The sequence below is a fragment of the Mesobacillus stamsii genome (genome assembly GCF_030814065.1).
Classification (GTDB): domain Bacteria; phylum Bacillota; class Bacilli; order Bacillales; family Cytobacillaceae; genus Mesobacillus; species Mesobacillus stamsii.
On the sequence record NZ_JAUSUN010000004.1, the window covers coordinates 110,903 to 166,416 of the forward strand.

General features: G+C 42.8%; 68 protein-coding genes (1 of these 68 cut by a window edge). 34 read left to right on the top strand and 34 right to left on the bottom strand.

Going from position 1 to position 55,514, the window contains the following annotated elements; translation table 11 throughout:
* Positions 1–78: 78 nt before the first annotated feature.
* Together J2S25_RS04565 and J2S25_RS04570 are read right to left on the bottom strand one after the other, a co-directional pair.
* A complete protein-coding gene (locus J2S25_RS04565; protein WP_307191338.1) occupies positions 79–279 on the bottom strand; it encodes a hypothetical protein in 201 nt (66 codons plus the stop codon).
* A 2-nt stretch (positions 280–281) separates the two neighbouring features.
* Complete coding sequence (locus tag J2S25_RS04570) at positions 282–803, bottom strand: hypothetical protein (protein ID WP_307191339.1); 522 nt, start codon at positions 801–803, stop codon at positions 282–284.
* A gap of 117 nt (positions 804–920) precedes the next feature.
* Here J2S25_RS04570 and J2S25_RS04575 point away from each other — a divergent pair, with 117 nt between their 5' ends.
* The 3 genes from J2S25_RS04575 to J2S25_RS04585 all read left to right on the top strand — a co-directional run bounded on the left by J2S25_RS04575 (position 921) and on the right by J2S25_RS04585 (position 1,755).
* Positions 921–1,130: a hypothetical protein gene (locus tag J2S25_RS04575; protein WP_307191340.1), complete on the top strand. Its 210-nt coding sequence runs from the start codon at positions 921–923 to the stop codon at positions 1,128–1,130.
* A gap of 90 nt (positions 1,131–1,220) precedes the next feature.
* The gene (locus J2S25_RS04580) at positions 1,221–1,487 is read left to right on the top strand and encodes a hypothetical protein (protein ID WP_307191341.1); all 267 of its coding nucleotides are present in this window, start codon (positions 1,221–1,223) and stop codon (positions 1,485–1,487) included.
* 4 nt (positions 1,488–1,491) lie between these two features.
* Positions 1,492–1,755, top strand: coding sequence for a hypothetical protein (locus J2S25_RS04585; protein WP_307191342.1), 264 nt, complete (start codon positions 1,492–1,494; stop codon positions 1,753–1,755).
* Between the two features lie 141 nt (positions 1,756–1,896).
* Here the strand turns inward: J2S25_RS04585 and J2S25_RS04590 are convergent, their stop codons facing one another.
* Complete coding sequence (locus J2S25_RS04590) at positions 1,897–2,964, bottom strand: NAD(P)/FAD-dependent oxidoreductase (protein ID WP_044391321.1); 1,068 nt, start codon at positions 2,962–2,964, stop codon at positions 1,897–1,899.
* Positions 2,965–3,168: 204 nt separating this feature from the next.
* On the opposite strand from J2S25_RS04590, the gene J2S25_RS04595 reads away from it, so the two are divergent.
* Positions 3,169–3,408, top strand: a complete 240-nt coding sequence (locus J2S25_RS04595; protein ID WP_044391322.1) for a YuzB family protein — start codon at positions 3,169–3,171, stop codon at positions 3,406–3,408.
* A 59-nt stretch (positions 3,409–3,467) separates the two neighbouring features.
* Here the strand turns inward: J2S25_RS04595 and J2S25_RS04600 are convergent, their stop codons facing one another.
* Positions 3,468–4,163 (bottom strand): DUF2225 domain-containing protein, encoded by a 696-nt coding sequence (locus tag J2S25_RS04600; protein ID WP_044391324.1) that lies wholly within the window; start codon positions 4,161–4,163, stop codon positions 3,468–3,470.
* Between the two features lie 177 nt (positions 4,164–4,340).
* Here J2S25_RS04600 and J2S25_RS04605 point away from each other — a divergent pair, with 177 nt between their 5' ends.
* Entirely contained in the window at positions 4,341–4,703 is a 363-nt protein-coding gene (locus J2S25_RS04605; protein WP_044391326.1) for a HesB/IscA family protein, read from the top strand.
* A 59-nt stretch (positions 4,704–4,762) separates the two neighbouring features.
* Here J2S25_RS04605 and J2S25_RS04610 read toward each other — a convergent pair whose 3' ends face one another.
* Positions 4,763–5,758: an NAD(P)/FAD-dependent oxidoreductase gene (locus J2S25_RS04610; RefSeq protein ID WP_044391327.1), complete on the bottom strand. Its 996-nt coding sequence runs from the start codon at positions 5,756–5,758 to the stop codon at positions 4,763–4,765.
* Positions 5,759–6,125: 367 nt separating this feature from the next.
* Here J2S25_RS04610 and J2S25_RS04615 point away from each other — a divergent pair, with 367 nt between their 5' ends.
* From J2S25_RS04615 to spsC, 4 genes are all read left to right on the top strand, one after another.
* Complete coding sequence (locus J2S25_RS04615; RefSeq protein ID WP_044391334.1) at positions 6,126–7,343, top strand: NAD(P)/FAD-dependent oxidoreductase; 1,218 nt, start codon at positions 6,126–6,128, stop codon at positions 7,341–7,343.
* Positions 7,344–7,810: 467 nt separating this feature from the next.
* Positions 7,811–7,933: a YuiA family protein gene (locus tag J2S25_RS04620; RefSeq protein WP_157841608.1), complete on the top strand. Its 123-nt coding sequence runs from the start codon at positions 7,811–7,813 to the stop codon at positions 7,931–7,933.
* A gap of 135 nt (positions 7,934–8,068) precedes the next feature.
* On the top strand, positions 8,069–8,389 hold the full coding sequence (locus J2S25_RS04625) for a YuiB family protein (RefSeq protein WP_044396620.1): 321 nt from the start codon (positions 8,069–8,071) through the stop codon (positions 8,387–8,389).
* A gap of 172 nt (positions 8,390–8,561) precedes the next feature.
* The gene (spsC, locus tag J2S25_RS04630) at positions 8,562–9,272 is read left to right on the top strand and encodes a stationary phase survival protein SpsC (RefSeq protein WP_307191343.1); all 711 of its coding nucleotides are present in this window, start codon (positions 8,562–8,564) and stop codon (positions 9,270–9,272) included.
* A gap of 36 nt (positions 9,273–9,308) precedes the next feature.
* Here spsC and J2S25_RS04635 read toward each other — a convergent pair whose 3' ends face one another.
* Both J2S25_RS04635 and J2S25_RS04640 read right to left on the bottom strand, forming a co-directional pair.
* The gene (locus tag J2S25_RS04635; RefSeq protein ID WP_044396623.1) at positions 9,309–10,076 is read right to left on the bottom strand and encodes a cobalamin-binding protein; all 768 of its coding nucleotides are present in this window, start codon (positions 10,074–10,076) and stop codon (positions 9,309–9,311) included.
* A gap of 15 nt (positions 10,077–10,091) precedes the next feature.
* Positions 10,092–10,568, bottom strand: coding sequence for a divergent PAP2 family protein (locus tag J2S25_RS04640; RefSeq protein ID WP_044396624.1), 477 nt, complete (start codon positions 10,566–10,568; stop codon positions 10,092–10,094).
* A gap of 499 nt (positions 10,569–11,067) precedes the next feature.
* Between J2S25_RS04640 and J2S25_RS04645 the strand changes: the two genes are divergently transcribed.
* From J2S25_RS04645 to J2S25_RS04660, 4 genes are all read left to right on the top strand, one after another.
* Complete coding sequence (locus J2S25_RS04645; RefSeq protein ID WP_044396642.1) at positions 11,068–12,579, top strand: leucyl aminopeptidase; 1,512 nt, start codon at positions 11,068–11,070, stop codon at positions 12,577–12,579.
* A 154-nt stretch (positions 12,580–12,733) separates the two neighbouring features.
* Positions 12,734–12,931 carry an inner spore coat protein YmaG gene (gene ymaG, locus J2S25_RS04650; RefSeq protein ID WP_500684430.1) on the top strand — a complete coding sequence of 66 codons (198 nt, stop codon included), beginning with the start codon at positions 12,734–12,736 and terminating at the stop codon, positions 12,929–12,931.
* 158 nt (positions 12,932–13,089) lie between these two features.
* Positions 13,090–13,698, top strand: coding sequence for a DedA family protein (locus tag J2S25_RS04655; RefSeq protein ID WP_307191344.1), 609 nt, complete (start codon positions 13,090–13,092; stop codon positions 13,696–13,698).
* Positions 13,699–13,720: 22 nt separating this feature from the next.
* Entirely contained in the window at positions 13,721–14,110 is a 390-nt protein-coding gene (locus J2S25_RS04660) for a PaaI family thioesterase (RefSeq protein WP_307191419.1), read from the top strand.
* A 57-nt stretch (positions 14,111–14,167) separates the two neighbouring features.
* Here J2S25_RS04660 and mnhG read toward each other — a convergent pair whose 3' ends face one another.
* Genes mnhG through J2S25_RS04695 form a run of 7 tightly spaced genes read right to left on the bottom strand, consistent with a single transcriptional unit; the run spans position 14,168 to position 19,929 of the window.
* Complete coding sequence (gene mnhG, locus J2S25_RS04665) at positions 14,168–14,539, bottom strand: monovalent cation/H(+) antiporter subunit G (protein ID WP_084221912.1); 372 nt, start codon at positions 14,537–14,539, stop codon at positions 14,168–14,170.
* Positions 14,517–14,807, bottom strand: a complete 291-nt coding sequence (locus J2S25_RS04670) for a Na(+)/H(+) antiporter subunit F1 (protein ID WP_044396636.1) — start codon at positions 14,805–14,807, stop codon at positions 14,517–14,519. The genes mnhG and J2S25_RS04670 overlap by 23 nt, the downstream gene beginning before the upstream one ends.
* Positions 14,807–15,283, bottom strand: coding sequence for a Na+/H+ antiporter subunit E (locus J2S25_RS04675; RefSeq protein ID WP_044396634.1), 477 nt, complete (start codon positions 15,281–15,283; stop codon positions 14,807–14,809). The genes J2S25_RS04670 and J2S25_RS04675 overlap by 1 nt, the downstream gene beginning before the upstream one ends.
* A gap of 7 nt (positions 15,284–15,290) precedes the next feature.
* Positions 15,291–16,772, bottom strand: a complete 1,482-nt coding sequence (locus tag J2S25_RS04680; RefSeq protein WP_044396632.1) for a Na+/H+ antiporter subunit D — start codon at positions 16,770–16,772, stop codon at positions 15,291–15,293.
* Entirely contained in the window at positions 16,765–17,106 is a 342-nt protein-coding gene (locus tag J2S25_RS04685) for a Na(+)/H(+) antiporter subunit C (RefSeq protein WP_044396631.1), read from the bottom strand. Before J2S25_RS04685 ends, J2S25_RS04680 begins: the two co-directional genes overlap by 8 nt.
* Complete coding sequence (locus J2S25_RS04690) at positions 17,106–17,528, bottom strand: Na(+)/H(+) antiporter subunit B (RefSeq protein WP_044396630.1); 423 nt, start codon at positions 17,526–17,528, stop codon at positions 17,106–17,108. The genes J2S25_RS04685 and J2S25_RS04690 overlap by 1 nt, the downstream gene beginning before the upstream one ends.
* Complete coding sequence (locus J2S25_RS04695) at positions 17,515–19,929, bottom strand: Na+/H+ antiporter subunit A (protein ID WP_307191345.1); 2,415 nt, start codon at positions 19,927–19,929, stop codon at positions 17,515–17,517. The genes J2S25_RS04690 and J2S25_RS04695 overlap by 14 nt, the downstream gene beginning before the upstream one ends.
* 285 nt (positions 19,930–20,214) lie before the next feature.
* Between J2S25_RS04695 and kapD the strand changes: the two genes are divergently transcribed.
* Positions 20,215–20,838: a 3'-5' exonuclease KapD gene (gene kapD / locus J2S25_RS04700; RefSeq protein WP_307191346.1), complete on the top strand. Its 624-nt coding sequence runs from the start codon at positions 20,215–20,217 to the stop codon at positions 20,836–20,838.
* Between the two features lie 40 nt (positions 20,839–20,878).
* On the opposite strand, the gene kapB is transcribed toward kapD, so the two are convergent.
* Positions 20,879–21,265, bottom strand: coding sequence for a kinase-associated lipoprotein KapB (kapB, locus tag J2S25_RS04705; RefSeq protein ID WP_044396628.1), 387 nt, complete (start codon positions 21,263–21,265; stop codon positions 20,879–20,881).
* Positions 21,266–21,417: 152 nt separating this feature from the next.
* Between kapB and J2S25_RS04710 the strand changes: the two genes are divergently transcribed.
* Entirely contained in the window at positions 21,418–21,630 is a 213-nt protein-coding gene (locus J2S25_RS04710; RefSeq protein WP_044396627.1) for a hypothetical protein, read from the top strand.
* Between the two features lie 109 nt (positions 21,631–21,739).
* On the top strand, positions 21,740–22,189 hold the full coding sequence (locus J2S25_RS04715) for a hypothetical protein (protein ID WP_044396626.1): 450 nt from the start codon (positions 21,740–21,742) through the stop codon (positions 22,187–22,189).
* A gap of 45 nt (positions 22,190–22,234) precedes the next feature.
* Here J2S25_RS04715 and J2S25_RS04720 read toward each other — a convergent pair whose 3' ends face one another.
* From J2S25_RS04720 to J2S25_RS04730, 3 genes are all read right to left on the bottom strand, one after another.
* Entirely contained in the window at positions 22,235–23,404 is a 1,170-nt protein-coding gene (locus tag J2S25_RS04720; protein WP_044396644.1) for a MalY/PatB family protein, read from the bottom strand.
* Positions 23,405–23,580: 176 nt separating this feature from the next.
* Positions 23,581–24,435, bottom strand: coding sequence for an alpha/beta fold hydrolase (locus J2S25_RS04725; protein WP_044396625.1), 855 nt, complete (start codon positions 24,433–24,435; stop codon positions 23,581–23,583).
* 216 nt (positions 24,436–24,651) lie between these two features.
* Positions 24,652–24,897: a helix-turn-helix domain-containing protein gene (locus J2S25_RS04730; RefSeq protein WP_044390160.1), complete on the bottom strand. Its 246-nt coding sequence runs from the start codon at positions 24,895–24,897 to the stop codon at positions 24,652–24,654.
* Positions 24,898–25,092: 195 nt separating this feature from the next.
* On the opposite strand from J2S25_RS04730, the gene yugI reads away from it, so the two are divergent.
* Positions 25,093–25,485, top strand: a complete 393-nt coding sequence (yugI, locus tag J2S25_RS04735) for a S1 domain-containing post-transcriptional regulator GSP13 (protein WP_044390161.1) — start codon at positions 25,093–25,095, stop codon at positions 25,483–25,485.
* 124 nt (positions 25,486–25,609) lie between these two features.
* Complete coding sequence (locus J2S25_RS04740) at positions 25,610–26,803, top strand: ornithine--oxo-acid transaminase (RefSeq protein ID WP_044390220.1); 1,194 nt, start codon at positions 25,610–25,612, stop codon at positions 26,801–26,803.
* Between the two features lie 38 nt (positions 26,804–26,841).
* Here J2S25_RS04740 and J2S25_RS04745 read toward each other — a convergent pair whose 3' ends face one another.
* A complete protein-coding gene (locus J2S25_RS04745; protein ID WP_044390162.1) occupies positions 26,842–27,075 on the bottom strand; it encodes a DUF378 domain-containing protein in 234 nt (77 codons plus the stop codon).
* Positions 27,076–27,242: 167 nt separating this feature from the next.
* Between J2S25_RS04745 and J2S25_RS04750 the strand changes: the two genes are divergently transcribed.
* The 3 genes from J2S25_RS04750 to J2S25_RS04760 all read left to right on the top strand — a co-directional run bounded on the left by J2S25_RS04750 (position 27,243) and on the right by J2S25_RS04760 (position 30,695).
* Positions 27,243–28,406, top strand: coding sequence for an iron-containing alcohol dehydrogenase (locus J2S25_RS04750; RefSeq protein WP_307191347.1), 1,164 nt, complete (start codon positions 27,243–27,245; stop codon positions 28,404–28,406).
* 167 nt (positions 28,407–28,573) lie between these two features.
* Positions 28,574–29,923, top strand: coding sequence for a glucose-6-phosphate isomerase (locus tag J2S25_RS04755; RefSeq protein ID WP_044390164.1), 1,350 nt, complete (start codon positions 28,574–28,576; stop codon positions 29,921–29,923).
* 364 nt (positions 29,924–30,287) lie between these two features.
* Positions 30,288–30,695, top strand: a complete 408-nt coding sequence (locus tag J2S25_RS04760) for a YugN-like family protein (RefSeq protein ID WP_044390165.1) — start codon at positions 30,288–30,290, stop codon at positions 30,693–30,695.
* Here J2S25_RS04760 and J2S25_RS04765 read toward each other — a convergent pair.
* Positions 30,692–31,681, bottom strand: coding sequence for a potassium channel family protein (locus J2S25_RS04765; RefSeq protein ID WP_044390166.1), 990 nt, complete (start codon positions 31,679–31,681; stop codon positions 30,692–30,694). The two genes, J2S25_RS04760 and J2S25_RS04765, sit on opposite strands and share 4 nt — an antisense overlap.
* A gap of 144 nt (positions 31,682–31,825) precedes the next feature.
* Between J2S25_RS04765 and J2S25_RS04770 the strand changes: the two genes are divergently transcribed.
* The 6 genes from J2S25_RS04770 (at position 31,826) to J2S25_RS04795 (ending at position 38,244) form a co-directional block, all read left to right on the top strand.
* The gene (locus J2S25_RS04770; protein ID WP_307191348.1) at positions 31,826–33,358 is read left to right on the top strand and encodes a spore germination protein; all 1,533 of its coding nucleotides are present in this window, start codon (positions 31,826–31,828) and stop codon (positions 33,356–33,358) included.
* A gap of 13 nt (positions 33,359–33,371) precedes the next feature.
* Positions 33,372–34,469, top strand: a complete 1,098-nt coding sequence (locus J2S25_RS04775) for a GerAB/ArcD/ProY family transporter (protein WP_307191349.1) — start codon at positions 33,372–33,374, stop codon at positions 34,467–34,469.
* Positions 34,456–35,709, top strand: coding sequence for a Ger(x)C family spore germination protein (locus J2S25_RS04780; protein WP_307191350.1), 1,254 nt, complete (start codon positions 34,456–34,458; stop codon positions 35,707–35,709). Before J2S25_RS04775 ends, J2S25_RS04780 begins: the two co-directional genes overlap by 14 nt.
* A gap of 2 nt (positions 35,710–35,711) precedes the next feature.
* Positions 35,712–35,870 (top strand): hypothetical protein, encoded by a 159-nt coding sequence (locus J2S25_RS04785; protein WP_307191351.1) that lies wholly within the window; start codon positions 35,712–35,714, stop codon positions 35,868–35,870.
* A 355-nt stretch (positions 35,871–36,225) separates the two neighbouring features.
* Positions 36,226–36,615 (top strand): DsrE/DsrF/DrsH-like family protein, encoded by a 390-nt coding sequence (locus J2S25_RS04790; RefSeq protein ID WP_307191352.1) that lies wholly within the window; start codon positions 36,226–36,228, stop codon positions 36,613–36,615.
* 195 nt (positions 36,616–36,810) lie between these two features.
* On the top strand, positions 36,811–38,244 hold the full coding sequence (locus J2S25_RS04795; RefSeq protein WP_307191353.1) for a bifunctional metallophosphatase/5'-nucleotidase: 1,434 nt from the start codon (positions 36,811–36,813) through the stop codon (positions 38,242–38,244).
* Between the two features lie 94 nt (positions 38,245–38,338).
* Here J2S25_RS04795 and J2S25_RS04800 read toward each other — a convergent pair whose 3' ends face one another.
* From J2S25_RS04800 to J2S25_RS04830, 7 genes are all read right to left on the bottom strand, one after another.
* Positions 38,339–38,926 (bottom strand): redoxin domain-containing protein, encoded by a 588-nt coding sequence (locus J2S25_RS04800; RefSeq protein ID WP_307191354.1) that lies wholly within the window; start codon positions 38,924–38,926, stop codon positions 38,339–38,341.
* Positions 38,923–39,534 (bottom strand): hypothetical protein, encoded by a 612-nt coding sequence (locus J2S25_RS04805; RefSeq protein WP_307191355.1) that lies wholly within the window; start codon positions 39,532–39,534, stop codon positions 38,923–38,925. The genes J2S25_RS04800 and J2S25_RS04805 overlap by 4 nt, the downstream gene beginning before the upstream one ends.
* Entirely contained in the window at positions 39,531–39,944 is a 414-nt protein-coding gene (locus tag J2S25_RS04810; protein WP_307191356.1) for an OsmC family protein, read from the bottom strand. The genes J2S25_RS04805 and J2S25_RS04810 overlap by 4 nt, the downstream gene beginning before the upstream one ends.
* Before the next feature lie 67 nt (positions 39,945–40,011).
* Positions 40,012–41,079 (bottom strand): sensor histidine kinase, encoded by a 1,068-nt coding sequence (locus tag J2S25_RS04815; RefSeq protein WP_307191357.1) that lies wholly within the window; start codon positions 41,077–41,079, stop codon positions 40,012–40,014.
* Entirely contained in the window at positions 41,066–41,761 is a 696-nt protein-coding gene (locus J2S25_RS04820) for a response regulator transcription factor (RefSeq protein WP_307191358.1), read from the bottom strand. The genes J2S25_RS04815 and J2S25_RS04820 overlap by 14 nt, the downstream gene beginning before the upstream one ends.
* Before the next feature lie 37 nt (positions 41,762–41,798).
* Positions 41,799–42,518 carry a cytochrome c biogenesis CcdA family protein gene (locus J2S25_RS04825; protein ID WP_307191359.1) on the bottom strand — a complete coding sequence of 240 codons (720 nt, stop codon included), beginning with the start codon at positions 42,516–42,518 and terminating at the stop codon, positions 41,799–41,801.
* Between the two features lie 272 nt (positions 42,519–42,790).
* On the bottom strand, positions 42,791–42,976 hold the full coding sequence (locus J2S25_RS04830) for a hypothetical protein (RefSeq protein ID WP_307191360.1): 186 nt from the start codon (positions 42,974–42,976) through the stop codon (positions 42,791–42,793).
* Between the two features lie 41 nt (positions 42,977–43,017).
* Between J2S25_RS04830 and J2S25_RS04835 the strand changes: the two genes are divergently transcribed.
* Positions 43,018–43,920 carry a LysR family transcriptional regulator gene (locus tag J2S25_RS04835; RefSeq protein ID WP_307191361.1) on the top strand — a complete coding sequence of 301 codons (903 nt, stop codon included), beginning with the start codon at positions 43,018–43,020 and terminating at the stop codon, positions 43,918–43,920.
* An 8-nt stretch (positions 43,921–43,928) separates the two neighbouring features.
* Here the strand turns inward: J2S25_RS04835 and J2S25_RS04840 are convergent, their stop codons facing one another.
* The 6 genes from J2S25_RS04840 to J2S25_RS04865 form a co-directional block, all read right to left on the bottom strand.
* Positions 43,929–45,509, bottom strand: a complete 1,581-nt coding sequence (locus tag J2S25_RS04840) for a beta-propeller fold lactonase family protein (RefSeq protein ID WP_307191362.1) — start codon at positions 45,507–45,509, stop codon at positions 43,929–43,931.
* 32 nt (positions 45,510–45,541) lie between these two features.
* Positions 45,542–46,153, bottom strand: a complete 612-nt coding sequence (locus J2S25_RS04845) for a 4Fe-4S binding protein (protein ID WP_307191363.1) — start codon at positions 46,151–46,153, stop codon at positions 45,542–45,544.
* Between the two features lie 16 nt (positions 46,154–46,169).
* Positions 46,170–46,571 (bottom strand): c-type cytochrome, encoded by a 402-nt coding sequence (locus J2S25_RS04850; protein ID WP_052806881.1) that lies wholly within the window; start codon positions 46,569–46,571, stop codon positions 46,170–46,172.
* 83 nt (positions 46,572–46,654) lie between these two features.
* Positions 46,655–47,197, bottom strand: a complete 543-nt coding sequence (locus J2S25_RS04855) for a cbb3-type cytochrome c oxidase subunit II (protein ID WP_044390180.1) — start codon at positions 47,195–47,197, stop codon at positions 46,655–46,657.
* Positions 47,198–47,212: 15 nt separating this feature from the next.
* Positions 47,213–48,586: a cbb3-type cytochrome c oxidase subunit I gene (locus J2S25_RS04860; RefSeq protein ID WP_307191364.1), complete on the bottom strand. Its 1,374-nt coding sequence runs from the start codon at positions 48,584–48,586 to the stop codon at positions 47,213–47,215.
* A gap of 200 nt (positions 48,587–48,786) precedes the next feature.
* A complete protein-coding gene (locus J2S25_RS04865) occupies positions 48,787–48,909 on the bottom strand; it encodes a hypothetical protein (protein WP_277813861.1) in 123 nt (40 codons plus the stop codon).
* A gap of 129 nt (positions 48,910–49,038) precedes the next feature.
* On the opposite strand from J2S25_RS04865, the gene J2S25_RS04870 reads away from it, so the two are divergent.
* The 6 genes from J2S25_RS04870 to J2S25_RS04895 all read left to right on the top strand — a co-directional run bounded on the left by J2S25_RS04870 (position 49,039) and on the right by J2S25_RS04895 (position 54,745).
* Complete coding sequence (locus J2S25_RS04870) at positions 49,039–49,173, top strand: hypothetical protein (RefSeq protein WP_277813862.1); 135 nt, start codon at positions 49,039–49,041, stop codon at positions 49,171–49,173.
* 523 nt (positions 49,174–49,696) lie between these two features.
* Positions 49,697–50,275: a sulfurtransferase TusA family protein gene (locus J2S25_RS04875; protein WP_307191365.1), complete on the top strand. Its 579-nt coding sequence runs from the start codon at positions 49,697–49,699 to the stop codon at positions 50,273–50,275.
* Between the two features lie 41 nt (positions 50,276–50,316).
* Positions 50,317–51,438 (top strand): MBL fold metallo-hydrolase, encoded by a 1,122-nt coding sequence (locus tag J2S25_RS04880; protein ID WP_307191366.1) that lies wholly within the window; start codon positions 50,317–50,319, stop codon positions 51,436–51,438.
* A 71-nt stretch (positions 51,439–51,509) separates the two neighbouring features.
* Complete coding sequence (locus J2S25_RS04885) at positions 51,510–51,737, top strand: sulfurtransferase TusA family protein (protein ID WP_307191367.1); 228 nt, start codon at positions 51,510–51,512, stop codon at positions 51,735–51,737.
* 114 nt (positions 51,738–51,851) lie between these two features.
* Entirely contained in the window at positions 51,852–52,628 is a 777-nt protein-coding gene (locus tag J2S25_RS04890) for a sulfite exporter TauE/SafE family protein (RefSeq protein ID WP_044390188.1), read from the top strand.
* A gap of 278 nt (positions 52,629–52,906) precedes the next feature.
* Positions 52,907–54,745: a M6 family metalloprotease domain-containing protein gene (locus tag J2S25_RS04895; protein WP_307191368.1), complete on the top strand. Its 1,839-nt coding sequence runs from the start codon at positions 52,907–52,909 to the stop codon at positions 54,743–54,745.
* Between the two features lie 365 nt (positions 54,746–55,110).
* Here J2S25_RS04895 and J2S25_RS04900 read toward each other — a convergent pair whose 3' ends face one another.
* A protein-coding gene (locus tag J2S25_RS04900) for a diacylglycerol/lipid kinase family protein (protein WP_307191369.1) crosses the window boundary here: on the bottom strand, positions 55,111–55,514 show its end. Its footprint extends 490 nt past the window's final position; the window shows 404 of its 894 coding nt (coding positions 491–894); the start codon falls outside the window, past its right edge; it ends in the stop codon at positions 55,111–55,113.

A 55,514-nucleotide genomic window follows, 5' to 3' on the forward strand; every position in this document is an offset into this window, starting at 1 on the left:
TTGAATTGCTTCACAAACCTTTCCATTCTTAAAATCGTTCCTAGGCTTTCTCGGTACACATTAATCACCTGACTGTAATCATGAATAATTTCCTTTGTCAGTTATATCGACTCCATCTACCTCAACTTTTATAACTTCACCTACATCCATTTCCTTTTTTATCTCTTGGATCCAATCAGCTGCTACCTTTCCAGGTGCACGACCTTGGAGTGGGAATGTTCCCTTGCGCTCTACTCTTATTCCTCTTGTTAAGTATATGATTCTTATGATGATGTACATTATTAGTCCTCTGTATACCGTTCAACCTCTAATTGTTCTGTTCCCTTATTTATTAAATCAATTGCAGGATTAAGCCTTAGCTTAATCTCCTCTAATTTCCTTTTATCATAAATTTCCATAGCATCTGTAATATCACTGTATATCGAATGAAATTCATTTACTCCTTCACCGTATAACTTCATTGTTTTTTCGTATTTTTTTTCGAGGTTTTCCTCAAGAAAATCACTCGCCAAGGTATAGCTGTTGCATTCAATTTGAATTTTTAACGCTATCTGATTTACTTCCACACTCCATGTTGGGTTAGTAACATCCATATCATTTAAAAGGATTTCTAATTTATCAACACTTTCATTCAGCACCAAAGAAGTTTCGATTGCGGTTTTTATATACTCTTTTTCGAAATCCCTTTTCTCTCCTTGATCTCCAGTAATTTGTTTTGCTGTTGTTTCCCGGTTAACTGATTCTTCAGAGCTACAACTTGCCAAAAATATTGTAGCCAAAGCTATAGTTATTGTTTTTTTCATTTTACCCCTCCAAAAATAAATAAATTTAATTCCTAAAATTATACAGCTAAATCTTAGCATAGTTCCCTCATACCGGTCATACCTTTTATTAAGACAAGACGAAGGGAGGTCCAGCCAGTGAGTGAAAACAAGGTAAGGAAAACAGTCTCCATGAATAAAACGAACCCGGACGATCAGAAGATTTTAAAGAGAATTAAGTATGGTGAAGATGAAAAGTTTAACTTCAACGATTTTGCCAGGGAGGCGATGTTAGAAAAAATCCGTCGCGAGGAAATAGCGGTTATTAAAAGCAATGGGGGAGGCATTAAGATTGTGGTGGGGAGGTAATACCGCCTCCTCCCTCTTGGTCTCTTTCGTAACACTGTTACACGGTTGACACTGTCAATTGTCATGACGAATGGAAGGGGGAAGTTAAAAATGATCGAAGGGAAGGGTCTTGGAGGAAAGAAAGTGAATCGAGTGAATGTGTCCTTGTGTAATAGAATGAACCAGAAATTGAACAAGCTAGCCACAGCGTGCAACATGAGGCCAACTACCCTGGCTTGCATGTTAATCGAAAAGAGCCTGGACAACGTGCAGCTGGTGTCTGATCTTCAACAGGAACATGCAGTCCACAACGCTTACAGGGTAATACCGATTCAAACTAAAGGAACAATTGAATACGTGTTAAGTGAAGGGAGGTAATAGTGTGGACATGATCAGTTTTACAACCGGATTATTATCAGCGGTGTTCGCATATGCTTTGTTTTCTCAGGATAACGATATCGATAGCGATGATCCTATTGAGGATGAAGACGATAATGAGGAATTGGTTATTAATGACGGATCACCTGGCAGGCATGTTACAATGTCATGCCAAACCTGCAGGAAGCTAAAAAAACACAAAGAGGTTAAGCCTAATTTATATCAATGCTCCAAATGCAAAAGACATGTTGACTTGAGAGCCTCGTAATTCCTCAAAATAAAAAGGACGGGTAAAAACCCGCCCAAACACCGCCCGAATTTCGATTTTTTATAATCCATAACCCGGAGTTAAAAATCGAAACCCTTGATATATCAACGTTTCCGGTTCATTTCGATTCGAAAAAATCCCCTAACCGTTATGATATTTATACATCCATAAAATACCTGACTTTAGCAGTCGTGCGGCTCGACCGGTAATCGGGCGGTCGGAGACAAGGCCAAAGCCGTGCTTTTTTCCGAGAGAACCGATCACACCTTTCAGCTTGATCGGCGGAAATGACTCAGGAGGTTCTTCGTTTTTCCAACGTTTTTGCAGCACTTGGACAATTTGCTCTGCTTGACCTTCTGCAAGCTGTGCGCTTGGTGCGTGGGGCAGGCTGGCGCAATCTCCGACTACATAGACATTATCATAGCCCGGCAAATTATGCTGTGGAGTAACCGCGGCGCGTCCCATCTCATCTTTTTCGACATTCATTTCGCGGACAAGGCGGTTTGCTTGAATACCGGCAGTCCAAACAATCGCATCACAGACAATCGGTTCATCGTGATTATAAAGGACGTTTTCCTGCACTTCGGTAATATTGGCATTGTTGATGATTTCGACATTGTGATTATCAAACCAATTTTCCACATACGTACTGAGACGCTCGGAAAATGCTGATAAAATATAATTTCCACGATCAAAAAGCATGATTTTTAAGTCTTTGCGACTTTCAGCTAATTCACTGGCAAGCTCGACACCGCTCAGGCCGGCACCAACGATGGCCACACTCGATCCGGTTGGCAAATTGTTTAGTGCCTGATAAGTAGCACGTGCTTTTTCAATCGTTTGGATGCTGCATGTGAAAGTGTCGGCACCGGGGACATTGTGATATTTGTCTTCACAGCCAAGGCCGATAATCAAGTCATCATATGCCACTGCGTCATTGTCTTGCAGTTCAACCTTATTTTCCTCAAGATTGATGGCGGTCACTTCAGCATATTGAACCTGAAGGCGGGGGTGTTCAGGGAAAGAAACGCGGATATGCTGATCGGAAATCGTGCCTGCAGCCAGTGCATAATATTCTGTTTTTAAGCAGTGGTAAGGAACGCGGTCAATCAATGTAATGGATACATCTTTCGGCAGCTCATTTGGCAGCAATTTTTGCAGGACGCGCATGCCACCATAGCCGCCGCCAAGAATAATGAGATTTCTCATGTGAATTTCCCCTTTTTTCACTCATCATGTATAGTTTATAAGCTCAATAGTAATGGAAGAATAACGATGAAAATTTATATCCTTTTTTTATTCCTTTAATCCATAAAAAGTATAACGAAATTGTGACGAAATAACAACAAGTTTAGACATTGACGAACTTCATGAAAAACGGTACGATTAAAAATTAGTAGAGAGGTGAACCAAATGATTAAGCCGATTGTTGAATTTTGTATCAGCAATCTTGCGAGCGGTTCTCAGCCAGCCAGGGCAGAGCTTGAACGGGATCCCGATCTTGACGTGATAGAATATGGATGCCTTGGATACTGTGGAAAATGCGCTATGTCCATGTTTGCACTTGTAAACGGAGATCCGGTAGCTGGGGACACTACAGAAGAACTGATTGAAAATGTTTATAAATACTTGGATGAAAATCCAATGTTTTAATAGGAAAAAAGCTGGCATGGAGATCCCTCGCCAGCTTTCTATTTGGGTTATGGAAACAATCAGTTTCCTGAATTAGCAGTTGATTCCCGCATTTCCTGCCAGCGATCTTTTGCAAGCTGAATGATTTGTGGCTCGACAGACTGTCTTTGTTTTTCGATGACCCTTGAGAAAAAGCGGACCGCGTCCTGAGTGAGCCCAATTCTTCGTGAAAGCTCGCCAATTAAATACATCAGGCGCAGCTCGGAAACTTGAGTGCCTTTATAATCTCCTGTGCTGTAAGACTCGGTATATTCCTTCAAGGCAAGTTTTAAAAAACGGTTTTCCTGTTCGATGTTTTCAGTAGAGCGGTACAGCCAGGCAAGCCTTATGTACAAGCCGGCGGAAACAATATGTTTTTCTTTCTTTAGTGAAGAACTATAGGCTGCTAACTTGAATGTATTCATTGCTTCCTGGACGGTCCGCTCCCCGCCATAGTGATGAGGAGCCCACTGATGGCAGATTTGCTCCTGGATGATCTGCTTTGTGCCTGGCGCAAAATAAGTGCTGAACTCATCGGTAAAAGAATAGCCGCACTCAGGGCATACATTGATATAATAAAAATTAGGATCTTGAAAACCATCGGCATACTGAGGAGCAAAGTCAGAATCAAAGCGGAGGATCTTCACGAAACGGGAGCGTACTTTCTTGGTCGTAAAAGAACTTTCACACATGGCACAAGTGTATTTTTTATCATAGAGAGGTTCTAGCTGAGCCATCGTTGTCACCTGCCAAATTTCCTATCGTTTTTTAAGAATGGTTAAGACTATTATACCAATTTATTTAGCTGCTGGCGGAAAAATTGTTAAAGATTATTCTTTTTCGGCTCAATTGGTTGAGGATTGGAAAAATGCTGTATATACTATAAGAAAAGCGCAAGTGGAGGTTTTCATCAAATGGAAAATATCGTAATCATTACAGAAGAAGCTGCATTGCAGATTAAAGATATGATGAAACAAAATGAGACCGAAGACGCTTTCCTGCGGGTTTCCGTAAAAGGTGGCGGCTGCAGCGGCCTGTCTTACGGAATGGGTTTCGCGCATGAAGTAGAAGATGGTGACAACCAGCTCGAACAGTATGGCATAAAAATCCTAGTCGATAAGGAAAGCGCTCCAGTTCTGAACGGCACGAAAATCAGCTATAAGCAGTCTTTAATGGGCGGCGGATTCACGATTGACAACCCGAATGCGATTGCTTCATGCGGTTGCGGCTCAAGCTTCAAAACAGCCATTCGTGAAGGAACACCTGAAGAATGCTAAATTTCTTCTTTAAAGTTAAAAACACAAAGAACAATATGTCCTTTGTGTTTTTTTCATTGCTATTTAAACATGGACGAACTGTGTAGTGGCTGTGTCTTCGCTTTTGGATCCATATAGGATTTTGCGTTGTTGACGGCTGTAGGTGCTTCGCCAAATCCTGTTGCGATCAGCTTGACTTTGCCTTCGTAGATGCAAATATCGCCGGCAGCATAAACGCCAGGGATATTCGTCTCCATTTTCGAGTTGACGGCGATGGCATTCTTTTCGATGTCAAGGCCCCATTCCTTAATTGGTCCAAGAGATGAAACGAATCCGAAGTTGCAGATGACCGAGTCCACGTCAACAGTAACTAATTCATCGCTGTTTGCGTCTTTAAGGACAAGCTGGCTGATTCTTTCGCCATCACCGATCAGTTCAGCTGGGATATAAGGTGTTTTGATATCAACTTTTGAATTTTCGAGGTTTTCAACACTGTGCTCATGAGCGCGGAACTTATCACGTCTGTGAACGATGGTTACCTGCTCGGCAATTGGTTCGAGCATTAATGCCCAGTCAACAGCAGAGTCTCCACCGCCGAGAACAGCGACCTTTTGGCCAGCGAACTGGTGCAAGTCTTCGATGAAATAATATAGGTTCTTTCCTTCATATTGGGCAGCACTTTCAAGTTCCAGTCTGCGCGGCTGGAATGCGCCGTTTCCAGCAGTGATGATGACTGTTTTTGTGTAGTGGACTTCCTTATCAGTAGTCAACTTAATATTTCCGTCCTCCAGCTTTTCCAGCTTTTCAACAGATTGCTCCAGAGCCGTAGTTGGTTCGAACTTCTTCATTTGCTCCTTAAGATTATGGACCAGCTCCTGTGCGCGGATTTTTGGAAAACCGGCTACATCATATATATACTTTTCAGGATAAAGTGCTGATAATTGCCCGCCTAATTGTGGCAGACTTTCGATAATCTTAACGGATGCTTGTCTCATCCCGCCGTAGAAAGCAGTGAACAGACCAGCAGGACCCCCGCCGATAATCGTGATGTCATAAACTTTTTGATCTTCTTTCACTCCATATCCCCCTCACTATGTAGTAAAATTGCTCCAAGTTTTATAATACCATAAATCGAAAAAATAAACTGCAAATCATAAACTATGGAATGGATGTACACACTATAATTCGTAGGAGAATCTCTTTTTCAAAAAGATAGTTATTGAAAACTAGTTATTTTCTGAATATTTCCAAGTTATATTAATTGCTTGAAAATGCGCCGTAAAAAGAATAAGATGGATGATAAGCAAGAATGTTAAGATTTTGTGACATTTTCAGGACATTTTTTTGAACGTTTTAGTGAAAAATATCACAAACTCATACAGGAATAATGGCTACCAAGAAAAAGGAAACCAAAAATATTTTAAAAAGGTGGAAGTGATCACTTTGAGAAAGCCAAAGATCGTAATTTTAGGAGCAGGATACGGGGGATTAATGACAGCAACCCGTTTACAAAAAACTGTTGGAGTAAACGAGGCGGACATAGTCCTTATCAACAAAAATGATTACCATTATGAAACTACATGGCTCCATGAGGCATCTGCTGGTACCTTGCATCATGACAGAGTCCGCTATGATGTTCGTGATGTAATTGATCGGCATAAGGTGGAGTTCATCCAGGGATCTGTTGAAGAAATAAAGATGGACGAAAAGCGGGTCATCCTTGAGAACGGGGACATTGAATATGATTACCTTGTCATCGCCCTTGGTGCTGAATCTGAAACTTTCGGTATCAAAGGTTTGAAAGAGTATGCTTTCTCGATCGTCAATGTCAACTCAGCTAGACAAATTCGGGAGCATATTGAATATCAATTTGCAACATACAATACAGAAGTCGAAAAGAAGGATGAGCGCTTAACGATTGTGGTAGGCGGTGCGGGCTTTACTGGAATCGAGTTTCTTGGTGAACTGGCAAATCGTGTTCCGGAGCTTTGCCGAGAATATGATGTAGATTACCATAAAGTCAAAATGATATGTGTGGAAGCTGCTCCGATGGTTCTGCCTGGATTTGACCCCGAGCTAGTGGACTATGCGGTTGCTACTCTTGAGAAAAAAGGGGTGGAATTCCGCATCGGTACAGCAATTAAAGAAGCGACCCCAGAAGGCATCATTGTTGCTAAAGGCGAAGATGATGTAGAAGAAATCAAAGCTTCCACAGTTGTTTGGGCAGCAGGTGTCCGAGGAAACTCTGTTATCGAAAAATCAGGAATCGAAGCTATGCGCGGCCGTGTGAAAGTGCAGCCAGATCTTCGTCTCCCTGGTTCTGAAGATGTATTCATTGTCGGTGACTGTTCGTTGATCATCAACGAAGAAATCAACCGCCCATATCCTCCGACTGCCCAAATTGCGATGCAGCAGGGTGAAGTGTGTGCGAGAAATCTTGCTGCATTAGTCCGTGGCAAGTCAGAACTTGAAACATTCACTCCAGACATTAAAGGAACAGTTTGCTCGCTTGGTGAGGATGACGCGATCGGGGTAGCGTTTGGCAAGAAAATGGTTGGTACAAAAGCATCCTTCATGAAAAAAATGATCGACAACCGTGCGCTTTATATGATTGGCGGACCATCAATGGTGCTTAAAAAAGGGAAATTCAATATACTTTAATCGATGTACTAAAACAGGCTCTAGCGGTGGGCCTGTTTTTCTTTTGGCCAAGACCAGTAAATGCTTTCTATTAAGAAAAGCACAGCTAATGGCATGCATCAGTGTTAACTTCGGACAGGTTTTGTGAGAAAAGGGGAAAAGTAGTCCGAACTAAGGGCAACTTCGGACAGGTTTTGTGGGAAAAGGGGAAAAGTAGTTCGAACTAAGGCCAACTTCGGACAGGTTTAGTGGAAAAAGAGGAAAAGTAGTCCGAACTAGAGCCAAGTTCGGACAGGTTTAGCAATTTTCACTAGTTTGTAACATTTTTATAATTTTCTGAAATTTAATGAGAACGGTAGGGAATCAAAGAAATAATAGGATGTATTCGCTTTCATATATGGTTTTCGGACTTTTTCATCACTTTGCAAATAGAAAGAGTTTCTGATATATTATCTGAAAGTTTAAAAAAATATAAGGAGGGATTTTTGATGAAGATGCAAGCCTCTGATCAAAAGGATTGTCCTTACTGTTCTGGAAAAGGCTATTTTCAATTGCTTCTTGGCGGTTCAGAAACATGCACCTGTTGTAGTGGTTCAGGAAAATCAAAATAATAACGCAAAACCATTTTGACCTTCGCAGCTTGCGGGGTTTTTCTTTTTTGTTTCGATTAGATGATACACCATTTCATTGACGCGAAAACGGACAAACAGTAAACTAGAAATGATGTTTAATGGGGGGATACAGATATGATGACGATTGTCACACTGATCATTTCAATGTTATTGTTCTTTGTTCTGTTTTTTGGAATTGGATTTATATTAAATATGCTGCTGAGGATGTCCTGGGTAATGGCGATCGTATATCCGTTAATTGCGATATTCATAATCGATAAGTACCCATTGATTGATTACTTCCGTTCCAGCGGGAAAGCTTTCCGTGACCTTGGACAGCGGATTTCACAGCTAGCAATCGCAGATGTATTAATACTTAGCAGTGGCTTGGCAGGTGCAATCTTGGCTGGTGTAGTTATCAAACTGTTACGAAAAAAAGGATATCAAATGTTTTAAAAAGCGACCTTCAATTTTTTGAGGGTTTTTTTATGGATAAAATTAAAAAATGAAGGGAATAATTTACTTATTATGGTAGTGTAAATAGGCCTTTTGACCCTTTTTTTGCTCCTTTTGGAATATTTCTTGTTTTTTTGGGAAATGAATAGTTTTGGGAGGAGTGAAATAATATATGAATAGATTAAAAATGTGGGCAATACGTTTAGTACTGGCTGTATTATTTTTTGTAGCACTAACTTCCACTTTCCAATCGATATCCGGTGTGGAGGCTTCTGCTGTTACTTCATACGTTTTTGACAGTGATAGCCGGCAGCAAGAGGGAATTTCCAGTTTCGATCATAAAAAGAAGTCAATGGGACTAGCATTAAAGTTTTTTAAAAAAGTATCAGAAATGAAGACGAAGATTTCTTCAAGTGAAAAAGTAGCCGGAACACCGCCAACGCTTGAGGAATCGATGAATTGGGCAAAATATCCGACAAAGCAGATTATTGCAACAGGGTACACGGCCGGAGTGGAATCCACTGGGAAAAATCCTGACCATCCTGGCTATGGCATCACCTATTCAGGTGTGAAGGTAAAGCGTGATCTTTATTCGACAGTAGCGGCTGATCTTAATGTATTCCCAATTGGAACCATTTTGTTTATCCCTGACTATGGATTTGGAGTAGTGGCCGATAAAGGTGGGGCAATCAAAGGAAATAAGGTGGACTTATATTACAATACCGTGAAGGATGTATACGAACAGTGGGGCAAGAAAACGCTGGATGCATACATAATTAAAATGGGCAACGGAAAACTTACAGAAGAGGACATGAAAACCCTTAACGAAAATGAATCGATGCAGGTATTCCGCCAGCAGTTTACTAGCGGAAAAAAATCATAAAAGGAAAAGGCGCTTTCCCTGACGGAAAGCGCCTTTTTATTCATGGATGAGATGGTACAATTTTTCCAGACCATCCAAGAGCCGAGGGGACGGCCGGCAATACAATTCTTCTTCGAGGATGAAAAGACGGTCTTCCTTGATGGCTTCAAGTTCCTTCCAGCCAGGTCTGTTTATGATCAATTCTTTCTTTATTTTTTGTTTTCTGACACCTACCCAGGCGATACAAATATAATCTGGGTTTCGCGACTTTACATCATCCCAGTTCGTCTGAACGCTGGCAAGATCGACATCTTGGAAAATATTTTCACCGCCGGCTATCGCAGATATTTCGGTCAGCCAATTGATCCTGCCGGGGGTGAATACGGGTTTGGGCCACCATTCCCAGTAAAGCTTAGGAGTCCATTTAGCTGTTTCCCCTTTTAACCTGATGCCCTCCAACCTGCTCCTGAACTTCTTTGCGGCATCCTGTCCACGCTCTGGCATATTCAGTGCTTCAGCCGTGATCACTAAATCATTTTCTATATCTTTGAGTGATTGTGGATTCAGGATGATGTGAGGAATATTACGTACTTTCAAGCCTTCGATGTTCTTTTCCATGCCAGGAACGCTTAATGATGCAAGCACGAGGTCAGGCTTCAATTCCTCAACAAGGTCAAGATTAATCGAAAGGTCCGGACCGAGCTGGGGCAGGGACTTAACCGCCTCTGGCCAATCAGAGAAATCATCCACTCCGACAAGAAGATGGGTCAGCCCGAGAAATTCCATAATTTCTGTATTGCTGGGACATAAAGATACTACTTTCAAACTAATTCACCAGCCTTATAAAAGAAGATAATGAAACAGCAAAGTCAGTGCAATGCCCGTTAATCCACCGAAAAATACTTCAATCGGCTTATGTCCTAGCAGTTCTTTCAGCTCTTTTCGTTTTTCCTGTGCAGGCTTATCTTGCCAGCCTTTAGCTTCCTGGGCGAAGCGGCCAAAGTCAAGCACCAATTGATTAAGGACCACGGCTTGCTCACCAGCCTGCCTGCGAACACCAGAAGCGTCAAACATCGTGATAATTGCAAAGACTGCCGAAACGGCAAATACCGCTGAATCCATCCCTGTCTGCAGAGCAACTCCCGTTGATAAAGCGGTAACAGCAGCGGAGTGCGAGCTTGGCATTCCACCGGTGCTCGTCAGCAATGACCAGTCAAGCCTTCTCGTCGCAATATATTGAATCGGGACCTTCACGAACTGTGCGAAAAAAATCGCCGCCAGAGAAGCCCATAATGGGAAATTTGTAAATAAATCCATAGATGTTCCCCCTAGTTTAAAGCATTCTTTTTTCAATAATACCCAAGTTTTATCATAACATTACAGCGGGTGTCCAATGATTGATTAAATTGTGTAACTTTGTTTTGACAGGCTACCTGAAGCGTATGTTACATTCTCTTTATTAAATTCAACGGATGGAACTATTATACCTTCTATGACTCGTTAGAAGAAATATGGATGACGGGTAAAAGGAATTTTGAAGAAAGAATAAAATTTACCTCGAGAATTGGCCAGCCAAAATTATATTAAAAAGGGAATTAACTAGGTATCATCCGCCCGAGAGATGCCCTTATGGAGGTGGAATTGCTCGCATAAGGGTATCATTCCGCCCGAGAGATGCCCATATGGAGGTGGAATTGCTCGCATAAGGTATTTGAAAGGGGACCTTATAACCGCTGGCTAAAAAAATAACTGTGAAAGTCGAAATAACCATGCTGGTTCGATATAATGAAAGTATCATGATGAAGGGGTGAAGGGTTTGTTTACAGTTAGCAATCAATTTGATTTTACGAATCGCCATGACTGTCTTGTGATTGGTCTTTTTAATAAGCCAACAAGTCTTGAAGGTGTTATAGGGGAAGCAGACAAGCTATTTGACGGACAATTGACGGAGCTGATCAAAAGCGGTGATATATCAACCAAGAAAAAAGAGATTTCGAAAATACATACTTTCGGAAAAATTGGTGCAAGGAAACTATATGTTGTCGGACTTGGGCATGAGAAACAATTCAATTTTGAGACGTTGCGAGACGCATTTGGCCGCCTGTTCAAGACAGCGAAGAAGGAAAAATGGACAGAAGCAGCAGTGATGTTGAATTCTTTTACAAGTAATAGTGTTGAACTGAACGATGCGGCGCATGCACTTGGGGAAGCTTTCCCAATGGCAACATATGAATTCGCAGGTTATAAGCAAAAATCGAATGAACCGGAAAAGCGCATCGAAAATCTGACTGTGTACAGTGGCGATGAAGAAGGTGATGTGGAAGCAGCGCTTGAGGTTGGCTTTGTATTCGGCAAGGGAACGAACTCAGCACGCACGCTCGTCAATACACCGGGGAATCTGTTGACAGCAACGGACATGGCGGAATATGCGCTAAGGCTGGCAGAAACATATGAGTTTGAAGCGGAAATTTTAGAAAAAGAAGAAATGGAGAAGCTCGGCATGGGTGCATTGCTGGCGGTCAACCAGGGTTCTGCAGAGCCGCCGAAAATGATTGTCCTTAAGTATCAGGGCAAGCAAGAGTGGAAGGATGTTATCGGGCTCGTCGGCAAGGGCATTACGTTTGACACCGGAGGATACTCGATCAAAACCAAGGCTGGCATCGTCGGCATGAAATCCGATATGGGCGGTGCAGCGGCCGTACTAGGAGCTATGGAGATCATCGGCGAACTAAAGCCTGAGCGCAATGTTGTGGCTGTGATTCCGTCTACCGACAACATGATCAGCGGTACTGCTTTCAAGCCAGACGACGTCATTACGTCAATGAGCGGAAAAACGATTGAAGTGCTGAATACCGATGCAGAAGGCCGTCTCGTGCTTGCAGATGCTATGACATACGCAAAGCATCACGGCGCAAATTACCTTGTGGATATAGCCACTCTGACAGGCGGAGTGATTACTGCTTTAGGACTGCATACATCGGGAGCTTTGACGAACAACGAGGACTTCTTCGAACAAGTACTTGAGGCTTCCTATGAGTCAGGAGAGCCAATCTGGCGTCTGCCATTGTTCGAGCGCGACATAGAGCGTGTGAGGGGCAGCAAGATCGCCGACTTGAATAATTCACCAGGATCCGAAGGACATGCTATCATGGGTGGCGCGTTTGTCGGTGAGTTTGCTGAAGGGACGCCATGGGTGCACCTCGATATTGCCGGAACGGCCACTACCAGCAAAGAATATGACCTAGGACCTGCAGGGGCAACCGGTGTCATGGCCCGAACTCTTGCATTGCTGGTTGAGCGATTTGAAACAGAAGAAGATGGAAAATAAATAGAGAACAGAGCAGCTCGAGGCAGTATGTGGAAAGCTCGCATCCCCCTCAGGACTAGGCATTTTTTTTCGTTCAATAGACAGTCGCCTATTCAACTGCCCCTCGATATGCATATGAAGTACTATAGGCATACAATAAAGGGAGGTAGGTTGAATGATGAGAAGAAGACCGTTTTATGTTGGCCGACGTCGTCCATTTGGTTTTGGTTTTGGAGGTCCGTTTGTTGGCGGATTGCTTGGAGGGATGTTAGGCAGCGCGTTATTATATCCTGGCGGTTACGGCTACGGATATGCACCATATCCGCCTTATGGATACAGTTACGGATATGGATACGGTTACCCGTTTTATTAAATAGAAAATTAGCAGCCGCTGTTGCAAGACAGCGGCATTCTTGTGCGATAAGTATGACAGGAAAAAGAGGATACCTAACGAGGAACGAAGAATTGTTATACATACTAATTTCTATTGTAAAATAGAATCGGACCAATGTGCAGGAAAGGAGATACCTCATGGATTTGGATTTGGTCGTGGAAATGATTGACGAGAATGGCTATTTAGGATTGTTTTTATGGCTTTGTTGCGGAGTGTTTATTCCGATTCCCAATGAGGTCATATTGATGACAGTTGGTTTTGCTTCATCGCAGGGTGCGTTAACTCCCGTTCCTGCCTTCTTAGTTACCTATTTAGGAATAGCAGCAGCTTTCACCTTAAGCTACCTGCTAGGAAGGTTGATCGGCCGAAGACTATTGTCGTTAATATATCGGAAAAAGCGATTAGCAAAGTCGGTAAAATCTGCCATGAGGTTAATGGATAAGTACCATATGTTTTCCTTGTCGCTTAGCTGTTTTGTTCCCGGTGCCCGCTATTTTGTACCATTGCTTTATGGCATCAGCCGGCTTTCATTCCGGAAATTTGCCATCTTTGCCTATAGCGGCGCTTTTGTATGGGTATTGATCATTTTTGTGCTAGGCTATTTATTTGGTGATAAAATGGAACTAATCATGAAATACAGTAATGAAATGTGGCTGTGGGTGGCGGTTCTTGCAGCCGCTTCGCTAATTATCATTGTTAAGGTGAAAAAGAAAAAATGGAAGAGCTCAGCCTCTGAAGTGGAGTGAGCATTCTAAAAAGGGAGGGGAGATAGATTTGAATCAAACTTTGCTGGACTCATTAGGAATAAAAGTAACAGAACTGCAAAAAGGAAAGGTAGTTGCAACAATGCCGGTCGATGACAGGACGAGGCAGCCGCATGGTCTGCTGCACGGAGGTGCCTCCGTTGCGCTTGCAGAAACGGTTGCCAGCATCGGAGCATTTGAGTTAGTCGACCAGGAAAAGGAAGTCGTAGTCGGCCTTGAAATTAACGCCAACCACATCCGAGCAAAAAGGGATGGTGTGGTTACAGCGGTAGGAACCGTCCTTCATCAGGGGAAAACGACAATGGTATGGGATATAAAAATAACAGACGAAGACGGCAAACTTATTTGCCTATCAAGATGCACCATTGCCGTGCTAAAACGCAAAAGTTTTTAGAATTTCGCCGAACAAACAAAGCGATCATACTTGATCGCTTTGTTTGTTTTGCTTTTTCTATCTAGATTCTTCCGTTTTTTGTTTTATTCGGGCTTTTGCAAGGTCATCCTGAACGGTACGGTCTGACAGCTTAACTCCGCTGTTATAGGCGGCTCTTGAAATCAAATGTCCTGCAACAGGTGAAGTGAGGAAGATAAAGCCAATCCCAAGAAGCAACCGCGAATTGAAGTGGTGCTTAATGAGCCAAAAGTAAAAGAAGGTGCCAAGCAAAACGAGCATGACGCCTAAAGTGGCGCTTTTCGATGCAGCGTGGTTCCGTGTGTAGACATCCGGAAGCCTGATCAGGCCGAATGCGGTTACCAGGCTGAGGAATGCTCCAATCAGGATCAATAATCCTGCAAAAAACTTAACGATCTCCATTTCTGTCATATTCCATGATTACCCCTTTCTCGAGAAACTTTGAAAAGGCGACTGTACCAATGAATGCAAGAATCCCGATCAGAAGGATGATATCGAGAAAGGCGTTGGTATCTAAAAGGATTGATACTAACGCCACCACGGAAACGAGGCTGATGCCGATTGCATCAAGGGCCACTACTCGGTCTGCGACTGTCGGCCCTTTGATTACACGGTAAATCAATCCAATCATTGCTAATGATAGAAAGGTAACGGAAATCCATAAAACCGTATCAAACATTAGCGACTCACCTCCATGATTGCTTTTTCAAACGTATTTTTGATGCTGAGGATGGATTCGTCCGCATCACGAATGTCCATAGCGTGGACATACAGGATTTTGTTATCGTCCGAAATATCGACGACAAGGGTTCCAGGAGTCAAAGTAATCAGGTTTGCGAGCACGGTAATCTCCCAGTCCTGCTTCAATTCTGTCGGGAAGGCGAAGATTCCGGGCTTGATATTCAGCTTTGGGCTTAAAACGGCCTTTAGCACTTCGATATTTGATAGAATCAATTCCCTGATAAAAATAAAAAACAAATTCACCAACGCGACTACCCGTAACAAGTAAAAACGGCTAGTGAAGAAGCGGCGGAAAATATAAATGATGAGCAGGCCAAAGAAGTACCCGACAAAAAACGAGGCCGGGGAGTAGGATGTCTTTAGGAACATCCAGACAAAGGCTAAAATAAAATTCAGCAAAATTTGAAATGCCATTGGCTCATCACTCCTTTAAAACAGCATGGATGTAGATTTCCGGATTGGCAAGCGTTTCTGCAGCCGCAGAGATAACCGGATAGACAGCTTCCGTACCTAAACCGTATAAAACAGCGAACGCCGTCAGGACAGCAGGGGCAATCAGCAACCATTTGACTGGTGCTTTATCCTCATTTTTATAAGCCCTTGGAGTTCCCCAAAATCCCCCGATGAAAATTCTCATGATGGAATACAGAACCAGCAGACTGGACATTAGGACAACAAACGCACCAATATAGTTTTCAGTCTCAAATCCTGCACGGACGATCATCATTTTCCCTGCGAAACCGCTGAGCGGTGGTATGCCGGCAAGGGCAAGTCCCGCGATAAAGAAGGTCCATCCTAAGCCAGGATAGCGATTGATCAGACCGCTTATTTTATTCAAGTCACTCGTTCCTGTAATGGCAATGATAATCCCAATTAACAGAAACAGAGCCGCTTTAATATTCATGTCGTGGATCAGGTAAAACACTGCGCCAGTCAGAGATTCAGGCGTCAGGACAGAGACACCGAATAAGATAACCCCGACAGCGACGATGATGTTATAGATGACGATTTTTTTTATGTCTGTAAAAGCTAGGGCACCGATCACTCCGGAGATAATCGTCAAGATAGCCAGGATCTGAAGCAATTGATGCGTATAACCCACATCATGGTAAAAGAACAAGGTGAAAGTTCTCGTGATCGAGTAAACGCCCACTTTTGTCAGCAGGGCACCGAACAAAGCCATAACCGGGGCGGGCGGAGCATAATACGACCCGGGAAGCCAGAAATAAAGCGGGAAGATTGCTCCCTTTAAACCGAAGACAATCAGGAATAAAACCGCAAGCACCGTAATAATCCCTGTGTTTCCAGCCTCACTTAGTCTCACCGAGATATGTGCCATATTCAATGTCCCTACCACTGAGTACAAATAAGCGACTGCGATGACGAACAATGCTGATGAAATGACGTTAACAAGTATGTATTTAATCGATTCACGCAGCTGAATTTTCGTACCGCCAAGTACAAGCAGCACATAGGAAGACATAAGCATGACTTCGAAAAAGACAAATAAGTTAAAAATATCACCAGTCGTAAAGGCACCGTTCACTCCAACAATCAGGAAGTGGACGACAGGATAATAGTAAAATTTTTCTCGGGCTTCTCCTATTGATTGAAAAGAGTAAATCAAAGCGGCAAAGGCAATGATACTTGTCGTCAGAACGAGCAGAGAGGAAAGCATGTCCGATACGAGTGTAATCCCGTACGGTGCTTCCCAATTGCTGACATCCATTGTTTGAATGCCATCATGATAAACTAGGTTGGCTTGCATGAAGGAAACAATGATTACGATCAGAGCGCTAATCGCTGAAATCCAGCGCTGCACCATGATATTTTTTGCGAAAAAGATAAGTACAACCCCTGTAATCAGAGGAATCAAGATAGGGAAAATAATTAGATTATTCATGTCCTTCCTTTCCTCTCAAACGATCCATATTATCGGTTCCAAGTTCCTGATACGCTCTGTAGGCGAGTACAAGGAAAAAGGAGGTGACCCCAAAGCTGATGACGATCGCAGTCAGAATCAACGCCTGTGGCAGCGGGTCCACATAGGTTGCGGCATGTTCTCCCAGAAGTGGCGGTGCACCCCTTTTCAGGCCACCCATCGTTAAAATCAAGAGATGGGCGCCATGACTCAACAATCCTGTACCGATAATGATCCTGAGCAAGCTTTTTGAAAGCATAAGGTATGTGGCTGCCATAAACAAAATTCCAATTAGAAAAGCCATTAAGATTTCCATTATTCGCTCTCTCCAATCGTTTGAATAATGGTCATTGTTACGCCAATGACGACAAGGAAGACGCCTGTATCAAATAATACCGCAGTATGCAAAGAGGTTTTCCCCAAAAGCGGCAAGTCGACATAAGTAAACGCATGGGTCAGGAACGGCAAATCAAAAAATAATGCCCCTGTACCGGTTCCAATTGCGAAAAGCAGCCCGATTGCTACCAATTTAATATAATCAACTGGCAAAATGGTTTTGACTGTCTTGATATCAAATGCAAGCAGCAGCAGGACAATGGCACCGGAAGTCATTAGTCCGCCAATGAAACCGCCACCTGGATGGTAGTGGCCAGCAAAAAATAGATGAATGGAAAAAAGGATAATGACAAACAGGGTGAACTTTGTAACAGTTTGGAGGATGATATCATTTGTTTTCATCCAAGTCTTTCCCCCTTGTCAGCCGAAGCTTGATCATCGCGAAAATGCCAAGGGCTGCGATGCCAAGGACGGTTATTTCAAACATAGTATCAAAGCCGCGGAAATCAACGAGAATGACGTTCACCATATTTTCGCCGCCCGCTTTCTTATAAGTGTTTTCCACATAAAACTCCGAAATAGAGCGAAACATTTTATTGCTGTGGGCAGATAGGGCAATCATCGTAACGACTGCACCTACGCCGATCGATATCAACGCGTTAGCAGCCTTGAAACGGATGCGTTCCTCTGGTCTGATTTTAGGCAGGTGGTAAAATGCCAGCAGGAACAGCGCTACAGAAACCGTTTCGATCACAAGCTGTGTCAGTGCAAGGTCCGGCGCCCGGAAAATGACGAAGAAAAGCGCGACCGTATAGCCGACGGCACCGAGCAGGATGATCGAAGTCAACCTTGATTTGGCAAATAAGATCGTAATGGATGAGACAGCAATGATCAGCATTAGGACGATTTCCATTATATGGACAGGTGCGGTATTGCTTACATCAAATGCAAAAGCATTTTTATACAAAAGGGTAAAGGTCAGGATCAGAATAAAAAAAGAGAAAATATACACTAAATAGGACCGGATAAACCCTGTCATATAAGACTTTGTGATCTTTTTCGCGACAAGATGGATTGCTTTGAGACCTCGATCGTACAAGTGATTCAAGGCCAGTCGATCCGGAAAAAGCCGATAAATACCTGCCCATTTTGTCAGAAACTTATAGAGCACAATCCCAATCGTGATAACAGCAAACGTCATCAATAATTCCAATGTTGGTCCGTGCCAGAACGAAATATGAACGTTGAATCCATCTCCGTTTTCAAGCAATGACGGCATAATTGCTTCCATTGCTGGCGATAGGATGGTATCGGACAATAGATTCGGAAAAATACCGAATAGAATGACGAGTGATGCAAGGATAATCGGAGAAATCAACATGCCGATTGGCGCTTCATGCGGTTTCTTTTTTAACTTTTCAGGATGATGCTTGCCCGTGAAAGTCTTGAATACATACATCATGCTGTAAATAAAGGTGAATACACTCGCTGTCCAGGCGATAATTGGGAACAGAAGCCCCCATGTATCCATATGGAAACTATCCATTTCTGCCAATCGGAGCATGCCTGTGAAAAACATTTCTTTACTTAGGAAACCGTTGAACGGAGGAATCCCGGCCATTGAAAATGTTCCAATGATCGCAAGCGTGAACGTGATTGGCATGAAGTTCATCAAACCGCCAAGCTTGCGAATATCCCTTGTCCCTGTTTCATGGTCGATAATCCCAGTTACCATGAACAAACTCCCTTTGAACGTGGCGTGGTTAATCAGATGGAAGACAGCAGCCGTAACAGCAACGAGATAATAGCCATCATTAATCGTACCATAATGAAGTGCAGCAGCTCCAGCACCAAGAAGCGACATGATCATCCCTAGCTGGCTGACAGTGGAGAATGCGAGAATGGCTTTTAAATCGGTCTGTTTTACCGCAGAAAAAGATCCCCAAAACAGTGTAATCACACCAGCACCGGTAACGAGCCACACCCATGTAGCCGAATCGGCAAAGACAGGAGTCATGCGAGCTACAAGATAGATGCCGGCCTTAACCATCGTAGCCGAATGCAAATATGCACTGACAGGAGTAGGAGCCTCCATGGCATCAGGAAGCCAGATGTGAAATGGGAATTGCGCAGATTTTGTAAATGCACCGAGCAAAAATAAAATCAGCGTCATTGTGAACAATGGGTGGTTCTTGACTTGACTGGACATTTGAATCGTTTCCGAAATGCTGAAGGTCCCGGTGATGATTGAAAGCATCAGGATGCCCCCGAGCATCGCTAATCCTCCGAAAACAGTAATCAGCATGGATTTTTGCGCACCGTAACGGGAGCGTTCACGTTGATTCCAGAACCCGATCAACAGGAAAGAAGAAAAGCTTGTCAATTCCCAGAAGGCATAGAGTACAATGAGGTTGTCTGACAAAACGACCCCAAGCATGGCACCCATGAATAAAAGCAAGAATACATAGAATGTGTTCAGCTTTTCCTTGTTCGGATTTAAGTAATAAATCGAATAGAGCACCACGAGAGCGCCGATTCCAGTGATCAGCAAGGCAAATAACAGCCCTAATCCGTCCACTTTTAATGTGAAATCAATCCCAAGCGAAGAAATCCAAGGCATTGTTTCCATAACCGTGCCGCCACTGCCAGTCGTGCCGATGAATTTCAGAAAGTAGATAAACAGCACGGCCGGCAGCGGCAACAGGAACCAACCTGTATGGATATTCTTGAAATAGGTATGTATAAATGGAATGATGATAGCGAGTAAGAGTGGTGATAAAACAGCAAGGTGTAGAAAAGACAAATGATCATACCTCCTTATGTAGTGTAACATTAGCTAATTTTTGTTATTTAATCAAACATATGCGATAACGCACTGTAAAAAGTATATCGTAAACAGGTTCAGGATGCATGTCAAGCGCTTTAAAAAATGAAAGTTTTCTGAATTTCAAGAGAAAAATCCTGACGAATTGTGAAAATTGCAGAAAATTAAAAAATCTGTTTAAAAACGTGCTATAATAAAAAAAATAATGCAGCGAAAAGCATATACGGGTTACATATGAATCGCTTTTCAGAAAGTTGGGGAAGCATGAGCGAAAAAGAAAGGACCATATTATTTATTGATTTTGAATTCACGATGCCTGACCGTAACAGCAAGAAACGGGGATTTTATCAGGAAATCATTGAAGCTGGGGTCGTCCTGGTTGAGAATAACCAGGTGGTCGAGCAGTTTTCATCTTATGTAAAACCAATCCGATTTCCAAAATTGACGGAACGATGCCGGTCATTCCTGAATATTTCCCAGGAGCAGGTAAACTCGGGAATCGCGTTCAAGGATTTAGTGGAAAAGCTTAAGAGACTTGGCGGGAACAGGCATTGCCATGTTGTGACCTGGGGAAATATGGACATGAAGGTGTTATCGCAAAACTGTCAGCAGGCTTTAGTCGAGTTTCCATTGCCGGGAAAACAAATCGATCTTTCGATGGAGTATAAGCGCTTTTTTGGCGACCAGAACCAGACAGGTCTTTGGAAGGCCGTGCAAGAATATGGTCGAGAAGGGACCGGGAAGCATCACCGCGCTCTTGATGACGCGCTGACGACATACCATATTTATAAGCTCGTTGAGAAAGACAAACAATATCTGCAGAAGCCTGAACCAGCAACGATCGGGGATATGGTTGATTTTTCCAATCTGCTAAATAAATTCGCTTAAAAAGCCAGATTGGAAGGAACAATCTGGCTTTTTGGCATTTTCACTTGCTTTTAAGGTAATCCTTTTCAAGTGAATCTAGATTTCTTAGACTTTGCTGTGCCCACGGGGAATCATCGCCTTCGAGTTCTGAACGAAGCTTGCTTATTGCTTCCTTTAATGACTCAAGGTAATCCGGAATTTCCCCTTCAAAGGGCTTGACCATTTTTTCCGGAATGTTCGCTTGTTCGCGGAAGGAAAGCGCCTTCCTTTCATGGAAAAAACCTACCTCGGCATCCTTAGGGTGATGAAGGTCGCCCTGCATTGGGTGTTTTGCGACAGCGAGGACTCGAACAAGATAATGCTGCGGGCGACGCTCGGTGATCTCCCCTATATACTTTCCAGTTTTATAAATGGCGGTGACGTGATCGCCAATTTGTAATTCAGCCATAGAGATTCTCCTCTCGGTTTTCTTTTATTATAGCAAAATCCAAGATGTTCGTGTAAAGTCGCTAAAGGAGTCGTGATATGGATGTTGTTTGCGGTTGGAAGTGACTCCTAACCCTGCTATAATGAATTTGTATGGATGAAAGGAAGATGAGAATGAGCAAGTGGTTTGTCCTCTCGTTATTTTTGTATTTTCCGGAAGATAAGACAGAATATATCCCCGCCGTCATCACTTCCCTCGTTTTCCTAATCGGGGCGATCCTGACGATGCGATTCATCATTAAAGTATCCAAAAAAGAAGCTCAGAAAGCAAAAGAACAAGAGCTGGAAATCATGAAGCGAATGAACGATACGAACGAGAACAGCTGACATATAGCTGTTCTTTTGTTTTAAAAAAATAGGGTATATAGTATCTTTTCCTTATTTTAAGAAAACGTTATAATACGGGTATTCTAAAAATCTAGAGTAGGGGTTTATATTGGAGAACTTATTGATAGAACAGATAATTGAGCGTATTCTAGTCCAATCCGGCAGCAGTGTGCAAGTTGTCCTAGAAGATTTTTTTCCGGGAGATCGGTTTGCGGGCGGGAAATATAATGTTGACAATCATATTATTACTTTATATAGGGAAGAGATTAAGGCGCAATGCTTGCAGTTGTTTTCCTCAACGGAACAGTTTGGAAATTACCTTGCCGTTGTTTTCGCACATGAGATTGGGCATGCTGAAGATCGCGAGCTTCGCGATTTGATTCAGCGAATGGATGGAACCGCCAATGAAGCTACGAAGAAGGGAATCGCCCTTCAGATTGAGATGAATGCCTGGGATTTCGCGAGAACACTGATTCCACAGCATCTGCATTCTTTCATGGACATCATTATCGATTCTTCCCTTGAACCATATTATGAAGCACTTGAAGTGACAGCTTGAAAATGGAGCCGACCCGTAAGGGAGGCTCCATTTTTTTATAAAAGTCTAGCTAAAAGCTTTTTTCAATCTTTGAAGCCCATCATTTAAAGTTTCCCGCGGGCAGGCAAGATTCATTCGAACGAAGCCTTCACCGCCTTCGCCATATTTCGTTCCTGGTTCCAGCCCCAGTTTTCCTTTTTCCAAAAGCTGTTTCTGGATTTCCTCGTCGCTTAAACCTAGGCCACGGCAATCGATCCAAAGAAGGTAGGTGGCATCAGCCTTCATTGGTTTGAGTGCTGGTAGGTGTTCAGCAATAAAGTTCGTTGTGATATTCATATTTTCATCGAGGTAGGCAAGCAGCTGCTCAAGCCATTCCGCTCCGTTAAGGTAGGCCGCTTCCATTCCGGCAATCGCAAAAGTGTTCAATGTGAAAAAGCCTTGCTGGTCCTGGACTGCCTTGAATTTAGCCTTCAGCTCTTTGTTCGGGATCAGTGCTGCAGATGCCTGAAGCCCGGCAAGATTGAAGGTTTTGCTTGGCGCGATGAATGTGGCCGTAATCTTCTTGAATTCTTCTTTAATAGAAGCGATGGGAATATGGACATTTGGTTTGAACACCAAGTCTGAATGAATTTCATCGGAAAGAATCAGCACATTATACTTTACGCACAGGTCGCCGATTTTCTCCAATTCATCCTTCGTCCATACTCTTCCCCCAGGGTTATGGGGATTGCAGAGAATGAAAAGTTTCACATCATCCTGCAGCTTGGCTTCCAAGTCGGCAAAATTAAGTTCGTAGCGTCCGTTTTCAATTAGTAAATTAGAAGTAACCAGCGTGCGGTCATTCTTTTTCACCATGTTGAAAAAGGGTGTGTACACAGGGGAGTGAATGAGCACCTTATCACCCTTTTCTGTAAATGCGCGGATCGCCGTGCTGATCGACGGGACAACTCCTTCACTGAAAAGGATGGATGATTTCTTAAATTCACAGTCGTGCCGCTGTTTCATCCAGTCCTGAATAGCCTCTGTCACAGACATTGGGACAAACGTATAGCCGAAAATGCCGTGATCGATTCTTTCTTTCAATGCATCGAGTACTGCCTTCGGAGGAAGGAAGTCCATATCCGCCACCCACATCGGCAAGATGTCCTCTCTTCCAAACACTTTATCGAGAGCATCCCATTTTATTGAATAGGTTTGATTCCGATCGACTACCTTGTCAAAAATACTATTTTCCATATTTTCCATATGTACGCACCGCCTCTTCCTAAAAATTTTTTTAGTTCTACACCTTATGATAAGTTATTTTTTAAAAATAATCAGGTGATTAATTTGGAATCGGAAGAATTAAGCTAAAATTAGTAGAATTTTGAAAGAATGAAGATAGAAGAACCATAAGACCTGAACGGCAGTCTTTAATGGCTGCCGTGTGCTGTTGCTTCCGCTGTTTTTTCTGCCTGGATAAATTGATTGATAAGATGGTGTACATCCTCTGGCCGTTCCTCGGGGACAAGGTGGCCGGTTTCTTTTAAGATGACGAGCTCGGAATGCTTCAGGTCCTTGTTTAACTTCCTGCCAATCCGAACAGGTACCACTTTATCATGTTCCCCCCAGATGAGCAGGCATGGAGCATTGATTTTCCTTATTTCTTCTGTTGAGAGATCCCCTTCACGATGGCGGATCATCATCGTTAATGCTTTGAAAATATCATCTTCAAGAAAAGGGGATAGATAACCATACAGCATTTCGTCATTGATCATGGAATGGTCATAGACAACATTTTGAAGGTTTTGCTTCACACCTGATCGGGCAAGATGGAATTTTACATACCGGTGAAAAAAGGGAATATAACTGGACAGAACCATTGGCAGGCTTGCCTTCTTTAAATAGCCGGAGCTGCAAAGAAGGATGCCCCTTTTCGCATAATCTGAATGATGCAGCAGAATATTCATGGCGATTTGTCCGCCCATCGAGTGGCCAACGATTTGGAACTCACGGATTCCAAGCGATTTCATTAGTTCCACAACTGTCGCGGCAAGGTTCTTATAGGAATAGCGGAAATTGGACAGCTTGCCGCTTTTTCCAAAAGGGGGAAGATCAATCGAAATTACGTTATAATCCTCTTTCAACAACGGAATTAAATGCCGGAAGCTGAAGGAGGAAGAGAGGAAACCATGAAGCAGTACAAGCGTTTCCTTTGCGTCAAAGTTTTGGTAATGCTCATAATACAAATCGATCCCTCTTATCGTTTTATTTCTGGCGTATTCCATCGGTTTTCACTCCTGACATGATTACAATGTTGGTAGGTATGTCATTTATTTTCCCCGTGATTCCCAACTTCACACAAAAAAATGTCCAGAAACAAAAAAAGAGATGGACACCAAAACTGGTTTCCATCTAAAAGGGGGGAATACTAGAAAGCCTTATGGGAGTAGGATAACCGATTTGACAGAATAATATACCTGTAGTTTTCGTTTTTTTATTCATTATACATCAGTAGATTTTTCGCTTAGGTAAGACGGTGCAGCATAATAAACTTCCCTTATCAGCTCGGATGCTGGAACGTCGAGTGCTGTAGAAATCTTTAACATCGTTTGCATCGTAGGTATCTGCTCCCCGCTTTCGTATCGTTGGATCGTTCGAGTACCTACCCTGATTTTAAAAGCAAGGTCTTCCTGGGAAATTCCGGCTCGCTCACGAAACATTTTGATATTATGTCCAATTGCAACCATCGCTCTTCACCTCCAAAAAACTGTTACTAGTAGTTTATCATTAAAATTTTGAAAATACCGACAATATTTTGAACGTTTTCTAAACTTTCGGTTTGATTGCATTAACTTATTCTTTTTGATTAATCCTATAGATTGTGATATAATTTTTAATTGCGTATTAATGGGATAAAATAAAAAATATTTAGGAGTGTTTCCATGTCAGAGAAAATCGAAGTAGGCAGTGTTTTAACAGGAAAAGTAACAGGAATCCAGCCATATGGCGCTTTCGTAGCATTAGATGAAAATACACAAGGTCTTGTGCATATTTCGGAAATTACGCACGGCTTTGTTAAGGATATTAACGAGCAGCTGTCAGTTGGCGACGAAGTGAAAGTGAAAGTATTGTCAATTGATGAAGCAGCTGGAAAAATTGGCTTATCTATCCGTGCAACGGAAGAAGCTCCTGAACAGCCGCAACGCGCTAAAAAACCACGCAATAAACGACCAGCTGCAGTTGTTCAGTATCAGGACGACTCAGCACAAGGCTTCAATACGCTGAAAGATAAGCTTCAAGATTGGATCAACCAGTCAGATATGGCTAAAAAATAAGTTTTAAACCTGAAACCGGACATTGCGTCTGGTTTTTTTATTTTAGTTGGGGGTTAAAATGAAAAGGTTTGCAGGTTACAATAGGAGTGTCTACCAACTTTTTCATTGGAACGGAGGAAGATTCATGAAATTAAAAACGAATTCGCTGATTGAACAGACACAAAAGTATGGTGCAAATAATTATCATCCGCTGCCGATCGTAATTTCGAAGGCAGAGGGAGTGTGGGTAGAGGATCCTGAAGGCAATAAATATATGGATATGCTTAGTGCATATTCTGCTGTCAACCAAGGGCATCGCCATCCAAAAATCATCCAGGCGTTAAAGGACCAGGCAGATCGCGTAACGCTTACTTCAAGGGCATTTCACAATGATCAGCTTGGACCTTGGTTTGAAAAAATTTGCAAATTGACGAATAAAGAAATGGCCCTGCCGATGAACACGGGTGCGGAGGCAGTCGAAACGGCAGTAAAGGCTGCTCGACGCTGGGCTTATGATGTCAAAGGAGTAACAGAAAACCAGGCGGAGATCATCGCTTGCGTCGGAAACTTCCACGGCCGCACGATGACAGCTGTTTCTTTATCTTCTGAGGAAGAATACAAGCGCGGTTTCGGGCCAATGCTGCCAGGAATCAAACTGATTCCTTACGGAGATATGGAAGCTCTGAAAGAAGCAATCACTCCAAATACTGCAGCATTCCTGATTGAACCGATCCAGGGAGAAGCTGGTATCGTGATTCCACCTGAAGGCTTCATGAAAGCCGCTTTTGACGTGTGCAAAGAAAACAATGTCCTGTTCATTGCAGATGAAATCCAGGCTGGGCTAGGCAGATCCGGAAAAATGTTCGCATGCGAATGGGAAGGCATCGAGCCTGATGTCTATATTCTCGGAAAAGCACTCGGCGGCGGGGTATTCCCAATTTCCTGTGTGGTGGCAGACAAAGCAGTGTTAGAAGTTTTTAATCCTGGCTCTCACGGATCGACTTTCGGTGGCAATCCAATGGCTTGTGCGGTGTCGATTGCCTCTTTAGATGTGCTGATCGAAGAGGAACTTGCAAACCGTTCCCTCGAGCTCGGAGAATACTTTGCCGGTAAGCTTCGTGAAATCGACAACCCAATGATCAAGGATGTTCGTGGCCGCGGCCTGTTCATTGGTGTCGAGCTAGCAGAACCAGCGCGCAAATATTGTGAACAATTGAAAGAAGAAGGCCTGCTGTGCAAAGAAACACATGATACCGTCATCCGTTTTGCCCCACCGCTTGTCATCAGCCAGGAAGAACTGGACTGGGCGATCGAGCGAATCAAGAAAGTTTTGTCATAAAATGAAAAAAACCCGCTTCTTGGCGGGTTTTTCTTATCCTACCGGGTTGGGCGCGGTTCTGTTGCTCTTTCCTCGCTTTCGCTTGGCGCGAAAAGAAGTCCGATATTGATTAAACCGGCAAGTCCTACTAAACCATAGACGATTCTTGCTATCGCTGAATCCTGGCCGCCGAAGATTGCTGCAACAAGATCAAATTGGAAAAATCCGACTAGTCCCCAATTAATTGCTCCGATTATCGTAAGAACAAGTGCTGCACGTTGCATGCCGCTCATGGCAAATTCCTCCTTACATTAAATTTGTACATATATAGATTGTTTCAGTACGGTGTGAATTATTCATCTGATGTATTTTTCTTGTATCCTTTCTAAAACTAAGGAGTGTATTTTTTGCAATGCTTTTTAAAAAAGAACATAATAGTTTCTAGAGGAAGGTGATTTAAATGGATAACTTTACTTTTTACAATCCAACAAAACTGATTTTTGGCAAAGGCCAGCTGGAGGAACTTAAAAACGAGGTTCCACAATACGGAAAGAAAATCCTGCTGGTTTATGGCGGCGGAAGCATCAAGCGCAACGGACTTTATGATTCCGTAATGGGCACTCTAAAAGAAATCGGCGCCGAAGTATTCGAGCTTTCCGGTGTGGAACCGAATCCGCGGCTTTCAACTGTCCATAAGGGCGTTAAGATCTGTAAAGAAGAAGGCATTGAATTCCTTCTGGCAGTAGGCGGAGGCAGTGTCATCGACTGCACGAAGGCAATCGCTGCCGGGGCAAAATATGAAGGCGATGCCTGGGACCTGGTCACCAAGAAGGCGATGGCAACAGAGGCACTTCCCTTTGGAACAGTGCTCACTTTGGCCGCTACAGGCTCAGAAATGAATGCCGGTTCTGTCATCACCAACTGGGAAACGAATGAAAAGTACGGCTGGGGCAGCCCTGTCACATTCCCGAAATTCTCGATCCTCGATCCTGTAAACACTTATACAGTCCCTAAAGATCAAACGATTTATGGAATTGTGGATATGATGTCTCATGTATTTGAACACTATTTCCACTTGACCGAGAACACAGAATTTCAGGATCGCATGTGTGAATCCTTACTGATGACTGTGAAGGAAACAGCTCCTAAGCTTCTTGCAGACCTGGAAAACTATGAATACCGTGCAACAATTCTTTACTCTGGAACAATGGCGCTGAATGGAATCCTTAATATGGGTTATCGCGGTGACTGGGCTACGCATAACATCGAGCACGCCGTTTCAGCTGTATACGACATCCCTCACGGTGGCGGTTTGGCGATCCTGTTCCCGAACTGGATGAAGCATAATCTGCAGGTAAAACCAGAACGCTTCAAGAAAATGGCTGTAAGAGTCTTCGACGTGAATCCGGAAGGCAAGACAGATGAAGAAGCTGGTTTGGAAGGAATCGAAAAGCTGCGCGAATTCTGGAGCAGCATCGGTGCACCATCTCGACTTGCTGATTATGACATCGATGACAGCAAACTGGAATTGATGGCGGATAAAGCAATGGTGAATGGCGAATTTGGCAATTTTGCTAAACTGAATCGTGAAGATGTTCTTGATATTTATCGTAGATCCTTATAAAATCAACCGGATCCGGGAATTTCCCCGGATCCTTGGTTTTAAAAAGGAATTACAGAAGCGTAAAAAAGATTTCACAATTGGGCACGCTTACATCTAAGGGTGTTTCTTGATTATTCGGATTCAATTCGATAAAGTGATAGAGAATATAAAATATTGGAGGATCAGACATGACACATGTTCGTTTTGATTACTCAAAGGCGCTTAGCTTTTTTGGTGAACACGAAGTTACATACTTAAGGGATTTTGTAAAAGTAGCCCATCATTCCTTACACGAAAAAACGGGTGCAGGCAGCGACTTTTTAGGCTGGATTGATCTGCCTGTTGACTATGATAAAGAAGAATTTTCCCGCATCCAAAAGTCAGCGGAAAAAATCAAGCGCGATTCTGATGTTTTGCTCGTTATCGGAATTGGCGGATCTTATCTAGGCGCACGTGCTGCGATTGAATTTTTGCAGCACAGCTTCTACAATGCTTTACCAAAAGAAAAACGGAGCACTCCGCAAATCATTTTTATCGGAAACAATATCAGCTCCACTTATATGACAGATGTGATCGACCTTTTGGAAGGCAAAGACTTTTCGATCAATGTGATTTCGAAGTCTGGAACAACAACCGAGCCTGCGATTGCTTTCCGTATTTTCCGCAAACTGCTTGAAGAGAAATATGGTGCCAAAGAAGCACGCAAACGCATTTACGCAACTACTGACAAAGCACGCGGTGCATTGAAGACCCTTGCTGATGATGAAGGCTACGAATCATTTGTGATTCCGGATGATGTTGGTGGCCGTTATTCTGTATTAACGGCAGTCGGCTTGCTGCCAATTGCTGTCAGCGGATCAGATATCGAAGCGATGATGAAAGGTGCTGCACAGGCAAGGGAAGACTTTGGCAAGTCAGAGTTGGAAGAAAATCCGGCTTATCAGTATGCTGTGGTCCGAAACACGCTTTACAATAAAGGCAAAACCATTGAAATGCTGATCAACTATGAGCCATCTCTTCAGTACTTCTCAGAATGGTGGAAGCAGCTGTTCGGCGAAAGCGAAGGAAAAGATCAGAAGGGCATCTATCCTTCCTCTGCGAACTTCTCGACTGACCTCCATTCACTGGGGCAGTATGTACAGGAAGGGCGCCGTGATTTGTTCGAGACGATCATCAAAGTGGAGAAGCCTCGTCATGAACTGACAATTGACGAAGCAGCAAGCGATCTTGATGGCTTGAACTATCTTGCTGGAAAGACAGTTGATTTCGTAAATAATAAAGCGTTTCAAGGAACAATGCTAGCCCATACAGATGGAGACGTTCCGAATTTGGTTGTGGAAATTCCTCAGCTTGATGAGTATACTTTCGGTTACCTCGCATACTTTTTTGAAAAAGCCTGCGCAATGAGCGGCTACTTGCTTGGCGTAAATCCTTTCGACCAGCCAGGCGTGGAAGCATACAAGGTGAACATGTTCGCATTGCTTGGAAAACCAGGCTTCGAAGAAAAGAAAGCAGAATTGGAAAAACGGCTTAAATAATAGTGAAAGGAGCACCCGAACGAGAAACGGGTGCTCCTTTTTTAATTTTAGAAACTGGAAAAAATCGCGTGGAATTTCCAGTTCGCCAATAAATTTTGAAAATCGCCAATAAGTCTGTGAAAATCGCCAATAAATTTGGATTATCGCCAATAAAGTAGTGAAAACCGCGAATAAAAATAAATTATCGCCAATAAATGTAATGGCACTAGAAAAACTGTCCGTCATCCGGCTTGTGGGCGGACAGAAATAGCAAAATTTCGGAAGTATAAACCAATTTCCAGTCAGATTCCGACCTTAGTCCACTAATTAAAAGGTCGCTTTTGGTTAAAACTAAGCGAAAATGAATGGAAAGGCGGAACGACCATTGATTCAGATACAATCGGAGCTAGAGGGCAAACATTTTGAGCTTTTCAAACTGGAGCAGCTGCTTAAACCGTTGGGATATTCGGTAGGCGGAAACTGGGATTATGATCATGGAGCCTTTGACTATAAAATGGATGATGAGGCGGGCTATCAATTTTTGCGCCTCCCGTTTAAGGCGATTGATGGGCAGTTAGACTCTAAAGGTTGCACTGTTGCATTACAGCGGCCATTCCTGCTATCACATAACTATCAGCGTGGACTGGATGACCATGCGGAAATTGGAAATGCCAGCGCCTCCTTTAACCAGTTCCAAGAGCCGGTTGATAAGGATGCAAGCTTTCCAAAAAAGTATATAGAAGTGGGCAGAGCACTTGTCCACGAAGTGGAATCAATCTTATTGCCGCATTAATCATTCGAAATGGCGAGAAGTTGATCCTCCTTTTTAATGCTGAGATTTTTTGGGGGGTTGACAATTAGGTCATCCCCTCTTTTTATTCCGATTAGGATGACGTTATTTTCCTTTAGCAATAAGCTGCTTGCTACTTGAAAATCTTTGCCGTGAAGGAAGGATTCCACCTGTATATAAGCCAAATGGTTGCTTTTTAATTCCGCTAGCAAATCAAGTAATGGACTGACTGCGTCAACAGAGGAGATCGTGTTCATCAGCACGGCACTCGTCAAAGCATTAGCTGGGATCAGCTCATCCGCTCCTGCTCTTCTCGCGTTATTGACTTGTTCACTCGTTTGAATTTCGGCAATACAGCGGATATCTGGATTCAATCCTTTGATGGCAAGCAGTGTTAATATCGTATGCATATCAGCTTGTAATTCATCTAGATTTTGATCTGAAGTAATCATTACTATTTTTGCAGTGGAAATCCGGGCTTTCCATAATGTCTCATCCTTGTTCGCTCGTCCCTTGATAAAATGAACATTGTCAGCTTTTATTGGATGGGACTCCAGTGTCTCATCGATTAGGATGATCGATTCTGTTTTCATAAGATTTTGGATGATCGTCCGCGACTTTTCATTCCAGCCGATAATGATCATGTGATCGGACCCTTTATAACCAACACGCCCCTCCATATATGCGTTTTGTTTTGTCACTGTTGCTGCGGAAAGGTGAATAAAATAAGAGGACAAAAACCCAGTCCCGAACAGGAGAAGGATCATAGCAGTTACTCTTCCTGCTGCGGAAACCGGGTAAAAGTCTCCGTAGCCCACAGTGGAGGCGGTAACAATAGCCCACCAAACCCCGTCAAAAACAGTTGGAAAACGATTAGGCTCAATAATATGGATGACCGATCCAAACAGGACTACCATAAAAGCGGCCATCATCAGGATTCTCGTCCAAATCGGCAGCCTGACAAAGCGAATATAAAACTGGTTGGTCATTTCGAATCCTCCTCTCTCCACCCTGCTGCATTATTCTTCCCATTTTTTTCATCAAATAACGAATTTTTTTCTATACATAAATCTTAGCAATTTAGTAAAAGTTAAGAATAGGAAAAAGTGAGATTGTAGCGGGGAGAAGATTAGATGCTTAAGGAAATGTTTCAAGTGATCAAGAAAAGGAAACAGAAACCACTCTCCATGCAACAGCAGCTTGTCGGAGAACAGACGGAGTTAAAAGAACAAAGTATATCCAGTGACCTCGAAGAGAATTTTCAAACTCTAAAAAAACTGTTTCATATCCCTAAAAATAATGACGTTAAGGTAAGGGAGTTATACATTGAAGGCTTAAATAAAAAGGCTTGCCTGCTATTTATTAGTACGATTTCTGATGTCAAAAGCATTGAAGAGAATATCCTAAAACCTTTACTCACAAATAAGTCTGGAAAGGAAATAAAGGAAATTGTATCGATACAGGCAGTAACAGAAATTCACCTTTTTAAGGATGCTGTCAAAAATCTTAATCAGGGAAACACGGTCCTATTAATAGATGGATGTTCCCAAGGCTTTGCCATGGACTGTCCGAATTTTCAAGGCAGGACAATTGAAAAGCCCTCAACGGAAATTTTAATTAAAGGGCCGAAGGAAGCATTTATTGAAAAAGTCCACGTCAATATTTCCTTGATTAGGAAAAAAATAAAAAATGAAAATCTAGTCGTCGAGTCAATAGACGTCGGGGCAAGATCGAAAAGTGAAGTATATATTTTATATATTGATGACCTGGCGAATGACAAGCTGGTGGAGAACATTAAAAACAGATTGAACCGCCTCGATGTGAATTCAATTCAAAATTTGTCATTGCTGGAAGAGTATATTGAAGAACGGAGCTACTCTTTGTTTCCTAGTATATTATCTACGGAAAGGCCAGATCGGGCAGCCACCTTTCTCGAGGATGGCTATATCGTTCTTTTAATGGACAATTCTCCTGACTGCCTTGTTCTCCCGGCAACTTTTTGGTCATTTTTTCACAGTCCGGAGGATCATTATCTCAGATTCCTTTACGGCAATTTCACGAGAGCATTAAGAATGGCAGCAATGTTTATTACGGTGTTTACCTCGGCGATCTATATCGCGATAACAGCTTATCATGCGGAGATGATCCCTTCTGAGTTAATGCTTGCGATTGCGGCTTCACGTGAAAAAGTACCCTTCCCGGCTGTGGTAGAAATTTTGATGATGGAGTTTGCGTTTGAACTAATTAGGGAGGCAGGACTGCGAGTACCAAGCCCAATTGGACCAACAATCGGCATAGTTGGAGCGCTGATTCTTGGACAAGCTGCGGTTCAGGCGAATATTATCAGTCCGATCGTTATCATTGTTGCAGCGCTGAGCGGGCTTAGTTCATTTGCAGTAAGTGATATAAGTCTGAACTTTGCCGTTAGGCTAATCCGCTTCATGTTTATCCTATTTTCAGCCATTATGGGGATTTATGGGATGACTGCTTTTTTTGTAGCAGGCCTGTATTATATGGTTTCTATTAAATCGTATGGCGTTCCTTACTTGGCGCCAATGTCACCTAGCTATAAGTCTTCTAGTGATACAATTTTTCGAAGGCTGTTAAGAAATGAGAAATTCCGGCCAGGGTTTTTAAAGCCTTCCGATTTACAAAAAAAACAATAATGGGGCATATAAGATGAAACAAAATAAGGGGACAATTGGGATTAAGGAATATATCGCACTCGTAATTCTGACCGTAGGTGCCAAGCTAAGTGATGATACTCCGGCTATTCTGTTCGAAAACGCTAAAAATGCTGGATGGATTGCGGTTGCATTGATTGGCTTGGTGTCCGTTCTGCCCATTTTGTTCATGCTGAAAGTGTTTTCGGTTCATAGGGAAAAGAATCTTCATGAAATTACCCTTCACCTTTTCGGCAAATTCATTGGAAACATCGTGTCCATTTTGCTGTTGTTAGGCGGGGTATTTGCCTTAATCGTGGATTCTGGAATTTCTACCGACATCATTAGCTCCTTTTATTTGACAAAGACACCGCCAATTATTGTATATTCGATTTTGATGATGGTGTGCGCATACGGTGCGAAACGAGGGTTTGAACATATCGGCACAGCTGCCTGGCTGTTGCTTCCTTATATAAAAATCACCCTGTTTATTGCCTTATTATTTTCCTTCGGGGAGGGCACCTTCGGGTTCATGTATCCTTTATGGGGAGAAGGTATGCTGCCAATCATAAAAACGGTAGCAAAGGATATGTCTATTTATGCGGATTTTCTCTACATTGGTTTAGTCGCCCCTTTGGTAACTTCCTTTAAAGTGTTAAAAAAAGGAACAATTTGGGCCTTAGCCATTGTCACGTTTGAAATATGCATTGCCATGGTGGCATTTGTGATGTTATTTGATTACACGACGGCAGAAATGCTTGCTTACCCATTTCATGAAACAATTCGCTATATTCATATAGGGTTTCTTTCAAATGTAGAAACATTTTTCTTCCCGTTTTGGCTGGTCGCGACATTTATTAGGTTCAGTTTTTATTTATACTTGAGTGCAACCTTACTAGGAGGAATTCTAAAAATCAAGGAATTTGAATACTTGATTCCATTATTGACGACCATCGTGATCTTATTGGGAGCAGCAGCGGAAAGTCCTTCGATTACCCTTTCTGCTGCCAGAAAAATGAATTTTCAATTGCTAACTCCAGCCTTTTTTGTGCTCCCGCCATTAATGTGGATCTTGGCAAAAATACGGGGTGACTTCAAAAATGAAACAGCATAGATGGCTCAAAATCATTCTTTTGTGTCTGCTTACGATGGGGCTTGCCGGCTGCTGGGATAAACAAGAGCTTAATGAGAAAGCTTTTGTGATTGGCATCGGACTCGATAAAGATGAAGAGGAAGGGAAGGTAAAAGTAACCTACTTAATCACAAACCCTGAGGCAGGAGCGCAGCAGGCAGGGGGAACTACAAAAGAGCCCCCCCAGGAAATCATCTCGCTCGTGGCGGATGATTTTATTTCTTCAAGAAATACGGCCAACGCAATTGTTGCGAAGAGCATTTCTTATAATTTGCTGTCCGTGCTGATTGTATCAGAGGATTTGGCGAGAGATCCAAACTTCATCCGGTTAATATATAGTGCTGCCAAGGACAGGGAAATCAAAAGAAGCTTAAAAATTATTGTGACAAAGGAAAAAGCAGAAGCATTCATTAACAATAATAAACCTAAGCTGGAAACCAGGCCTGATAATTATTTTGGGTTAATCATTAATAGAGGGCAAAAAATAGGGATGATCCCTGACGCAGACTTAAAGAGTTTTTTTACCGATACGGAAGGAGATGCAGATTTTTTCCTCGCTATTTATGCAACGACTGATAAGGAGCAACGTGACAAAGAAAATACAAGTGATGATAATTTGATCGCGGGAGAAATTAAGGAAGAGGGAACGTCCAATAATACGGAAATGATTGGTTCTGCCGTTTTTAGCCAAGGGCAGATGATTGGAAAAATGACAGGCGAGGAAACGAGAATTTCGAGCCTTCTGGATGATACATGGAATGCCGTGGATATATTGACGGCATATCCAGACCCATTTGATGAAAGGTATAGGCTCACAGTGAGAATGTCCAAGCAAAAAAATAATACATATAAGCTAACAAATGATTATGGCAGGCCGCATTTTGAAATTACCGTCCCTCTATACATTGAAGTACTAAGTGATCCAAGCATGGTCAATTATGCCGAAAATAAACAGAAAGTGGTAAAATTGAAACAATATTTGACTGACAATATTGAGAAAAAGATGCAACAATTTATTGAGAAGACTCAGAAGGAATTCAAAGGAGATACCTTCCACCTATCTGTCCCTTTTAGGAAGCATTTTGCTACACTAGGGGAATTCCGCGATTTTGACTGGATGAAGACGTATCCCGACGCAGAAGTCAACGTGAAAGTGGAAATTCACTTTGGGGAATTTGGCCGTCAGACAAAGTTGCCTAAACTGAAAGAAGTGAGGGATTAACATTGATTTATGTTATCTGGGCTGCGGTATTCCTTGTAAGCTTTTATTCGATCCTGTTTTCAGTCACTCTTTGGAAGCAGAACAACAAGCCTGGTTCGATTGCGATCTTCCTGCTGTCGCTTGCAGCAGCCACGCTACCCTATTTTACATTAGTAAAATGAAAAATCAGGCTGATAAATCGATCTCAACCTGGTTTCTTGGTTCCAGCTTCCCCACCTATTCTTGCAAAGAGCAACAAATCAAATCAAAATGGTTGCTGTTTTGGTTAATCTTTTTTACAATATACGCATAGTGTTTACCGTAGGAGGTATATCAACTTAGTATGGATTCCGCGAATTCATAAAATACTAAGCTTTAGGAAGGGGGAAAGTGATATCCATTTCTGCGGATAAAGTACTGAAAGGAAAGGACTTCATGTCCAATTTCGATTGTCAACACGAAAAAACCAATAAATGTTGTTTCCGGGATGAACGAGCCTGACAGAAACATCAGTTGAAAACTAAGGAGGACTAATAAATGAAAGTAGCTATCATCGCCTCTAACGGCGGAATGTTCGACGCATATAAAGTATTCAATATCGCCACTGCGGCAGCAGCATCAGACGCAGAAGTAGGGATTTTCTTCACATTTGAAGGTCTAAATTTGATCCACAAGGAAGCATATAAGCAGCTTCCGACACCTGAAGGAACGGAGCACTTCCAGGAAGGCTTCGCGAGGGAAAATGTTCCTCCAGTGGAGCAGCTTGTTGAGATGGCAGCAGAATTGGGTGTCAAAATGATTGCCTGCCAAATGACTATGGACGTTATGTCTTTGGAAAAAGACCAGTTCGTAGATGGCATTGAAGTTGGCGGTGCAGCTTCCTTTATTCACTATGCAAGCGATGCAGACATTACCTTATCATTCTAACAATCAAGAAAGGAGTACCTATTGTAGGGTACTCTTTTTTTAAGAGTAAGAAAGTATAAAATTCACTTAGAGAATTTGCCAGCTCCAGCGCTTGTCAGGGCTGACCAAGGCGCTTATGCTTTTCTTACAAAAAGGCATAAACATTAAGTAAATTAGGAAGTATAGGAAAATACGCAAAAGGATAAGGAGGATTCGATGGCTAAGTTGACGATCATTCAGCAGAACGATACACACGGAAGTTTGGATTTGCATGATGAATTGTTTTGGAAGGATAATCAGCCAGAGCTTAAAAAGACTGGTGGCCTTCCGAGAATTGCAAAATATGTGAAAAATCTCAAATTGAAAACGGAAAATGTGCTATTTCTTGATGGCGGCGATCTTTTTCACGGCACACTCCCATTGGTTGCTTCAAAAGGGGAAGCGCTCCTTCCTGCTTTACATAAAATGGAATTGGATGGTTGGGTTCCAGGAAATTGGGATTACGCCTATGGAAAAGAGCAATTATCTTCATTGGCAAATGCCCTTCCTTTCCCTGCTGTCGCTTGCAATGTAAAGGAGTCAAGTTCCGATTCGTTTTTTTTAAAACCCTATTTGATCAAAGAGTTTAACGGAATGAAGATAGCGGTAATTGGTTTGACCTATCCATATGTCGATGAGACGATGCCGGAAAGCTTTGCTAAAGGTCTTTCTTTCTCAAAAGGGGTGGAAGAGGCCCGTCGTTGTGTCGATGAGCTGAAAGACAGTGTGGACCTGATCGTGCTGCTGAGCCATATGGGCCTCCCGCTTGATGTGGAACTAGCGACTCAAGTCGAGGGAATTGATATCATTTTATCAGGACACAGTCACGATCGCATTGAAAGACCGATTACCGTAAACGGTGCTCTCGTTGTCCAGGCTGGTTCCAGCGCCTCTTTCCTTGGGAAGCTGGAGATCACTTTAACAGACGGTAAAATAGCTGACTATCAGTATGAATTGGCAGCAATCGATGAAAGCTTTCCTGTGGATGAGGAAATAGAAGGAATCATTGAAGAGATTCTGCTGCCTTACAAGAAGGAGCGGAAAAACATCGTTGGCAGGACGGAGTCGATTTTACACAGAATGACCTTGAATGAAGCTCCGATGGACCAGCTAATCACGGATGCGTACCTCGATGGCTTTCCGGAGTGCGACTTAGCTTTTTCCCACGGCTGGCGCTATGGCACACCTATCAGGCCTGGTGATATAACGGAATACGATCTGCATTCGATCATCCCGACAAATCCACAAATGTTCACGCTTGAAATGAGCGGGGAGCAGCTGATAAATGCGCTCGAAAAGAACTTGGAGATGGTATTTTCAAGGGATCCATTCAAACAAAAAGGCGGATATATCCTGCGATCCTCTGGACTATTCATGGCCTTCAAACCGTACAATCCTGATGGCAACAGGATCCAGAAGCTGCTCGTTGGCGGAAAAGAAATCAGCTTGACAAAAAAATATAAAATCGCCGGTGGCGGGAAACAGCTGTTCAAAAATGCAGAAGCCCGCAAAACATATCACGGTGTTCAGGCAATCGACGTTATCAAGAAGTTTTTACAACAACGGGGAACATACAAAGCTGTTCAGGAACCGAGGATCATCAGCATCTAAGGAATATCGAGGGCAAGAAACACAACGGCAGGAAAAACTTTCGGTTGCCCCAAAACAAATAAAAAAAGTCACGGCCTTTCGCCGTGACTTTTTGTTATTTTACTCCTGTGAGGTCCTTCATCATATTCTCATCCATTGGTCCAATGACTTTCTTAGTTATCACGCCGTTTTCATCGAGGATGTAGCTCGTTGGAATCGTGTAGGCCTGATAGGTTGTTCCTACATCCCCATTTTCATCCAAAGGAATGAGAAAAGTCAGCCCGTATTCGTCCACGAATTTTTGGACTTCTTCAACTCCTTTGTCCATGCTAGTCAAATTGACAGCAAGGATTTCAACTCCCTGATCACTGTATTGTTCATAGAAATTTTGCATATGAGGCATTTCGGCCTTACATGGAGGACACCAAGTCGCCCAGAAGTTCAAGATCACCCTTTTGCCGCGATAATCGGACAGCTTAACAGTCTCTCCTCCCAGCGTTTTTAGTTCAAAATCTGGAGCCTCCGCCCCTTCTCGTAAGGAAGACAGCTTTGCGCCAGGAATATCCTCAGTTGTATCAACGGATTCTCCTGTTGGGGCTGGTGTAGTTTTGTCGCTTCCGGTCGAATCTGGTTTCCAGATGTTGACGACCAAAATAACGACAGCCAATGCTAAAATTGCGAATGATAATAGATTTTTGTTCAATCCTGTAATTCCTCCTTATGAAAACTCTGAAATACTAGTAAAAAAACTCCAAGTGCATAAATCAGCAGGTTTTCCACTGAAAGTAAATTGGAAAAAAGACTGAGTACGAGTGCTTCAAGCATCAAGAAGAAAGTTGCATACTCCTTCGAAAGCTGCCTCCCTTTTAAATAAAAGGCTCCAAAGATCAACGCCAGGAGTACTTGTACACCTGCAGCGATGAAATTCTCTGAAAATGCGAACAGTCCCGTCCAATAAAGCAAAAAGAACAGGAAATAGGCATGCAGATAATCGGTGATTTTGATCATGATTTTCTGTTTCCTTGCAATCCAAAATAAATAGCCTGCAATCCCTGCATAACCGAGAATTTGGCCTTCTGTGCCACCGTTAAAATATAGGAGGGAGAAGGGGGTATCAAGGAACATTTTAAAATTAAAAATCGCGTAGCTTAGCTTGTAGAGGGCTATGTAAAGGAAAAAACTGTTCCAGTACCAATCCCCAATGCTCTTTTTTTCTTTGACCCGATAGATCAGGGCACCAATAAATATCGCAGCAATCGCCGCAAGCAAATCTGCCGGCAGCGTGAATCTGCCAACTGTTAGATAATTCAAGCAACATCACCTTTTTTGGGCTGGTCTGACAAAAATTCAATCTCGTATCGGATGTCTATGCTTTCAATGACGGATTGAATCATGCCGCAATTTTTTAAGACAAGCGCAGCAATCTTTTCAGCTTGCTTTGCCTGCTCCACTTTCACAGTCTGTACGCCAACATGAAAGGTCAATTGTTCAATCCTGTTTGCTTTTTCAGGATTTCTGACAGCTGACACGTTTACGTCGATGCTTTTATAGTCTATTCTCTTTTTGACGAGAATATTAGCGAGCACCGAAGTACTGCAGCCGGTCAAGGAGGATACGAATAGCTCCAACGGTCTGTATCCCAATTCTGCATTTGGAGAAATAGGAAGCAACCCATATTCCATCTGTCCGGTAAGCTTTTCATTACTATAAGTAAATTTCATAAAAATCGCTCCTTCATACGAAAACCAATTTTTCAGATCAGTATGCAATCGCATTGTTAAGGATTGATTAAGAAATGGTTTGGAGTGGGATCTTGATCCAAAATGAGTGAGTATGTCCATCTGTATCGACACCGATTTGGCCCTGATGGGCATTCATGATACTTTTGGCAATTGCAAGACCGAGTCCGGCTCCCTCCGCTTTTGTGCTGCGGGATTCTTCAAGTCTGTAAAATCGTTCGAAAATCAAGTCCTTATTTTTCGGGTCAATATAAGTTCCTTCATGGGTAAAAGTCACTTTGTAGTTAGCTCCCTCTCGCTGCCCTTGGATTGCAAGATGCCCACCGGTGTCATAATCGATGCAATTTTGCAGCAGATTAGACAGTACTTGCTTCAAGCCATCTTTATGGCCGAGAACAGGAGCATGGTCGATTCTCTGGTTCACGGCCTGAAATCTAGCTGACAGCTTTAGATGAAACGCTGCAATTGCTTCTGTCAATACTTGTTTCATATCCATTTCCTCAAATTGCTTTTCAGGGAAATGGGACTCCTGGCTCCATTCATCCAGCTCGGCTATCAAATCGACAATTCTTGTGATTCGTCGGGATTCTTCAAGCAGCGATCCGAAAAGCTCCTGATCCCCCTTTAAAACACCACCGTGGAGAGCTTCCAGATACCCATTGATATTCGTCAGCGGTGTCCTTAATTCATGGGCAATATCCCTTAGCATTTCTTCACGCCTTTTTTGAACAACCGAAAGAGCATCGGTCATGGCATTGAAATTTGTTACGAGTTCTCCCAACTCCCCGCTTGCCTGTACATCAATTTCCGATGGGATCGTTCCTGTTTTCAGCTGATTTGCGGCAGCTGACATCGCTTTAACAGGATTCACAATCCTTTTGACTGAAAAATAATGCAAAAGCCCGGCGGCGATGAAAGCGATCATGCTTACTTTGATCAGGAATGAATTCAAGGTTTCTACGAGCTGCTGGCCAGTCACTTGTTCGTGATTGACGAGGTAACAGGCATAGTCTTTTACTGATATACCGGCAAGCATAATGACCAGCAGGATGACGATGCTGTTGATCGCAACTAGCTTCGATAACAGCAAGCTTGCAATGCCTTTAATTCGCCGCAAATTTATACCCCATTCCTCTCACAGTCTGAATATAATCCTTTGGCGTTTTCTCCTTGATTTTCTCACGAAGATTTTTAATATGGACATCGATTGTCCGCTCAGTCACGGCCTTTTCGTTATTTTCATAAATGGTATCAAGTATTTGTGTCCGCGAAAGAATCTGTCCCGGATGCTGCATGAACATATGGAGGAGCCTGAACTCAAAATTGGTCAAATCGAGTGGTGCACCATCCACCAGTGCCTGGCCCTTTGCCGGTTTAAGCGTCAGTCCTGTAAAGGTCAGCTTCCCGCATCTGCTTGCCGTCCTTCGTAAAACGGCTTCGATCCGGACCATAAGCTCAGCAGGACTGAATGGTTTTACCACATAGTCGTCGACGCCAAGCTTGAAGCCTTCAATTCGGCTCTTTTCAGAAGCCTTTGCCGTCAGCATGATGACAGGCATCATGCTTTCTAAATCGTTCCGCAGCCAGCGGCAAATTTCTTCTCCGCTTTTACCAGGAAGCATCCGGTCAAGTAAAAGGATGCAAGGATCATATTTTTCAATCATCTCCTGGGCATCTATTCCATTGTCCGCTTCGAGCACCTCATAGCCTTCATTCGTTAAATAGATTTTGACAAGCGTCCTAATTTTTGGATCGTCTTCGACTACCAATACACTTTTGCCGATCAGTTCTTTCTTCACAAAAATAGGTCACTCCTTCAGGTGGGCCTTTTTAAAATCAAAATCCAAACAAGCTGTATGCTGATAGCCATGCGCTTATTTTCTGCATTTGGCCAGACAGGACTAGGAAGCCCATGCCTACCATTATCATACCATTGACGAATGCGAGCTTTGACAGGTATTTATTGATTTTCTTGATCGCTTGTAAGGAATAGGAAATGACGAAAGAGATAACCAGGAAAGGCACGGCCATTCCAAGCGAGTAAGAAGTCAGCAGGTACATTCCTTGATATAAAGTATCGGATGAACTGGCCAGCAGCAGAATGGAGGATAGAGCTAATCCGACACAGGGCGACCATCCGCTTGCAAACGCCATTCCTAAAAACACTGAACTGAAAATGCCCTTCGATTTCGTTTCCGAATGAACCTTTTTCTCCATCATTAAAAATTTAATATTCAGCAATCCTGCCATCTGCAAGCCGAAAACGATGATCAGCAAGCCAGCAATCTGCATTACGATCGATCTGTAATTTGCAAAAAGCTGTCCCAAAAATGTTGCTGAGGCACCCATGATAATGAAAATGATACTAAAACCAATAATAAATCCAAATGACCGGGTAAAAAGCGTTGTCCGATCAACTGCGACCTTTGATCCCTCAATTTTTCCTCCTGTTAAATGAGTGATGTAAGCAGGGAGGAGAGGGAACACGCACGGGGAGAAAAATGATAAAATCCCGGCAGTAAACGCAAAAAACAAACCAATATCTGACATATTCATATTCACTCCTTTTCTATCAACTATTTTGGGCAGTTTTTGTTAAGGATTAATGAAGAAAAATCCTTGTTATACCCCGGTTGGTATATAACGTACTATATTGTATAATGAATGAGAGTGACTTTCCATTTTTTTCGCTTTCAAGTGAGAACAGATTTCTTCCCTTTTGTTAGCTAGTATACTGTCTTCTTGAAAAAAATAAAACCCAGGAGTGCTCCTGGGTCTGATCTTCCTTATTTTACCTTCGTGTTTATAGCTTTGTGGTATAATGCCTATTAATGATGTAAGTTTTTTCTGATCCCGAAATAAGTGAATAGGGATACAGTTGCTAATATTGCCATCGAAGCGATTTCAAATTTGAAATCGCGATTGCTGATAGAATCGCCTTTAGTGAAGTACATTAGCCCGAAAATAAAAGCGGATAGTACAATAACGGTAACTGCGAAATCTAGTTTCTTCATTATAATTCCCTCCAATCTTTAAGTAAAGGGGCGCGATCATATTGAATCTTGAACATCTGAAGACATTCATTGCCGCTGCGAAATATGAAAGCTTCTCCCAGGCTGGAAAGATGCTGAACCTTTCGCAGCCTGCAGTCAGCCACCAAATCAGCCAGTTGGAGACATACTATAATAAACAATTATTCATTAGGGCCAATCGGAAAATAAGGCTGTCAGAATCAGGAAAAATCCTGTATGAGCATGGTCAGCAGCTCCTGGCATTAAATGCGAAACTGGAAAGCCTTCTCGCTGAAGGAGATCGTAGTGAAACCATCAAGATTGGCTGCAGCAATACGATTGGTGAATGCCTCATATCCAAAATGATCCAGGATCTTATCAAATGGAATCCTGATATAGCAAGCCATCAAATCCAGGTCACAATCGGAACATCGATTGAAATTACTGATTTGCTCTATGCATCTGACATCGACGTAGCGCTAGTTGAGGGACAAGCTGGACGTTATGATTTTATTTCCCATGAATTCTATGATGATATGCTCGTACTTGGAGTCTCCCCGCAGCTCAGAGTCCATCCAGAAAATCAGGATCCAGCAAAGCTTGAAGAAATGACATGGCTGATTCGCGAACCAGGATGCGCAATTAGACAGGCTACACTGGATTTATGGAAAGGCCTGAACATCGAACCGAAGTCCGTCCTTGTTTATAACAGCAATACGCTAATCAGGGAAGGGGTGAAGAATGGCCTTGGTGTTGCAGTCTTTTCCAAGCTGGCTATTTGTCCGGAGGTACAATCCGGGCAGATCAATGTCAGTCCTTTTAAAGACAGGGACCGCTTTCGCCCATTCTACCTGTTAAGGAAGGATAAGCAGTTCAAGTCAAGCCTCCATGAGAGAGTCTGGAACTTTATCAGAAGTCTAGCTGGAAATCCGAAAGCTCCTTGTTAACGAATTTATCAATTATTCTTATCCTGAAGTTCTGCCTCTAATTCCGTTTGAATTGAGAGTGACTTGTGCTGGTCAGAAGCAAGGTAATCGATGATTTGCTGTCTTTGTTCATCGTTCATTTTTGCGCCGTTCCCCTTCATTCGGTCGACAACAGAAGTCCAAGCTTCCGCACCTTTGCTGTTGTTCCTCATGATACGTCCAATATCATGACACTGGAGGCAAGTGCCAAGAAAGGCTTCTTCATTGACATCTCGTGCTTTTGGAAAAATAAGCGTGGATGCTTTTTTGATTCGAGTTGCTTCTTCTGCATTCTGTTCCTGCTGGTATTTGACTAGCAGTTCTTTTGGAACATTCGTCTTGATCGCGATGCCGTTAGGATTTAACCCGACTGGAATGGTAGTTCTAAAGTCTTTCTTTTTCGTCAGGTCGATTTTTGTGAGCGTCTTGTCTCCCCAGTTAGAACCGAACATCATGCTGCCATCCGGGCTCCAGCTTAGCCAGTGGATATTCTGGACGCCCCAGATTTTCCTTACAATTTTAAAATTATCTTCCGGGTCCATTACAGTTAGATAGCCTGCACCATTTTGGGAGGTATACCAGTATCCGTCCGGACCAAGATAAGGGATATTTGTTCCCGGACCAGTTTTGATCGTATTGATAAATTTCAATTTATCCGCATCCATAATCGAAATGGACCCATCATTTCGATTTCCAGTTGCAAGAATATGCGTGTTGCCCATGAAGCTCACGTTAACTGGTTTCGGGATATCTCCGAATTTTTTCAGAAGCTTCTCGGACTGAGCATCGTAAAGGGCGACTTCATTGTCTGCTGTATTTGAAACCGCAACATATTTTCCGTCGTTTGACATATCAAGACCAGATCCTGTTCCTTTCCCATAGTCGGTGGTAGTTCTTTCCAGTTTTCTCATTTCGCCTGTTTCAATGTCAATGACGGTAATGAATTGCTCCGCCTGTAAGCTGACAAACAGCTTTTTGCCATCAGGCGTAACATTTAAATCCCTTGGTTTCTTGCCTACATCTTTGAACACCTTAATAAGTTCAGCTTTGTTGGCGTCAATCATCCCGACAGCTCCGACGCCATTCAAGGAGGTGAAGGCATACTTGCCATCTCTTGACATCGTCATATGCTGTGGCGCTGGGGCCTTTTCAAAGCCTGGAAAATCAATGTTATGGGATTCCAATGTCTCCATGTTGATGGCTAAAACGCTAGTTCCGTATCGCTGTGTTGCAAAAGCCCAAGTTTGCTTTTTGTTCAAATGAATATGGTGGGGAGTACCTGAACTTTGAATATATTTAACGACATTCCCCGTTTTGATGTCAGCAATGGCAACCCCGTTGCTAACTTCATTTGATGACAGAATCCAGCCTTCGCCATTCCAATCTGTATTGGTATCTGCATTTCCGTTCGGCTGGTCTTTCCACCAGTTGGAAGAATAGTCTTCATGAACAGGCGGAAGCTCTTTTTTATTCACCTCAGCAAGAGAGGTATTTTTCACTGCGGCCTCCGTGCATGCGGTAAGGGAGACAGCTAATAGAACGAACGCGGATAGCTTTAAGCTCTTTTTCATTATTGATTTTCACCTCGCTCTTAAAAATAAAATTAAAACCAGCCAACAAGCAGGATCAGAACAAGCGCAGTTGTTGTTCCCCATGTAATCCATACTCCAGGATGGGTAAGCCATTTTGTTTTGTCCTCCACACGGGAAATGCTCTGGGCAAGTCCATATGGGCAAACTTTGCAAAAAGAGTTTCTTGCCTTGTAAGACAGAGCGGTATAAAGAACAGCAGTAGAAGTAACAAGGAAGAAGTATTTATCCATTTTGAAATGGGCGAGTGACTCCCAAATTGTCAGTGGGTTGTAAAAGTAACTGACAGTCGAGTACGCCATGAAGACACTAACAGCCAACGCGAGCAGGAAGGAAACTACTTTGCCGTTGTCACCCAACTTCGTTTCGATTTTGTTCAAAAGCATGCTGAAGGTATTGTGTGGGCACGCATACTGGCAAAAAGCCCTGTACACAATCATGGACAGTGCAAGAAACGCCATCATGAACAAAAATAAGAACACAAAAAATAAATAGCCAGCTTCATAGGATAATTGAAAGCCGAACAAGAACAGCTGTTCCTTGTCGATATCCATCCGGAAACCGTTCCAGAATGGCAGTGTGAAAATTAGGATGAAAAAGGCCCATCTAGTTATTTTTTTCCCCACGAAAATCCCCCTCTCTTCATCGATAATCCTCTAAGAATTCATAAACCTTATCGATCTCTTTGTCTGTGTAAAGATGTCCGATTGCCGGCATCGTATTGCGGCCGTTTTTGATGACATTTTTAATGTCCTCTTCTTTCAGCCTGTCTGTAACACCCTTTAAGTCAGGGGCTGCTCCCGTAGCGTGGCAGTTCAGGCAAGTTCCGGTAAAAATAAGCTCTCCTTTGTTATCCTGTGGAGCTGCCTCGGGTTCAACTTCAAGCTTTCCAGGCATGAAGATTGCATAGCCAATCGCCCAGATGGCGACAACATAAAATACAGCCACCAGAAGTTTCGGCACTTTATTGTGTTCAATTTTAATACCGGAGACTAGATCCTCGTCTTTGCGATCCTCATCATGTTGCTGATTTTCTTTTTTCACGGTTTACACCTGCCTTTTAAAGCTGTGATAGAACTCCTTGCCTTAAGTCGCAGGGATTCAAGGCAAGGAGAATGGGACCAATATTATTTATCGTTCATTGAATTTTGCTCTTCCCGCTCTTTCTTGTACTCTGCTAATCTTTCTTCCGTTGGCTTAAGACTCATCAAGTAAGCAACTAGGTCATCCAGTTCCTTATTTGTCAGGTAATCGAAGGATGGCATAATCGAACCAGGACTTGTGGATTGAGGGTCAATTAAGTGCTGGCGATGCCAGTCTTCGTTATATTTCAGGCCAACCCACATTAAATCCGGACCTGTACGGTTAGAACCTAAAAGATGTGGCAAATCATATTTGTAGTCACCGCCTTGAGAAACTGGTCCAAGGTTTTGGTTTGTATCGGCAGGCAATGCACGTACAAATTGTGTATGGCATGTCTGGCAGCCGTTTTGGATATAAATTTCCCGTCCTTTTGCTTCAGCAGAATCCTCTGGATAGTTGCGAAGTTCCCCGCTTGCTGTTGCAGAATTGATTTCCTGGTCGAAAAGCGGAAGGATGACCGTTCCGGCGACACCGAACATCCATAAAATCAAAGCAACCATTAATACAGCTGATGGTTTACGTTCCAACTTATTCCCTCCTCATTAAGCAGTAACAGCTTGGTGCAGTGCTTGCTGTTTTTTCTCTTGTTTTGCAACTTTAATCGTTTTATACATATTCCAAGCCAGGAAGAACTGGGCGACATACATCATCGTTCCGCCAATTGCGCGGCCTTGCACGTATGGTTCCATCATCAATACAGTCTGCAGGAACGGAACGCCTTCAATCCATGCGAATCCTTGGACAACGCCAGCAATCCACAGCGAGAAAGCGAATACAAGAAACCCGACTGTAGAGAACCAAAAGTGCGCCTCCATTGCTCTTTTGCTGAACATTTCCCGTCCGACGATTTTTGGCAGGATGTAATAAATGGCAGCGAAAGAGGTGAAAGAGAATGCACCGAATGGTCCCATATGCGCATGCCCAACAGTCCAGTGCGTGAATTTAATGACAGAACTCACAGATGGAAGGGCTTGCAAAGGACCTTGAAGACAAGCGAAAAGGTAGAAAATTGTCCCGGCCATTGTGAAGCGAAGCGGTACGTTTGTTCTAGTCTGTGCCCATGATCCTTTCATCGTTCCCCAGAAGTTGGCTAATACGGCCCAAACCGGAATTAACAGCACAATGGAAGGAATAACGCCAGCTTTTGATATCCAGCTTGGAATCGGACCATTCATCAAATGGTGAGGGCCATTCCAAACATAAAAGGTGGCAATTGCCCAAAACCCAATCATCGATAGCTGGTGGCTGTAAAGCGGACGTCCAGTCAATTTAGGAAGCAGGTAATAAATTTGTCCAACACCGACTGTTGTCATCCAGAGCCCAATTGCGTTATGCCCTAAAAACCAGCCCATCAAGCCCTGCTGTACGCCGCTTGGAATCCATTGTGCCGGAAAGTTTCCAACAATCCATGTCAATGGCAGCCACAGCAAAGATCCGAGAAAGTACCACAGGCTAACATACAGCATTTTTTCTGTTCTTTGGCCAACCGTTTTGAAAAGGTTATAAGCAACAATTACGATTGCAATCAGGAGCTGAACATCCACCCAGAGCGGAAATTCTCCGTACTCAATGACAGAGGTTTGCCCGTCAAGCAATGCGAAGAACCCTTCTAAAATGACAATATTGTAAAATACTAAAGAAAAATTCCCGAGCTTTTCACTGTATATTTTTGTTTTAGCAAGCTTAGGAATCATGTAGAACATCGATCCTACATAAGCCATTGATAACCATGCATAGATGACGAGCATGACATGGGCTGAGCGAATATGACCGTAAGTTGTCCAGCGATTGTTCAATAGATCAGGCCAGATTTGTTTTGCTGCAGTAAGAAGTCCCATACTCATGCCGATGATAATCCAAATAACAGCAGCAATGAACCAATTCTTGGAAGAACTCCATTTTTCGTCTGTAAACATTTTGCCACTCCCTTGTTCATAAAATAGACACAATAAATTCATAATTTCTTCACAATCTGCTATGTTACATGATACATCCCATGAGGAATTATAGTTATTCAATTTTTTTATCGTGTTATCTAATTCTTTTATCCTTGTCTATTTAAGCTAGTTGGGGCAAAAAAAACAGAACGAAATTGAATTCGCTCTGCGGAGGGGGGTTAGTTTTGCTCTTCCTTTTTATTGTACTTTTTTCGGAGTGTATCAAGGATGAAGATAATCAGGATGGGCACTCCGATGTAATAGAAGAAATCGAAGAAAAAGCCAAGGGATTGATGGTCCATTTTTCAGCCTCCTTTTTTAGATGATCACATTGTAATCCGATCGTTTTTTTTTTACAACCCCTGGACGGTTTCGAAAATTTCTGTTAAAGTATTTCGAAAGTAATGATATTAAGAAAAGGGGGTGGAAGAATGGTACCGGGAGCATGGATTTTATTGAGCGTCATGATCGCCTTTACCGCTTCAGCAGGAATCATCTGGGCATGGAGCAAGAAAAATGGGCTTTACGATGAAAGTGTTAAATATAGAATGCTAGACGAAGACTAATGAGCCTGAAGCAAATCTTTACAATCTGCTAATTGAAAGATGCTTCCCTTTAGGTTTTTTTATTTCCGCAGTTTTCCCGCCTTTGAATGCCCCGGCCTTTCCAATTATTTTTATACTAGAAAACCTTTCCCCTAGTAAAAGAATCAGAAAATCTTTCACAACTTTTCCTCTGTTTTGCATAGAATGATGATATCTGTGTAAAAAAGCAATGACTCGCTGTGCAGCGCCCTATTTAAAAAAATGTCAAAAAAAATTCATAATTACGGTTGACAACAAAGTAAATATTTTATAATATATACCCTGTGAGGTATTTTGGCGCTTTAGCACTGTAATCACGTTATCAAACATATAATTTATATACTGCAAAGGAAATGGCATAAGAACAGTTTGCAGTTAACAGTAGACTTATTTGGTCTAAGACAAGAAGAAATTATCGATGAGGTCGAATTGCTAGTGCAGCTTGATGCTAAACAAGGCAATGACAGCCTGTTCATCAAATAGATTTTTCATTGGAGGTCAAAAAATGGAAACTGTTAAGACAAATACTACAGTCGATGCTAGAGGGCTTGCCTGCCCAATGCCGATTGTCAAAACAAAGAAAGCTATCAATAATTTGAATCCTGGCGAAGTGATAGAAGTGCTCGCAACGGATAAAGGTTCAAGGGCAGATATCCAAGCTTGGTCTAAAAGTTCTGGCCATCAGTACCTGGGAACGATTGAAGAAGGCGACGTTCTTAAGCATTACATCCGCAAAGGCGGTTCAGTTGAAGATCAGGAAGAAACAAAATTCGAGAACATTGTGTCAAACGAGGAGCTTTTGAAAAAGCTGGAAGCGAACGAAGATGTTCTTGTTCTTGATGTAAGGGAACCAGCTGAATATGCCTTTGGACATATTCCACATGCAATTTCGATTCCTTTCGGCGATCTTGAAAACCGGATGGAAGAACTAGATAAATCCAAACCAATCCTTGTTGTTTGCCGCACTGGCAACAGAAGTGACATGGCATCCCAAGCACTCGCAAGCAAAGGTTTCACAAAGATTTGGAATGTCGTTCCAGGCATGTCTGAATGGACTGGACCAACAGAAACGCAGGTAAAGTAATTTTTTTAAAGAAAAATATACCCAGGGAGGTAACATACACTATGAAAGCAATGACGTCTAAAGAAGTAACAAAAAAAATATTCAATAAAGAGCCTTTATTTATCCTAGATGTCCGTAATGATACCGACTTCCAAGACTGGAAAATTGAAGGCGAGAACTTCGAACATTTGAACATTCCATACTTTGATCTTCTTGATGGAGTAGAAGAAATTCTCGATCAATTGCCAACTGATAAAGAAGTGCTTGTTGTTTGCGCAAAAGAAGGATCTTCTGTAATGATCGCTGAAATGCTTGATGAAGCTGGCCGTGATGTATCTTATCTTGAAGGCGGAATGAAAGCATGGAGCGAACATCTTGAGCCAGTGAAGGTTGGGGAACTGAAGGACGGAGGTTCTATGTACCAGTTCGTCCGCATTGGGAAAGGCTGCCTTTCCTATGCAGTTGTTTCCAACGGGGAAGCTGCTTTGATTGACGCTACAAGAATGACGGATGTTTACCTGGACTTCGCTAAAGAACAGGGCGTTGAAATCAAGCATGTATTCGATACCCATCTACATGCAGACCATATTTCTGGCGGCAGAAAAATTGCCGAAGCTACAGGTGCAACTTACTGGTTGCCTCCAAAAGATGCAGATGAAGTAAGCTTTCAATATCAGCCTCTTGAAGATGGCAATGTTGTAAAGATTGGAAAAACTAGTATTGACATTAACGCGCTTTATACACCAGGACACACAATTGGTTCTACATCGTTTGTAGTTGATGGAAAGTATCTTCTTTCCGGGGATATCCTATTCATTGATTCAATTGGACGCCCGGACCTTGCGGGCAAAGCGGAAGACTGGGTAGCAGATTTAAGAGACTCCCTATACAACCGTTATAAGCAGCTTTCTGATGACCTACTTGTTCTTCCAGCACACTTCATGATCATCGATGAGTTGAATGAGAATGGCAGCGTATCGGAAAAACTAGGGACACTGTTTGCGAAAAACCATGGATTGAACATTGAAGACGAAGCGGAATTCCGCAGACTTGTAACAGAGAACCTGCCTCCTCAGCCAAATGCATACCAGGAGATCCGCGAAACGAACATGGGCAAAATCAGCCCAGACATTGAAAATCAAAGAGAAATGGAAATCGGACCAAACCGATGTGCAGTGAGATAAACTGGCAACGGGGGGCTGTTGCTTCCAGACCAGTATCGGAAACTTTTTTATCAACCAAGGAGGATGTTAACATGATCGTAGCGAAAGTATTAGACGCAAAAGGACTTGCATGTCCGATGCCAATCGTAAAAACTAAGAAGGCTATCACGGACCTTCAATCTGGAGAGGTACTTGAAATTCATACAACTGATAAAGGTGCTGTAAAAGATCTTGCAGCTTGGGCACAATCAACTGGAAATGAACTACTGAAGCATGAAGAAGAAAACGGTGTGTTCATGTTCTGGGTGAAGAAGGCCTAATGGAACGAGGGAGCTTGTCTCCCTTTTTCTTGTGATTTTTTTGCGTAACGGACCGGGTTGAAGAACACGGTGAAGGAAATATACAGCAGTTACTGAAATGGAGGAGAAAGCCCGATGGATTTTTCATTTTTTATCGTGATATTTTTAATTGGCTTTATCGGTTCTTATATTTCCGGGATGGTTGGAATTGGCGGTTCGATCATAAAATACCCAATGCTATTATATATTCCGCCATTATTTGGTCTTGCGACATTCAGCGCACATGAGGTTTCAGGTATCAGTGCGGTCCAAGTTTTCTTTGCGACCATCGGCGGTGTCTGGGCATACCGTAAAGGTGGATATCTGAACAAAACATTGATCATTTACATGGGTGCTGCCATCCTGGTTGGATCTTTGATCGGAAGTTACGGTTCCCAATTCATGTCCGAAGGCGGCATCAACCTTGTTTACGGTATTCTAGCTTTAATCGCCGCAGTTATGATGTTCATCCCTAAGAAAAACATCGATGATATTCCGCTTGATCAGGTGACATTTAACAAATGGCTTGCCGCCTTTTTCGCCTTGATCGTCGGAGTTGGTGCTGGTATTGTCGGCGCAGCTGGTGCATTTCTGCTCGTGCCAATTATGCTCGTCGTTCTAAAAATTCCAACAAGGATGACCATTGCGACTTCACTGGCCATTACATTCATTTCCTCAATCGGTTCAACAGCTGGGAAAATAGCCACTGGCCAAGTAGACTTCTGGCCGGCACTCATCATGGTTGTAGCAAGTCTAATTGCCTCCCCACTAGGAGCGAACGCAGGAAAAAAAGTGAATACAAAAATTCTTCAATATATCCTTGCAGTACTAATCCTTGGTACAGCAATCAAAATCTGGATGGATATCCTGTAAAATTCAAGTATGAAAAAGACTCCGCGGAAGCGGAGTCTTTTGTTGATTGTCTTGAATCGAATCTATTATTTTGACAACTTTCGGGTGGGAAGGGTAAAAGTTGTCAAGAACCCCCAACGGTGCTATCCCTCTTAGCGAATAATCATGATATAAACATGAAATTGCCAGAAATTAAGGCTTTTGATGCATCGGAGAAACTACTAAATAAGTCGCAATCCCTATTTTGAATTTACTTAATATTTTATATTATTTAGGTAGTGGAAATTTTCTGATAGGGAGTGAATGTATTGTTAAAAGTCCTTTCAGCTTCGGCGTTGTCTGTTGCTTTAGCAGGAAGCGCAGTGTTTGCGGGAGTAAATGCAAGTAATTCCGAGGTTAAACCGCAAAGCAAATATGAACTGAGTCTTGCGCATCATGTAGGTGCAGCTCCAGAGCTTGTTGATAGAGCAAAGGAGTTAGGTATCGATATTTCTAAAGTTGATCCTGCTGAAAAAACGGCAGAAACTGGAGTGAAATTCCAACAGCCGGGTGATAATCATGTTGCCTATAAAGAGGCGTCTGGTGATATTCCGGTGCTCGTTCTTTTAGCGAAATATCCTAATGGAGATGAACCAATAGGTGATATGCCAGGACAAGTTCCGGCACATTACTTTGAAGATCTCATTTTTGGTGCGGAATATAATCCTTACGAACTGCCACAGTTTAAGAAATATGATGGTCCGGATGTTCCCAAAAACCGTACGATGCAAAATGCTTACAAGGAATCAAGTTATGGAAAAGTGAATCTAGTCCGTAAAGAAAATACGGAATTTGTTTGGGTAGAGATGCCTAAAGGTGCCTCTTATTATCTTGACCAGGAAGGAAAATACGCAGAAGGCGGTGTCTATAAGCTTGGCAATGTGAACGGAGATGCCCATACTGGCGAATTCATCCGGGACCTTTTAAAAGCAGCGGATAGCCAAGTCGATTTTTCCAAATATGCAGATGAAAATGGTGAAGTTCCCAATGTTTTCGTCATCCATGAAGGGACTGGAGCAGAATACAGCCGGGACCCGGGACAATTCTGGTCTCATAAGTGGAATATCCTTAGCGCACTATACTATGGAAAATACTATGAAACTGGCAAACCAGCTCCTCAGTATGAAGGTGTAGATCAAGACCAGTGGATTGCAGATACAATCAAGGAAGACATGACTTACGATGGCGTCGTTGTTAACAATTACAATATCCAACCGGGAATTGGCGGTAACGTAGCTGGCTTCGATGCAGCGACTAACATGTATAAAGAAGAAGCGAAAACAGGTCCATTCCCAGTTCAAACTGGTGTTTATGCACACGAATTTGGGCATGCGTTAGGATTGCCTGATTTCTATGATACTCTTTACTCCTCAGAAGGGGTAGGGAACTACTCCATGATGGCGGGTGGCTCATGGATGCGTTATCCTGACAAGGCTGAATATGGCGGAAACTCACCGACACACTTCGATCCGTTCTCAAAGATTTTCCTGGGATGGGCTAATCCAATCGAAGTAACTCCTGAAAACGGCGTGCAGGAAATCACTTTACCAGCTGTAAACAAAGCAACAGCTGACAACGGAATCGTGAAAATGGAAGTTCCAGGATCGAACGGGACCGAATACTTTCTTTTTGAAAACATGCAGCAGGATGGCTTCAACAAAGGGATGATTCGTCAAGGAGAAGATGCTCATGGTCTAGTAGCATGGCATGTGGATGAAAATGTCATTAACCTATATCAGACAGCTGGTTTCCGTCCGAATAACGTGGAAAACTGGATGAACAAGCGCTTCCAGTATAACCAGTCACAGACGGCAAGCAATGGAGATGTGGTAACGCATTATGGTCTGTCCGTTCTTCAAGCAGACGGAAAATATGATTTGGAAAAGAATCTTAACCGCGGAGATGCTGGGGACTTCTTTCAGTCTGGCAGCAAAATCACTCCTGTTTCCGGAAATGTCCACACAGGCTCTTACTACTTCTGGAAAGGGTATGGTGCTACACCTGCTGATTCCGGTATCCATGTAACTGGTATCAAAGAAAATGCAGATGGCTCGATTAACGCTAAGTTTTTCTATAACTTTGATTCAAGTGTAAAATAAGGCGAAAAACCTGAGCATGGATAAATTCCTGTTCAGGTTTTTCTTGTAGAATAAGAAAGTATAAAATTCACTTCGAGAATTGTCTAGCTCCAGCGCCTAGCCCCTTGAGTCGCTTGTCTAGTGTCGCCTCCTAGAAACTTCGAAACTTCCACTCCACCAGTAGAAGCAAAAAGCGCTTCTTCTGATGGAGTCTCCAGTTTCTGCGTTTCTGGGCAGTCGGCTATACTTTTCGATTTCGGTCCGCCCAATGAAGTCAAAGAACGACTTCACTGGGCGGACCTCCGAGGCACAGGACGTGCTAGACCCGCCAGCCACATGACGTGGCGTTTTAGGCGGGCAGCGCTTGTCGGGGCTGACCAAGGCGCTTACGCTTTTCTTGTAGTTGGAACAAAAACATCGAGATGTCCTCGGAGTACTTTTGCACAAAAAGGCAAAGACTCACCTTCTTCTCCATCCACATTCACCACATGTTCTTGGTCCGAAGCGACAGTAAGATAGGAGGAGCGGAAATATTCGATATCCTTGCTTTCTGCCAATTCTCCTTTCAAAAGGGAAGGGATGAGGGTTGCAATTTTTGGGATGGATAATTTTTTGATGATAAACGTGTGGAATACCCCATCATTCACGTCCGCTTCAGGAGCAAGTGCCTCAAAGCCACCAACGGAATTCGTAAGGGCTGTAAGCAAAAGGAAGGTCTCCCCTTCCCATTTTCCTCCTTCATGTTCCACACTAATGGTAATCGCATTCCCATTTAGGAAAGATTTTGCTC

What these genes read in the sequence shown, in the direction of transcription:
- J2S25_RS04840 (WP_307191362.1), bottom strand. Translation starts at nt 45,509, where the DNA reads ATGAAAAAGAGCTTAAAGCTATCCGCGTTCGTTCTATTAGCTGTCTCC.
- J2S25_RS04825 (WP_307191359.1), bottom strand. Translation starts at nt 42,518, where the DNA reads ATGAATATGTCAGATATTGGTTTGTTTTTTGCGTTTACTGCCGGGATT.
- J2S25_RS04565 (WP_307191338.1), bottom strand. Translation starts at nt 279, where the DNA reads ATGTACATCATCATAAGAATCATATACTTAACAAGAGGAATAAGAGTA.
- J2S25_RS04680 (WP_044396632.1), bottom strand. Translation starts at nt 16,772, where the DNA reads ATGAATAATCTAATTATTTTCCCTATCTTGATTCCTCTGATTACAGGG.
- J2S25_RS04765 (WP_044390166.1), bottom strand. Translation starts at nt 31,681, where the DNA reads ATGACCAACCAGTTTTATATTCGCTTTGTCAGGCTGCCGATTTGGACG.
- J2S25_RS04625 (WP_044396620.1), top strand. Translation starts at nt 8,069, where the DNA reads ATGATGACGATTGTCACACTGATCATTTCAATGTTATTGTTCTTTGTT.
- J2S25_RS04690 (WP_044396630.1), bottom strand. Translation starts at nt 17,528, where the DNA reads ATGAAAACAAATGATATCATCCTCCAAACTGTTACAAAGTTCACCCTG.
- J2S25_RS04570 (WP_307191339.1), bottom strand. Translation starts at nt 803, where the DNA reads ATGAAAAAAACAATAACTATAGCTTTGGCTACAATATTTTTGGCAAGT.
- ymaG (WP_500684430.1), top strand. Translation starts at nt 12,734, where the DNA reads ATGATGAGAAGAAGACCGTTTTATGTTGGCCGACGTCGTCCATTTGGT.
- J2S25_RS04685 (WP_044396631.1), bottom strand. Translation starts at nt 17,106, where the DNA reads ATGGAAATCTTAATGGCTTTTCTAATTGGAATTTTGTTTATGGCAGCC.
- J2S25_RS04810 (WP_307191356.1), bottom strand. Translation starts at nt 39,944, where the DNA reads ATGAAATTTACTTATAGTAATGAAAAGCTTACCGGACAGATGGAATAT.
- J2S25_RS04675 (WP_044396634.1), bottom strand. Translation starts at nt 15,283, where the DNA reads ATGGCATTTCAAATTTTGCTGAATTTTATTTTAGCCTTTGTCTGGATG.
- kapB (WP_044396628.1), bottom strand. Translation starts at nt 21,265, where the DNA reads ATGGCTGAATTACAAATTGGCGATCACGTCACCGCCATTTATAAAACT.
- J2S25_RS04655 (WP_307191344.1), top strand. Translation starts at nt 13,090, where the DNA reads ATGGATTTGGATTTGGTCGTGGAAATGATTGACGAGAATGGCTATTTA.
- J2S25_RS04885 (WP_307191367.1), top strand. Translation starts at nt 51,510, where the DNA reads ATGATCGTAGCGAAAGTATTAGACGCAAAAGGACTTGCATGTCCGATG.
- J2S25_RS04595 (WP_044391322.1), top strand. Translation starts at nt 3,169, where the DNA reads ATGATTAAGCCGATTGTTGAATTTTGTATCAGCAATCTTGCGAGCGGT.
- J2S25_RS04750 (WP_307191347.1), top strand. Translation starts at nt 27,243, where the DNA reads ATGGATAACTTTACTTTTTACAATCCAACAAAACTGATTTTTGGCAAA.
- J2S25_RS04670 (WP_044396636.1), bottom strand. Translation starts at nt 14,807, where the DNA reads ATGTTTGATACGGTTTTATGGATTTCCGTTACCTTTCTATCATTAGCA.
- J2S25_RS04725 (WP_044396625.1), bottom strand. Translation starts at nt 24,435, where the DNA reads ATGGAATACGCCAGAAATAAAACGATAAGAGGGATCGATTTGTATTAT.
- J2S25_RS04830 (WP_307191360.1), bottom strand. Translation starts at nt 42,976, where the DNA reads ATGAAGAAACTAGATTTCGCAGTTACCGTTATTGTACTATCCGCTTTT.
- J2S25_RS04640 (WP_044396624.1), bottom strand. Translation starts at nt 10,568, where the DNA reads ATGGATTTATTTACAAATTTCCCATTATGGGCTTCTCTGGCGGCGATT.
- J2S25_RS04580 (WP_307191341.1), top strand. Translation starts at nt 1,221, where the DNA reads ATGATCGAAGGGAAGGGTCTTGGAGGAAAGAAAGTGAATCGAGTGAAT.
- J2S25_RS04720 (WP_044396644.1), bottom strand. Translation starts at nt 23,404, where the DNA reads ATGGAAAATAGTATTTTTGACAAGGTAGTCGATCGGAATCAAACCTAT.
- spsC (WP_307191343.1), top strand. Translation starts at nt 8,562, where the DNA reads ATGAATAGATTAAAAATGTGGGCAATACGTTTAGTACTGGCTGTATTA.
- J2S25_RS04620 (WP_157841608.1), top strand. Translation starts at nt 7,811, where the DNA reads ATGAAGATGCAAGCCTCTGATCAAAAGGATTGTCCTTACTGTTCTGGA.
- J2S25_RS04860 (WP_307191364.1), bottom strand. Translation starts at nt 48,586, where the DNA reads ATGTTTACAGACGAAAAATGGAGTTCTTCCAAGAATTGGTTCATTGCT.
- J2S25_RS04880 (WP_307191366.1), top strand. Translation starts at nt 50,317, where the DNA reads ATGAAAGCAATGACGTCTAAAGAAGTAACAAAAAAAATATTCAATAAA.
- J2S25_RS04775 (WP_307191349.1), top strand. Translation starts at nt 33,372, where the DNA reads ATGAAACAAAATAAGGGGACAATTGGGATTAAGGAATATATCGCACTC.
- J2S25_RS04865 (WP_277813861.1), bottom strand. Translation starts at nt 48,909, where the DNA reads ATGGACCATCAATCCCTTGGCTTTTTCTTCGATTTCTTCTATTACATC.
- J2S25_RS04590 (WP_044391321.1), bottom strand. Translation starts at nt 2,964, where the DNA reads ATGAGAAATCTCATTATTCTTGGCGGCGGCTATGGTGGCATGCGCGTC.
- yugI (WP_044390161.1), top strand. Translation starts at nt 25,093, where the DNA reads ATGTCAGAGAAAATCGAAGTAGGCAGTGTTTTAACAGGAAAAGTAACA.
- J2S25_RS04795 (WP_307191353.1), top strand. Translation starts at nt 36,811, where the DNA reads ATGGCTAAGTTGACGATCATTCAGCAGAACGATACACACGGAAGTTTG.
- J2S25_RS04600 (WP_044391324.1), bottom strand. Translation starts at nt 4,163, where the DNA reads ATGGCTCAGCTAGAACCTCTCTATGATAAAAAATACACTTGTGCCATG.
- J2S25_RS04790 (WP_307191352.1), top strand. Translation starts at nt 36,226, where the DNA reads ATGAAAGTAGCTATCATCGCCTCTAACGGCGGAATGTTCGACGCATAT.
- J2S25_RS04740 (WP_044390220.1), top strand. Translation starts at nt 25,610, where the DNA reads ATGAAATTAAAAACGAATTCGCTGATTGAACAGACACAAAAGTATGGT.
- kapD (WP_307191346.1), top strand. Translation starts at nt 20,215, where the DNA reads ATGAGCGAAAAAGAAAGGACCATATTATTTATTGATTTTGAATTCACG.
- mnhG (WP_084221912.1), bottom strand. Translation starts at nt 14,539, where the DNA reads ATGACAGAAATGGAGATCGTTAAGTTTTTTGCAGGATTATTGATCCTG.
- J2S25_RS04745 (WP_044390162.1), bottom strand. Translation starts at nt 27,075, where the DNA reads ATGAGCGGCATGCAACGTGCAGCACTTGTTCTTACGATAATCGGAGCA.
- J2S25_RS04890 (WP_044390188.1), top strand. Translation starts at nt 51,852, where the DNA reads ATGGATTTTTCATTTTTTATCGTGATATTTTTAATTGGCTTTATCGGT.
- J2S25_RS04870 (WP_277813862.1), top strand. Translation starts at nt 49,039, where the DNA reads ATGGTACCGGGAGCATGGATTTTATTGAGCGTCATGATCGCCTTTACC.
- J2S25_RS04755 (WP_044390164.1), top strand. Translation starts at nt 28,574, where the DNA reads ATGACACATGTTCGTTTTGATTACTCAAAGGCGCTTAGCTTTTTTGGT.
- J2S25_RS04770 (WP_307191348.1), top strand. Translation starts at nt 31,826, where the DNA reads ATGCTTAAGGAAATGTTTCAAGTGATCAAGAAAAGGAAACAGAAACCA.
- J2S25_RS04875 (WP_307191365.1), top strand. Translation starts at nt 49,697, where the DNA reads ATGGAAACTGTTAAGACAAATACTACAGTCGATGCTAGAGGGCTTGCC.
- J2S25_RS04730 (WP_044390160.1), bottom strand. Translation starts at nt 24,897, where the DNA reads ATGGTTGCAATTGGACATAATATCAAAATGTTTCGTGAGCGAGCCGGA.
- J2S25_RS04605 (WP_044391326.1), top strand. Translation starts at nt 4,341, where the DNA reads ATGGAAAATATCGTAATCATTACAGAAGAAGCTGCATTGCAGATTAAA.
- J2S25_RS04710 (WP_044396627.1), top strand. Translation starts at nt 21,418, where the DNA reads ATGAGCAAGTGGTTTGTCCTCTCGTTATTTTTGTATTTTCCGGAAGAT.
- J2S25_RS04780 (WP_307191350.1), top strand. Translation starts at nt 34,456, where the DNA reads ATGAAACAGCATAGATGGCTCAAAATCATTCTTTTGTGTCTGCTTACG.